The 57,671-nt window shown below is 72.3% G+C and carries 49 protein-coding genes and 1 pseudogene (2 of these 50 only partly in view); 14 read left to right on the forward strand and 36 right to left on the reverse strand.

Annotated features, from left to right (window positions below; all coding sequences use genetic code 11):
* The 5 genes from aspS to ACN267_RS13710 form a co-directional block, all read right to left on the reverse strand.
* Nucleotides 1-810, reverse strand: partial view of an aspartate--tRNA ligase gene (gene aspS, locus ACN267_RS13690; RefSeq protein ID WP_421488841.1) — the 5' end (the start) only. 996 nt of this gene lie to the left of the window's left edge; the window shows 810 of its 1,806 coding nt (coding positions 1-810); the start codon lies at nucleotides 808-810; its stop codon lies off the left edge, out of view.
* Nucleotides 811-982: 172 nt separating this feature from the next.
* Nucleotides 983-2,035, reverse strand: a complete 1,053-nt coding sequence (locus ACN267_RS13695; protein WP_204961362.1) for a S1 family peptidase — start codon at nucleotides 2,033-2,035, stop codon at nucleotides 983-985.
* A gap of 714 nt (nucleotides 2,036-2,749) precedes the next feature.
* Nucleotides 2,750-3,685 (reverse strand): acyl-ACP desaturase, encoded by a 936-nt coding sequence (locus ACN267_RS13700; protein WP_204961361.1) that lies wholly within the window; start codon nucleotides 3,683-3,685, stop codon nucleotides 2,750-2,752.
* 73 nt (nucleotides 3,686-3,758) lie between these two features.
* On the reverse strand, nucleotides 3,759-5,081 hold the full coding sequence (gene hisS, locus ACN267_RS13705; RefSeq protein WP_204961360.1) for a histidine--tRNA ligase: 1,323 nt from the start codon (nucleotides 5,079-5,081) through the stop codon (nucleotides 3,759-3,761).
* A 70-nt stretch (nucleotides 5,082-5,151) separates the two neighbouring features.
* Nucleotides 5,152-5,871 carry an MBL fold metallo-hydrolase gene (locus ACN267_RS13710; RefSeq protein WP_281898921.1) on the reverse strand — a complete coding sequence of 240 codons (720 nt, stop codon included), beginning with the start codon at nucleotides 5,869-5,871 and terminating at the stop codon, nucleotides 5,152-5,154.
* A gap of 261 nt (nucleotides 5,872-6,132) precedes the next feature.
* Here ACN267_RS13710 and ACN267_RS13715 point away from each other — a divergent pair, with 261 nt between their 5' ends.
* Both ACN267_RS13715 and ACN267_RS13720 read left to right on the forward strand, forming a co-directional pair.
* Nucleotides 6,133-7,017 (forward strand): peptidylprolyl isomerase, encoded by an 885-nt coding sequence (locus ACN267_RS13715; RefSeq protein WP_421488842.1) that lies wholly within the window; start codon nucleotides 6,133-6,135, stop codon nucleotides 7,015-7,017.
* A 61-nt stretch (nucleotides 7,018-7,078) separates the two neighbouring features.
* A complete protein-coding gene (locus ACN267_RS13720; protein ID WP_204961358.1) occupies nucleotides 7,079-7,921 on the forward strand; it encodes a peptidylprolyl isomerase in 843 nt (280 codons plus the stop codon).
* Between the two features lie 80 nt (nucleotides 7,922-8,001).
* On the opposite strand, the pseudogene ACN267_RS13725 reads toward ACN267_RS13720, so the two are convergent.
* The 8 genes and pseudogenes from ACN267_RS13725 to ruvC all read right to left on the reverse strand — a co-directional run.
* Nucleotides 8,002-10,281, reverse strand: a pseudogene (locus tag ACN267_RS13725) (RelA/SpoT family protein); the annotation flags it as partial.
* Between the two features lie 431 nt (nucleotides 10,282-10,712).
* Complete coding sequence (locus tag ACN267_RS13730) at nucleotides 10,713-11,279, reverse strand: adenine phosphoribosyltransferase (protein ID WP_281898925.1); 567 nt, start codon at nucleotides 11,277-11,279, stop codon at nucleotides 10,713-10,715.
* Nucleotides 11,280-11,378: 99 nt separating this feature from the next.
* On the reverse strand, nucleotides 11,379-12,578 hold the full coding sequence (gene secF / locus ACN267_RS13735; RefSeq protein WP_421488843.1) for a protein translocase subunit SecF: 1,200 nt from the start codon (nucleotides 12,576-12,578) through the stop codon (nucleotides 11,379-11,381).
* A gap of 1 nt (nucleotide 12,579) precedes the next feature.
* Nucleotides 12,580-14,502 carry a protein translocase subunit SecD gene (gene secD / locus ACN267_RS13740; protein WP_421488844.1) on the reverse strand — a complete coding sequence of 641 codons (1,923 nt, stop codon included), beginning with the start codon at nucleotides 14,500-14,502 and terminating at the stop codon, nucleotides 12,580-12,582.
* 229 nt (nucleotides 14,503-14,731) lie between these two features.
* A complete protein-coding gene (gene yajC / locus ACN267_RS13745; RefSeq protein WP_239486215.1) occupies nucleotides 14,732-15,097 on the reverse strand; it encodes a preprotein translocase subunit YajC in 366 nt (121 codons plus the stop codon).
* A 120-nt stretch (nucleotides 15,098-15,217) separates the two neighbouring features.
* Nucleotides 15,218-16,282 (reverse strand): Holliday junction branch migration DNA helicase RuvB, encoded by a 1,065-nt coding sequence (gene ruvB, locus ACN267_RS13750; RefSeq protein WP_204961353.1) that lies wholly within the window; start codon nucleotides 16,280-16,282, stop codon nucleotides 15,218-15,220.
* A 34-nt stretch (nucleotides 16,283-16,316) separates the two neighbouring features.
* Nucleotides 16,317-16,919, reverse strand: coding sequence for a Holliday junction branch migration protein RuvA (gene ruvA / locus ACN267_RS13755; RefSeq protein WP_421488845.1), 603 nt, complete (start codon nucleotides 16,917-16,919; stop codon nucleotides 16,317-16,319).
* Nucleotides 16,916-17,443, reverse strand: coding sequence for a crossover junction endodeoxyribonuclease RuvC (gene ruvC / locus ACN267_RS13760; protein WP_204961351.1), 528 nt, complete (start codon nucleotides 17,441-17,443; stop codon nucleotides 16,916-16,918). Before ruvC ends, ruvA begins: the two co-directional genes overlap by 4 nt.
* A gap of 1,281 nt (nucleotides 17,444-18,724) precedes the next feature.
* On the opposite strand from ruvC, the gene ACN267_RS13765 reads away from it, so the two are divergent.
* On the forward strand, nucleotides 18,725-19,612 hold the full coding sequence (locus ACN267_RS13765; protein WP_421488846.1) for an IS5 family transposase: 888 nt from the start codon (nucleotides 18,725-18,727) through the stop codon (nucleotides 19,610-19,612).
* A gap of 155 nt (nucleotides 19,613-19,767) precedes the next feature.
* Here the strand turns inward: ACN267_RS13765 and ACN267_RS13770 are convergent, their stop codons facing one another.
* The 4 genes from ACN267_RS13770 to ACN267_RS13785 form a co-directional block, all read right to left on the reverse strand.
* Nucleotides 19,768-20,376, reverse strand: coding sequence for a TetR/AcrR family transcriptional regulator (locus tag ACN267_RS13770; RefSeq protein WP_204961350.1), 609 nt, complete (start codon nucleotides 20,374-20,376; stop codon nucleotides 19,768-19,770).
* 11 nt (nucleotides 20,377-20,387) lie between these two features.
* Nucleotides 20,388-21,953 (reverse strand): MFS transporter, encoded by a 1,566-nt coding sequence (locus tag ACN267_RS13775; RefSeq protein WP_204961349.1) that lies wholly within the window; start codon nucleotides 21,951-21,953, stop codon nucleotides 20,388-20,390.
* A gap of 135 nt (nucleotides 21,954-22,088) precedes the next feature.
* The gene (locus ACN267_RS13780) at nucleotides 22,089-22,712 is read right to left on the reverse strand and encodes a transcriptional regulator (protein ID WP_281898937.1); all 624 of its coding nucleotides are present in this window, start codon (nucleotides 22,710-22,712) and stop codon (nucleotides 22,089-22,091) included.
* Between the two features lie 91 nt (nucleotides 22,713-22,803).
* Nucleotides 22,804-23,841 (reverse strand): aminotransferase class V-fold PLP-dependent enzyme, encoded by a 1,038-nt coding sequence (locus ACN267_RS13785; protein WP_421488847.1) that lies wholly within the window; start codon nucleotides 23,839-23,841, stop codon nucleotides 22,804-22,806.
* A 141-nt stretch (nucleotides 23,842-23,982) separates the two neighbouring features.
* Here ACN267_RS13785 and ACN267_RS13790 point away from each other — a divergent pair, with 141 nt between their 5' ends.
* Nucleotides 23,983-24,843 (forward strand): SPFH domain-containing protein, encoded by an 861-nt coding sequence (locus tag ACN267_RS13790; protein ID WP_204961347.1) that lies wholly within the window; start codon nucleotides 23,983-23,985, stop codon nucleotides 24,841-24,843.
* 37 nt (nucleotides 24,844-24,880) lie between these two features.
* On the opposite strand, the gene dnaE is transcribed toward ACN267_RS13790, so the two are convergent.
* The 4 genes from dnaE to ACN267_RS13810 form a co-directional block, all read right to left on the reverse strand.
* Entirely contained in the window at nucleotides 24,881-28,411 is a 3,531-nt protein-coding gene (gene dnaE / locus ACN267_RS13795) for a DNA polymerase III subunit alpha (protein WP_421488848.1), read from the reverse strand.
* A gap of 232 nt (nucleotides 28,412-28,643) precedes the next feature.
* Complete coding sequence (locus tag ACN267_RS13800; protein ID WP_421488849.1) at nucleotides 28,644-29,966, reverse strand: M6 family metalloprotease domain-containing protein; 1,323 nt, start codon at nucleotides 29,964-29,966, stop codon at nucleotides 28,644-28,646.
* Between the two features lie 143 nt (nucleotides 29,967-30,109).
* Entirely contained in the window at nucleotides 30,110-31,690 is a 1,581-nt protein-coding gene (locus ACN267_RS13805) for an MDR family MFS transporter (protein WP_421488850.1), read from the reverse strand.
* 10 nt (nucleotides 31,691-31,700) lie between these two features.
* Nucleotides 31,701-32,354: a TetR family transcriptional regulator gene (locus ACN267_RS13810; protein WP_421488851.1), complete on the reverse strand. Its 654-nt coding sequence runs from the start codon at nucleotides 32,352-32,354 to the stop codon at nucleotides 31,701-31,703.
* A gap of 150 nt (nucleotides 32,355-32,504) precedes the next feature.
* Here ACN267_RS13810 and ACN267_RS13815 point away from each other — a divergent pair, with 150 nt between their 5' ends.
* Together ACN267_RS13815 and ACN267_RS13820 are read left to right on the forward strand one after the other, a co-directional pair.
* Nucleotides 32,505-33,044 (forward strand): RNA polymerase sigma factor, encoded by a 540-nt coding sequence (locus ACN267_RS13815; RefSeq protein WP_421488852.1) that lies wholly within the window; start codon nucleotides 32,505-32,507, stop codon nucleotides 33,042-33,044.
* Nucleotides 33,037-33,567: a hypothetical protein gene (locus ACN267_RS13820; protein ID WP_421488853.1), complete on the forward strand. Its 531-nt coding sequence runs from the start codon at nucleotides 33,037-33,039 to the stop codon at nucleotides 33,565-33,567. The genes ACN267_RS13815 and ACN267_RS13820 overlap by 8 nt, the downstream gene beginning before the upstream one ends.
* Here ACN267_RS13820 and ACN267_RS13825 read toward each other — a convergent pair.
* Nucleotides 33,564-34,925: a serine/threonine-protein kinase gene (locus ACN267_RS13825; RefSeq protein WP_281898951.1), complete on the reverse strand. Its 1,362-nt coding sequence runs from the start codon at nucleotides 34,923-34,925 to the stop codon at nucleotides 33,564-33,566. The two genes, ACN267_RS13820 and ACN267_RS13825, sit on opposite strands and share 4 nt — an antisense overlap.
* Nucleotides 34,926-35,061: 136 nt before the next feature.
* Between ACN267_RS13825 and ACN267_RS13830 the strand changes: the two genes are divergently transcribed.
* From ACN267_RS13830 to ACN267_RS13840, 3 genes are all read left to right on the forward strand, one after another.
* Nucleotides 35,062-35,676 (forward strand): hypothetical protein, encoded by a 615-nt coding sequence (locus ACN267_RS13830; protein ID WP_421488854.1) that lies wholly within the window; start codon nucleotides 35,062-35,064, stop codon nucleotides 35,674-35,676.
* A 118-nt stretch (nucleotides 35,677-35,794) separates the two neighbouring features.
* Nucleotides 35,795-36,136, forward strand: a complete 342-nt coding sequence (locus tag ACN267_RS13835; RefSeq protein WP_204961339.1) for a PadR family transcriptional regulator — start codon at nucleotides 35,795-35,797, stop codon at nucleotides 36,134-36,136.
* Entirely contained in the window at nucleotides 36,133-37,098 is a 966-nt protein-coding gene (locus tag ACN267_RS13840; protein ID WP_421488855.1) for a permease prefix domain 1-containing protein, read from the forward strand. Before ACN267_RS13835 ends, ACN267_RS13840 begins: the two co-directional genes overlap by 4 nt.
* Before the next feature lie 120 nt (nucleotides 37,099-37,218).
* On the opposite strand, the gene ACN267_RS13845 is transcribed toward ACN267_RS13840, so the two are convergent.
* From ACN267_RS13845 to pgsA, 7 genes are all read right to left on the reverse strand, one after another.
* The gene (locus ACN267_RS13845; protein WP_204961337.1) at nucleotides 37,219-37,971 is read right to left on the reverse strand and encodes a YebC/PmpR family DNA-binding transcriptional regulator; all 753 of its coding nucleotides are present in this window, start codon (nucleotides 37,969-37,971) and stop codon (nucleotides 37,219-37,221) included.
* A 284-nt stretch (nucleotides 37,972-38,255) separates the two neighbouring features.
* Nucleotides 38,256-38,861, reverse strand: a complete 606-nt coding sequence (gene pdxT / locus ACN267_RS13850; RefSeq protein ID WP_204961336.1) for a pyridoxal 5'-phosphate synthase glutaminase subunit PdxT — start codon at nucleotides 38,859-38,861, stop codon at nucleotides 38,256-38,258.
* Nucleotides 38,862-38,892: 31 nt separating this feature from the next.
* Complete coding sequence (gene pdxS / locus ACN267_RS13855) at nucleotides 38,893-39,810, reverse strand: pyridoxal 5'-phosphate synthase lyase subunit PdxS (protein ID WP_204961335.1); 918 nt, start codon at nucleotides 39,808-39,810, stop codon at nucleotides 38,893-38,895.
* A gap of 111 nt (nucleotides 39,811-39,921) precedes the next feature.
* Nucleotides 39,922-40,455 carry a hypothetical protein gene (locus ACN267_RS13860; protein ID WP_374760036.1) on the reverse strand — a complete coding sequence of 178 codons (534 nt, stop codon included), beginning with the start codon at nucleotides 40,453-40,455 and terminating at the stop codon, nucleotides 39,922-39,924.
* Nucleotides 40,452-41,621, reverse strand: coding sequence for a glycosyltransferase family 4 protein (locus ACN267_RS13865; protein ID WP_204961334.1), 1,170 nt, complete (start codon nucleotides 41,619-41,621; stop codon nucleotides 40,452-40,454). The genes ACN267_RS13860 and ACN267_RS13865 overlap by 4 nt, the downstream gene beginning before the upstream one ends.
* Before the next feature lie 14 nt (nucleotides 41,622-41,635).
* A complete protein-coding gene (locus ACN267_RS13870) occupies nucleotides 41,636-42,577 on the reverse strand; it encodes a phosphatidylinositol mannoside acyltransferase (RefSeq protein ID WP_204961333.1) in 942 nt (313 codons plus the stop codon).
* Nucleotides 42,574-43,194: a phosphatidylinositol phosphate synthase gene (gene pgsA / locus ACN267_RS13875; RefSeq protein ID WP_204961332.1), complete on the reverse strand. Its 621-nt coding sequence runs from the start codon at nucleotides 43,192-43,194 to the stop codon at nucleotides 42,574-42,576. Before pgsA ends, ACN267_RS13870 begins: the two co-directional genes overlap by 4 nt.
* Before the next feature lie 251 nt (nucleotides 43,195-43,445).
* Between pgsA and ACN267_RS13880 the strand changes: the two genes are divergently transcribed.
* On the forward strand, nucleotides 43,446-45,596 hold the full coding sequence (locus tag ACN267_RS13880) for an elongation factor G-like protein EF-G2 (RefSeq protein WP_421488856.1): 2,151 nt from the start codon (nucleotides 43,446-43,448) through the stop codon (nucleotides 45,594-45,596).
* Between the two features lie 171 nt (nucleotides 45,597-45,767).
* Here the strand turns inward: ACN267_RS13880 and ACN267_RS13885 are convergent, their stop codons facing one another.
* The 4 genes from ACN267_RS13885 to thrS form a co-directional block, all read right to left on the reverse strand.
* Nucleotides 45,768-46,826 (reverse strand): aldo/keto reductase, encoded by a 1,059-nt coding sequence (locus ACN267_RS13885; protein WP_421488857.1) that lies wholly within the window; start codon nucleotides 46,824-46,826, stop codon nucleotides 45,768-45,770.
* Nucleotides 46,827-46,933: 107 nt separating this feature from the next.
* On the reverse strand, nucleotides 46,934-47,677 hold the full coding sequence (locus tag ACN267_RS13890; RefSeq protein ID WP_421488858.1) for a CG0192-related protein: 744 nt from the start codon (nucleotides 47,675-47,677) through the stop codon (nucleotides 46,934-46,936).
* Between the two features lie 27 nt (nucleotides 47,678-47,704).
* Complete coding sequence (locus ACN267_RS13895; RefSeq protein WP_372446017.1) at nucleotides 47,705-48,277, reverse strand: HIT family protein; 573 nt, start codon at nucleotides 48,275-48,277, stop codon at nucleotides 47,705-47,707.
* Between the two features lie 69 nt (nucleotides 48,278-48,346).
* Nucleotides 48,347-50,350: a threonine--tRNA ligase gene (gene thrS / locus ACN267_RS13900; protein WP_421488859.1), complete on the reverse strand. Its 2,004-nt coding sequence runs from the start codon at nucleotides 50,348-50,350 to the stop codon at nucleotides 48,347-48,349.
* Between the two features lie 211 nt (nucleotides 50,351-50,561).
* Between thrS and ACN267_RS13905 the strand changes: the two genes are divergently transcribed.
* Nucleotides 50,562-51,440 carry a DUF1775 domain-containing protein gene (locus ACN267_RS13905; protein ID WP_421488860.1) on the forward strand — a complete coding sequence of 293 codons (879 nt, stop codon included), beginning with the start codon at nucleotides 50,562-50,564 and terminating at the stop codon, nucleotides 51,438-51,440.
* A gap of 109 nt (nucleotides 51,441-51,549) precedes the next feature.
* On the opposite strand, the gene ACN267_RS13910 is transcribed toward ACN267_RS13905, so the two are convergent.
* Nucleotides 51,550-52,473: an ADP-ribosylglycohydrolase family protein gene (locus ACN267_RS13910; RefSeq protein ID WP_281898969.1), complete on the reverse strand. Its 924-nt coding sequence runs from the start codon at nucleotides 52,471-52,473 to the stop codon at nucleotides 51,550-51,552.
* Between the two features lie 73 nt (nucleotides 52,474-52,546).
* Here ACN267_RS13910 and ACN267_RS13915 point away from each other — a divergent pair, with 73 nt between their 5' ends.
* Together ACN267_RS13915 and ACN267_RS13920 are read left to right on the forward strand one after the other, a co-directional pair.
* Nucleotides 52,547-53,236, forward strand: a complete 690-nt coding sequence (locus ACN267_RS13915) for a response regulator transcription factor (RefSeq protein WP_204961325.1) — start codon at nucleotides 52,547-52,549, stop codon at nucleotides 53,234-53,236.
* A 29-nt stretch (nucleotides 53,237-53,265) separates the two neighbouring features.
* Nucleotides 53,266-54,669 carry a HAMP domain-containing sensor histidine kinase gene (locus ACN267_RS13920; protein WP_204961324.1) on the forward strand — a complete coding sequence of 468 codons (1,404 nt, stop codon included), beginning with the start codon at nucleotides 53,266-53,268 and terminating at the stop codon, nucleotides 54,667-54,669.
* 224 nt (nucleotides 54,670-54,893) lie between these two features.
* Here ACN267_RS13920 and ACN267_RS13925 read toward each other — a convergent pair whose 3' ends face one another.
* Nucleotides 54,894-55,913, reverse strand: coding sequence for an adenosine deaminase (locus ACN267_RS13925; protein WP_421488861.1), 1,020 nt, complete (start codon nucleotides 55,911-55,913; stop codon nucleotides 54,894-54,896).
* The gene (locus ACN267_RS13930) at nucleotides 55,910-56,704 is read right to left on the reverse strand and encodes a trans-aconitate 2-methyltransferase (protein ID WP_421490421.1); all 795 of its coding nucleotides are present in this window, start codon (nucleotides 56,702-56,704) and stop codon (nucleotides 55,910-55,912) included. Before ACN267_RS13930 ends, ACN267_RS13925 begins: the two co-directional genes overlap by 4 nt.
* Before the next feature lie 85 nt (nucleotides 56,705-56,789).
* Between ACN267_RS13930 and ACN267_RS13935 the strand changes: the two genes are divergently transcribed.
* Nucleotides 56,790-57,671 carry the 5' portion of an aldo/keto reductase gene (locus tag ACN267_RS13935; protein WP_281898974.1) on the forward strand. It continues 102 nt past the right edge of the window, so 882 of the gene's 984 nt are visible here — the first part of the coding sequence; it begins with the start codon at nucleotides 56,790-56,792; its stop codon lies beyond the right edge, outside the window.

The raw sequence follows: 57,671 nt of genomic DNA on the forward strand, positions 1-57,671 counted from the left end.
CCAGGTGATCCGGGGGATCGGCCGGGAGATCTCGTGACCGGCCAGGTCCTTCCAGAGCGCCGCGACGATCGCCTCGCCGAGGTCGATCACGTCGTCCTCGGTGACGAAGGACATCTCGATGTCGAGCTGGGTGAACTCCGGCTGCCGGTCGGCCCGGAAGTCCTCGTCGCGGTAGCAGCGGGCGATCTGGTAGTACCGCTCCATGCCGCCGACCATCAGCAGCTGCTTGAACAGCTGCGGCGACTGCGGCAGCGCGTACCAGCTACCGGGCTGGAGCCGGACCGGGACCAGGAAGTCGCGGGCGCCCTCGGGGGTGGACCGGGTCAGCGTCGGGGTCTCGATCTCCAGGAAGTCCCGCTCGTGCAGCACGGTGCGGGCGAGCTGGTTGGCCCGCGAGCGCAACCGCATCGCCTTCGCCGGGCCGCTGCGACGCAGGTCCAGGTAGCGGTAGCGCAGCCGGATGTCGTCGCCGGCCTCGACCTGGTCGTCGACCGGAAGCGGCAGCGGCGCGGCCTCGGAGAGCACCTCCAGCGCGCTGGCGGTCACCTCGATCTCGCCGGTGGGCAGCTCCGGGTTCTCGTTGCCCTCGGGGCGGCGGGTCACCTCGCCGGTGACCTTGACGCAGAACTCGTTGCGCAGCGCGTGCGCGTCCTCCTCGCGGAACACCACCTGGACCACGCCGGAGCCGTCGCGCAGGTCGACGAAGATGACACCGCCGTGGTCGCGCCGGCGGGCCACCCACCCGGCGAGCGTCACCGTGGTGCCGGCGTCCGTCGCGCGCAGGCTGCCGGCGTCATGGGTACGGATCACGACTTGCGTCTCCTCATCTGCGGTACGGCTGTTCCCCCGCATTGTGTCAGCCGCCCGGTCCGCCCGGTTGCGGGGTGAGCAAGGCCGGCCCCGCCCACCGGACGCGCGGAACGGGCCGCCGGTGTCCCCGACGGCCCGTTCACGGAGGTGGATCGGATGATCCGGAGGTGGATCAGATGATGCTGACGCCGTAGACGCTCAGCGGCTCGGTGACGGGCTGGAAGTAGGTGGTGCCGCCGCGGGTGCAGTTGCCGCTGCCGCCGGAGGTGAGGCCGATCGCGCTGCTGCCGCTGAACAGCGAGCCGCCGCTGTCGCCCGGCTCGGCGCACACGGTGGTCCGGATCAGGCCGGAGACCGAGCCCTCGGCGTAGTTCACCGTGGCGTTGGTGGCCGTCACCGAGCCACCCTTGACGCCGGTGGTGCTGCCGGAGCGCTGCACGCTCTGGCCGACGTAGGCGTTGGCGGCGCCGGTGACGTCCTGGTAGCTGCCGTTGTAGAGGTAGACGTTGCCGGTCGCGTTGGCGGCGTTGCTGTGCCGGACGATGCCGTAGTCGTTGCCCGGGAAGCTGGTGCCGGTACGGGTGCCGAGCACGCTGGTCTGGCCGGAGTTCGAGTACCAGGTCGAGCCGATGTTGGTGCAGTGCCCGGCGGTCAGGAAGAAGGTCTGACCGGCGCTGTTGCGGACGTTGAAGCCGAGCGAGCAACGGCCGCCGCCGGTGTAGATGGCCTGGCCACCGGAGATCTTGGTGCTGAGCACGCCGGCCTCGGCCTCGATCCGCACGGTGCCACCGGTGCGCGCGGCGGCGGCCTTGACCCGCTCCAGCTTGGCACCGGTGACGGTGCTGTCGACCGACACGACGACCTGGTTGGTGGCGGCGTCGGTCCACCACGCGGTGCCGGGGATCTTGGCCGACCGCTCCAGTTCGGCGGTGGCGGAACGGAGCTGCGCGGCACCCCGGGTGACCAGCTTCGCGGTGGCTCCGGCGGCGCGGACCTGCTTGGCGGCGGCGGAGTCGGTGACGGCGACGATCATCTTGCCGCTGGCGTCGGCGTAGGTGCCGGCGGCCCGGTCGCCGAGGCGCTCGGCCAGGCTGGCGGCGGCGTCGGGGGATGCGGGCGAGGCGGGGGCCGCCTGGGCGGGGGCACCCATGAGCGCGCCGGTGACCAGGGTTCCGGCCATGGCGACGGCGGCGGCGTGACGGAGTGAGGACCTCGTGGGTCGCATGTAACAACCTCCGAAAGGGGGTGACGGGCGGCGTCACGGGGACGCACCCGGGGACAACCCGGCCGACCTGGGGAAATCGGCCAAGTGACTGAAGTATTCACATATTTAAGATCGTAAGCAAGACATGAGTTTGCCCGGATTCACCCCACCAGCGGTTATGACGGTCAAGCAACACGGTGGACACATCCATGTCAGACCCACGCCGGCCCGGCCGAGCCGACCGCCGAGGATCCCGTCCGCCCGACCACCGCCGGACCCGGCTCCCGGTCGGCCGCGGTCGACACGACTCCCCCGCCGGGACCACCGACCCCGACCGCCTCGACCGCCCCGGCACCCGACGGGAGAGGGCACCCCAGCCCGTCACGCAGAGCCGCCACACGCCACCCCCTTGCTCTGCCGCCCTGCCGGCGACAGTCACGGGGGGTAGCGGGAGCCGGGGCCGGCCCCACCGAAGATCATCGGTCGACCGCAGGCCAGGTCGGTGGTGCCGGGCGGGCAGCAGAGCAAAGCGCGGAGAGGTGGGACACCAAGGAAGGCCGGCAAGTTACGTTAAGTCACCAAGCCGGAAAGGCCGCCCTGCGTCACCCACGGTGACCGGCGGACAGGGCCGGAGCGAAAGCGGCGCTCGCGCCGGCGACGCGCAGCCCGGGACCGCCCACCCCACCGGCCCCACCGGGGACAGGTGCGGGAGCGGACGGTTCCCGGGCGGGACGTTCAGGCGCGGGCGGCCAGCTTGGCGGCGCGGGCGTCGCGCTTCTCCTCGAACCGGGACGCGGCCTGCTCCAGGCCGTCCAGGTGGGCGGCGATCCGGTCCCGGGCGGCCTCGCCCTCGGCACCCAGGCCGGCGACGTTGAACACGTCCCACTGACGCAGCACCGGGGCGACCACGTCGTCGCGGTGCTGACGCAGGTCGTAGATCCCGGCCAGGGCGATCGTCACCGACTTGCGGGTGAAGCCCTCGATGCCGACGCCGGGCATCTGGAAGTCCTCCAGCACCTCGGCGATCGCCCGCATCGTCTGGTCGGGGGCCACCTCCAGGGCCGCCCCGAGCAGGTTGCGGTAGAAGACCATGTGCAGGTTCTCGTCGGCCGCGACCCGGCTCAGCAGCGCCTCGCAGACCGGGTCACCGGTGATCCGGCCGGTGTTGCGGTGCGAGATCCGGGTGGCCAGTTCCTGGAACGACACGTACGCCAGCGAACGCAGCATCGACGAGTCGTGCGAGTTGCTGTAACCGGCGGTCATGTGCACCATCCGGGCCCGCTCCAGGGCCACCGGGTCGACCGCCCGGGTCACCGTCAGGTAGTCCCGGATGGCGGTGCCGTGCCGGCCCTCCTCGGCCGTCCACCGGCCCACCCAGGTCCCCCACGCCCCGTCCGGCCCGAACAGGCTGGCGATCTGGTGATGGTACGAGGGCAGGTTGTCCTCGGTGAGCAGGTTGACGATCAGCGCCGTCCGGGCCACCTCGGGCAGCGTCGAGTCCCCCTCCGACCACGCCTCGCCGCCGAGCGGGCCGTCGAAGGTGCGCCCCTCGCTCCACGGCACGTACTCGTGCGGGAACCACTCCTTGGCCATCGACAGGTGCCGGTCGAGGTTCTTGGCGACCACGGGTTCGAGTTCGTGGAGCAGCGCGGTCTGGCTCAGCTCGGTCACAGGGGCCCTCCCTACGGTGGCGTAACTTACGCCACCGTAGGTCCCCGTCTGCGTACGCGCCAGTAACCCGGGCTCAGCCGATCACCGGCGTCAGGTCGGCAGGCGGCGGCGACCACCGGTCCGCCAGCGCGTCCACCTGCTCGCCCGAACGGATGTCCTTCACCTGGTGACCCTCGGCTCCCGGGAACCACACGTACGGGATGCCGCGCCGCTCGGCGTACCGGATCTGCTTGCCGAACTTCGCCGCGGTCGGCGACACCTCGGTCGGCACGCCCCGCGACCGCAGCGCCTCCGCCACGGCGTTACTGGCCGCCCGCTCCTCCTCGGCCGCGACGGCGACCAGCACGCAGGTCGGCACGCTGCGCGAGATCGACAGCGCCTCCGCGCCGAACAGCAGGCCGAGCAGCCGGGTCACCCCGATCGAGATCCCCACCCCCGGGTACGACACGGCACCGGCGCTGGCCAGGTTGTCGTACCGGCCGCCGGAGCAGATCGAGCCGAACCGCTCGTAGCCGACCAGCTGGGTCTCGTAGACGGTGCCGGTGTAGTAGTCCAGGCCCCGGGCGATGCGCAGGTCGGCGACGCACAGCCCCGGCGCGTGCGCGGCGGCCGTCTCCACCACCGCGACCAACTCGGCGACGCCCTCGTCGAGCAGCGGATCGCGCACCCCGAGAGCCTGCACCGCCTCGGCGAACGACGCGTCCGGGGCGGAGATCCCGGCCAGCGCCAGGCAGGCGTCGGCCTGCGCCGCGCTCGCCCCGGCCGTCTCGGCCAGCAGGTCGGCCACCTTCGCCGGGCCGATCTTGTCGAGCTTGTCGACCGCGCGCAGCGCCGCCTCCGGGTCGGTCAGCCCGATGCCCCGGTAGAACCCCTCACAGATCTTGCGGTTGTTCACCTGGATCAGCACCGGCGGGATGGGCAGCGACCGCAGCGCGTCCCCGATCACCAGCGGCATCTCGGCCTCGTAGTGCGCCGGCAGGGTGTCCCGGTCGACGATGTCGATGTCGGCCTGGAGGAACTCCCGGTAGCGCCCCTCCTGCGGGCGCTCGCCCCGCCACACCTTCTGGATCTGGTAGCGCCGGAACGGGAACTGGAGCTTGCCGGCGTTCTCCAGGACGTACCTGGCGAACGGCACGGTCAGGTCGAAGTGCAGCCCGAGCGCGTCGTCACCGGCCGGGCCGTCCGCGTCGGCCTGCAACCGGCGCAGCAGGTAGACCTCCTTCGAGGTCTCCCCCTTGCGCAGCAACTGGTCCAGCGGCTCCACCGACCGGGTCTCCAGCGGGGCGAACCCGTACAGCTCGAAGGTGTGCCGGATCCGGTCGAGGACGTACTGCTCGATCATCCGCTGCGAGGTGGTCCATTCCGGGAAGCCGGAGATGGGCGTGGGCTTGCTCATGACGTACTCCTTGCGGGTCCGCGCCGGGCGCGGGGGGATCGACAGGTCCGCGCGCGGCGCGGAGGAACGGCTAGAGGCCGCGGGTGGGCGCGGCCGGGCGCGCACCGTCCGGGCCGGCCAGGTCGGCGAGGTACGGGTTACGCACCCGCTCCCGGCCGATGGTGGTCGCCGGGCCGTGGCCGGGCAGCACCACGGTGTCGTCGGCGAGTGGGAGGACCTTCTCCCGCAGGCTGGTCAGCATCCGGGGCATGCTGCCGCCCGGCAGGTCGGTGCGGCCGATCGAGCCGGCGAACAGCACGTCACCGGAGAGGCAGACCTGGTCGGCCTCCCAGGGCGAGCCGGTGCCGGGCAACCGGAACAGCACCGACCCGCCGGTATGGCCGGGCGCGTGGTCGACGGTGATCTCCAGGCCGGCCAGCGCCAGCGTCGCCCCGTCGGTCAGCTCCGCGACGTCGTCGGGCTCGGTGTACGGCAGCCGGCCGCCGAACAGCGCGGTGAGGTCCATCGACAACGCCTTGGTCGGGTCGGCCAGCAGCTCCCGGTCCTCCGGGTGCACGTACGCGGGGATGCCGCGTGCGCCGCAGACCGGCGCGACGGAGAAGGTGTGGTCGAGGTGGCCGTGGGTGAGCAGCACGGCGGCCGGGTGCAGGCGGTGCTCGGCGAGCACGGCGTCGAGCCGGTCGAGCACCCCGATGCCGGGGTCGACCACCACGCACTGCTCCCCCGGCGCGGTCGCCACCACGTAGCAGTTGGTGCCGAAGGCGTCCGCGGGAAAGCCGGCCACGAGCACGTCCGCTCCCCTTCCGTCTGAGTCGTCCGTCTCCTGGGCAGCCTAGTCGCCGGCGCGATCCGGTATCCGCGCCGACCCGTACCAGGGGCCCCGTACGGCACAGTGACGCACTTTGATAAACCCAGGCCGGCCCTCGTACACCACTTTCACAGCAGGTACCCGTACACTCTGGCGGGCGTGTGGCGTGGCGCACCTGCGGGCACGGCGGGCGCGCACGGCCCGACCGCCGGTGACGACCAGGGTAGAGGAAGGGGAGCACGGGTGGCTTCCAGCAGGGACCGGCAGCGCAAGCTCGCACGGGAGAAGCTCGACCGGCAGTTGGCCCGGCGGGCCGCCGCCGCCCGTCGGCGTCGACGCATCCAGGCCGGGGTCGGTGCGGCGGTGGTGCTGGTGCTGATCGTGGCCGGTGCGGCGTGGGGGCTGGGCGCCTTCGACAGCGACCCCGAGCAGAAGGCCGCCGAGGACGTCTGCCTCTGGACGCCGCAGGACGCGACCGCCAACACCAACCTCAAGGACGTCGGCACCCCGGCCAGCAAGGATCTGCCCACCACCGGGGTACGCACGATGACCATCGACACCGACCAGGGCGGCCCGATCACCGCCGAGCTGGATCTCGCCGGGGCCCCCTGCGCCGGGGCGAGCATCGCCCACCTGGCCGGGGCGTCGTTCTACGACAACACCAAGTGCCACGAGATCACCACCGAGGGCGCGCTGCGCTGCGGCGACCCGAGCGGCACCGGCCTGGGCGGCCCCACCTACTCGTTCTACAACGAGAACGTGCCGACCGCGCCCGAGGCGAGCCCCTCGGCCAGCCCGGCCCCCGGGCAGCCGCCGACCTACCCCAAGGGCACGGTCGCGATGATCGGCAACCCGCCGGGCGCCAACGGCAGCCAGTTCCTGCTCTTCTTCAAGGACTCCAGCCCGGCCCAGCCCGCGTACCCGATCATCGGCCGGATCACCGGCGGCCTCGACGTGGTCGAGAAGATCGGTGCCCTGCCGACCGTGGACAACGGGGCCGGCGCCAAGATCAAGCCGAAGACCGACGTGGTGATCCGCAAGCTCACCGTCGGCGAGGCACAGGCCGCCCCGGCACCGGCGACCGGCTCCCCGGCCGCGTCCCCGGCGGCCAGCCCGAGCGCCGGCTGAGCCGGCCCACAACCCGTACCTGCGGCCCCGCCGCGCCAGAGACAGCCCAGGAGGAGTGACCGTGACGTCCACGAGAGAGCGGCAGCGCGCGGCGGCGCGGGCCCGACTTGAGCGGGAGATGGCCGAGCGTTCGGCCAAGGCCCGCAAGCGCCGGCAGACGCAGGCGATCGTCGGGGCCGCCGCGATCCTGGTGCTCGTGGTCGCCGGCACCGTCTGGTTGGCGACCAGCCTCGGTGGCGACGACGACGACAGCACGCAGCAGGCCGCCGGCACCGAGGGCTTCTCGCAGTGCACCTACACCGAGGCGCCCAAGGAGGGCCGGCCGGCACAGGTCAAGGACGTCGGGCTGCCGCCGAACCAGCAGGCCAACAAGGGCACCCAGACGATGACGATCGACACCAACCTGGGCCCGATCGTCGCCAAGATCGACCGGACCAAGGTGCCCTGCACCGCCGGCAGCTTCACCCACCTGGCCAGCAAGGGCTTCTTCGACAACACCAAGTGCCACCGGCTGGTGACCGAGGGCATCAAGGTGCTCCAGTGCGGCGACCCGAGCGCGACCGGCAAGGGCTGGCGGCAGACCGACGGCACCGGCGGGCCGAGCTACGGCATGGCTGAGGAGAACCTGCCCACCGACAAGCGTCCCCCCTACCCGGAGGGCGTCATCGCGATGGCCAACTCGGGGCAGCCGGGCAGCACCGGCAGCCAGTTCTTCATCGTCTACGGCGACTCGCAGCTCGACCCGAACTACACCGTGCTGGGCACCATCACCTCCGGCATGGACCTGGTCAAGCAGGTCGGGGCGGCCGGTGACGACAAGGCGTTCGCGCAGCAGGCGGGGGGTGGCCACCCCAAGAAGGAGGTCACCATCACCAAGCTGACGATGAGCGACATCGAGGGCTGACCCGCACCGTACGACGAGCGCCCGCCGGCTCAGCCGGCGGGCGCTTCTCGTGTCAGGCGACCGTGGGACGCGGCTGACGGTCAGGCGCCGGAGGTGACCCGGTAGGCGTCGAACACCCCGTCGACCTTGCGGACGGCGGCCAGCAGGTGCCCCAGGTGCTTCGGGTCGGCCATCTCGAAGCTGAACCGGCTCACCGCCACCCGGTCCCGGGTGGTGGTGACCGTCGCCGACAGGATGTTGACCCGTTCCTCGGAGAGCACCCGGGTGACGTCGGCCAGCAGCTTGTGCCGGTCGAGGGCCTCCACCTGGATGGCCACCAGGAACGTCGAGGCGGAGGTGAGCTTCCAGCTGACCTCCACCACCCGCTCGACCTGGGCCCGCAGATCCTCGGCGTTGGCGCAGTCGTCGCGGTGCACGCTGACCCCGCCGGAACGGGTGACGAACCCGAAGACCGAGTCCGGGGGCACCGGCGTGCAGCACCGGGCCAGCTTGATCCAGACGTCGCTGACGCCCCGCACCACGACACCGGGATCGCTGCTGTTCTGCCGGCTGTGCGGCGGACGGGTGGCGACGGCGGTCTCGGCGATGTCCTCCGCCGCGCCCTCCTCGCCGCCGTACGCGGCCATCAGCTTCTGCACCACCGACTGCGCCGACACCTGGCTGTCGCCGACCGCCGCGTAGAGCGAGGCGACGTCGGCGAGGTGCAGGTCCCGGGCGATCGCCATCAACGCGTCGGAGGTCAGCATCCGCTGCAACGGCATGCCCTGCTTGCGCATCGCCTTGACGATCGAGTCCTTGCCGGCCTCGATCGCCTCCTCGCGGCGCTCCTTGTTGAAGTACTGGCGGATCTTGGTACGCGCCCGCGGGCTCTTGACGAAGCTCAGCCAGTCCTGCGTCGGGCCCGCCGTGTCGGACTTCGAGGTGAAGATCTCGATCACGTCACCGTTGGACAGCGTCGACTCCAACGGCACCAGCTTGCCGTTGACCCGCGCCCCGATGCACTTGTGTCCGACCTCGGTGTGCACCGCGTACGCGAAGTCGACGGGCGTCGACCCGGTCGGCAGCGGGATGACGTCACCCTTGGGGGTGAAGACGTAGACCTCCTGGCTGGACAGGTCGAACCGCAACGCGTCGAGGAACTCCGACGGGTCGGCCGCCTCCCGCTGCCAGTCCAGCAACTGCCGCAGCCAGGTCATCTCGTCGATGTGCGCCGGCGGGCCGACGATCTGGGTGCCCTTGTGCTCCTTGTACTTCCAGTGTGCGGCGATGCCGAACTCGGCGGTCCGGTGCATCGCGTAGGTGCGGATCTGCATCTCCACCGGCTTGCCGGTGGGCCCGATGACAGTCGTGTGCAACGACTGGTACATGTTGAACTTGGGCATCGCGATGTAGTCCTTGAACCGGCCCGGCACCGGCTGCCAGTTGGCGTGGATGACCCCCAGCGCCGCGTAGCAGTCCCGCACCGTGTCGACCAGGATGCGCACCCCCACCAGGTCGTAGATGTCGTTGAAGTCCCGCCCCCGCACGATCATCTTCTGGTAGATCGAGTAGAGGTGCTTCGGCCGGCCGGTCGTCTCCGCCTTGATCTTGGCGGCCTTGAGGTCGGTGCCGACCTTCTGGGTGACCTGCTTGAGCAGCGACTCCCGCTGCGGCTGGTGCTCCCCGATCAGCCGGAGGATCTCCTCGTAGCGCTTGGGGAACAGGGTGCCGAAGGCCAGGTCCTCCAGCTCCCACTTGATCGTGTTCATACCGAGCCGGTGGGCCAGCGGCGCCAGGATCTCCAGCGTCTCCTTGGCCTTCTGCTCCCGCTTCGGGGCCGGCAGGAAGGACAGCGTGCGCATGTTGTGCAGCCGGTCGGCCAGCTTGATCACCAGGACCCGGGGGTCCTTCGCCATCGCCACGACCATCTTGCGGATCGTCTCCGCCTTGGCCGCGTCGCCCAGCTTGACCTTGTCCAGCTTCGTCACGCCGTCGACGAGCAGGGTGACCTCGGGGCCGAAGTCGACCTTCATCTGGTCGAGGGTGTATTCGGTGTCCTCGATCGTGTCGTGCAGCAGGGCCGCCACCAGCGTGGTGGTGTCCATCCCCAGGTTGCCCAGGATGGTCGCCACCGCCAGCGGATGGGTGATGTACGGGTCACCGGATTTGCGGTACTGGCCAGAGTGCCAGCGGGCGGCGGTGTCGAAGGCCCGCTGGAGCAGCCGTGCGTCGGCCTTCGGATGGTTCTCCCGGTGGCTGGCGATCAGCGGTTCGAGCACCTCGCTGACCTGGGAGGTCTGCCACGGGGCGTTGAACCGGGCCAGCCGCGCCCGGACCCGGCGGCCGGTCGGGGCGTTGGAGAGCGCGAAACCACCGCTCGGCGACGGGTCGTCGTCGAACGACGCCCCCACCGCCAGGCCGTCGGGCGTACCGCCGACGTCGTCGCCGGCCCCCGTCGGGCCGGCCGCCGGATCGTTGTTCCGAGCGGTCACCGCGCCGTCAGCGTCGCCTGTCGGGTGCACCGTGCCCTCCACCGGAGGAACGACATCGTGGGACACCGGCCTCCTCACCGATCGCCGGGACCACGCCGGCCGTACGGCCGACGCCTGTCTTGCCGAACCGGCCGTCACGCCGGCGTGTTCCCGCCGGCCGCCGTCGGGCCGATGGCACTGGCCGCCGGCCCCACGGCCGACACCTGACCACCGCCCGGACGGGTGACCGTCCGGTCAGCAATGGGCAATGCTACCCGTACGGTAGGTGCCGTGCCGCTCCGCCGGACGGTCCGTCCCAGGTCGGCGGGACGACCCAGGAATCAAACGGTCAGCAGGGCATGGACCGGACGCCCGGCGAGCCGCTCCCGCCCGCCCAGGAAGCCCAACTCCAGCAGGACGGTGAAACCGGCCACCGTGCCGCCGGCCCGCTCCACCAGGTCGAGGGTCGCCTCGGCGGTGCCGCCGGTGGCCAGCACGTCGTCGACCACCAGCACCCGGTGCCCGGCGGTGAAGGCGTCCTGGTGCACCTCCAGCGTCGCCTCGCCGTACTCCAGGGCGTAGGAGGCCGAGTACGCCGGCCGGGGCAACTTGCCCGCCTTGCGCACCGGCACCACCCCCAACCCGGTCGCGTACGCGATGGCGGCGGCGATCACGAAGCCCCGGGCCTCGATGCCGACCACGATGTCGAAGCCGTCCCGCCCGTGGTGGTCGATGATCCCGTCGATCACCTCGCGGAACACGTCGCCGTCGGCGAACAACGGCATCAGGTCCTTGAACATCACCCCGGGCTTGGGGAAGTCCGGCACGTCCAGCACCCGGCTGGCGACCAGCCGGGCCACCTGCGGGCCGCTGTCTCCGCGTACACCGGTGCTGTGGGTCTCCGTCACGGTGGTCGGCTCTCCTTCGATACGACGACGGCGTCCGTCACGCTGCTCGCACAGCATGGCGGACGCCGTCGACTCGACGTGGGGCGGGTCGCCCGTCGGTCAGCGCCGCTTCGCGCCACCGGGCCGGTTGCCGCCGCCCCCGGCGGGACGGCCGCCCCGGGCGCCGGCCGACCGCTTGGCCGCCGGACGTGCGCCGACCTTCGGCGCGCTGCCGGCCAGGGCCGCCGCCTCCGGGTCGATCGGCTCGTCGGTGGCCTCCTCGGCGGCGGCCTGCCGGGCCGCACCGCGCGGGGTGATCTCGCCCCGGGCGATGGCACCCCGGCGGGCCAGCACCCGTTTGGTGTGCGCGTCGATCCGCGGGTCCTGGTTCTTGAGCAGCACCAGCAGCGGGGTCGAGAGCAGGATCGAGGTGAGGAACGCCATCGCCATACCGACGAACAGCACCAGGCCGAGGTCCTTCAGGGTGCCCGCGCCGAGCAGACCGGCACCGATGAAGAGCAGACCGCCGACCGGGAGCAGGGCGACCACCGAGGTGTTCAGCGACCGCATCAGGCTCTGGTTGAGCGCCAGGTTGGCCGCCTCGCCGTAGGTCTGGTTGTTGTTGGCGGTGATGCCCCGGGTGTTCTCCTGGACCTTGTCGAAGACCACCACCACGTCGTAGAGCGCGAAGCCCAGGATGGTGAGGAATCCGATGATGGTCGACGGGGTGACCTCGAAGCCGACCAGCGAGTAGATGCCGGCGGTGAGGATCAGGTTCATGAACAGCGAGATGATCGCGGCGACCGCCATCCGCCACTCGAACCGCAGCACCAGGTAGGCCGCCACCACCAGGACGAAGATGACCAGGCCGAGCAGCGCCCGGGAGGTCACCTGGCTGCCCCAGGCCTCGCTGACCTGGCTGCCGCTGATCTGGTCGGCGTTGATGCCGAACTCGTCGGCCATCTTGGCCTTGACCGCGTTGGCCTGCTCGGCGTCGAGCTGCGAGGTGCGCAGCTCGTAGTACTCGCCGCTGGTGCTGCCGACCTTCTGCGCGGTCACCACCTCGGCGCCGCCGCCCTCGGCCGCCAGCGCCTCGTTGACCTTGTCCTCGGCCTGGTCGAGGGTGCCGACGCTGGCCGGCACCTGGAACGAGTTGCCGCCGGCGAACTCGATGCCCAGGCTGAACCGGTTGACCGCGAAGCTGAGCACGGCGATCAGCACCAGCACCCCGGCGACGGTGAACCACAGCTTGCGCCGGCCGACGATGTTGAGACCGGCCTCGCCCCGGTAGAGCCGGGACGCCAGACCACTCTTAGCCATCTCAGGCCTCCTTGACGCGCGGGTTGCGGGCGGTGCCCGGCTCGGCCGAACGGGGTGGCAGGGCCCGACCGAGGCCGCTGACCCGCGGCGACAGGAACGCCGGGGTCCGGGCGAACATCGTCATGATCGGGTGCCGGAACAGGAAGACGACCACCAGGTCGAGCACGGTCGCCAGGCCGAGGGCGAAGGCGAAGCCCTTCACCGTGCCGACCGAGACGATGTAGAGGACCACGGCGGACATCAGGGTGATCGCGTTGGCCGAGATGATCGTCCGGCGGGCCCGGATCCAGGCCCGGGGCACCGCGCTACGCGGGCTGCGCCCCTCCCGGATCTCGTCCTTGAGCCGTTCGAAGTAGATGACGAACGAGTCCGCCGCCACACCGAGCGAGACGATCATGCCGGCGATGCCGGCGAGGGTGAGGGTGAAGCCGATCGACCGGCCGAGCACCACCAGCGCGCCGAAGACCAGCAACGCGGAGAGCACCAGGCTCAGGAAGATGACCGAGCCGAGCAGCCGGTAGTAGAAGAACGAGTAGACGATGACCAGCAGCATGCCGATGCCGGCGGCCAGCAGGCCGGCCCGCAGGTGGCTGTCGCCCAGCGTCGCGGTGACGTTCTGCTGCTCCTGCGGCACGAAGGTGACCGGCAGCGCGCCGTAGCGCAGCTGGCTGGCCAGCGCGTTGGCCGAGGTGTTGTCGAAGCTGCCGGTGATCTGCGAGTCGCCGGTCAGCACGCCCTGGATCTCGGGCGAGGAGACGATCTCGTTGTCCAGCACCACGGCCACCCGGCACTTGCCGTCCTGGCCCAGGGCCGTCTGGTCGCAGGCACCGCCGGTGTTGTTGAACGCCTCCCGGGTCAGCTCGGTCCACTTGGACTGGCCGTCGCCGGTGAAGTTCAGGCTGACCACCCAGGTGCTGGCCTGGTCGAGGACCGCGTTGGCGTCCTTGACGTCGGTGCCGACCACCTTGGCCTGGTCGAGCAGGTACTTCGCCGCGCCACCCTCACAGGCGACCGCCTGCTGCTTCTCGTCCTTGATCGACGCGGGGGGCCGCTTGTCGAGCTGCGCACAGGTGATGGTCGGCACGTTGAACTGCATCTGCGGGGTCAGTACCGCGACCTCCTGCGGGGAGAGCGTGCCGAACGGCTTGAACGTCTCCGCCAGGGCCGGGTTGGTGGCCAGGTCGGCCGGGGCCTGCAGCCCGCTCGCGGCGGCCCAGGCGGCTGCGCCGACCTTCTTCTCGACGGCCTTGCGCTGCTCCTCGATGCTCTGCGGCACCGGAGCCTCGCTGGCGCTGGGCGAGGCGGCCGGGGCGCTCGGCGAGGCCGACCCGGACGGGGTGGCGCTGGCGCTCGGCGCGGGGGCGCCGCCGCCCTGGCCACCGGCGCTCGGCGAACCGGTCACCTTCGGCGAGGCGCTGCCGGAGGCCTTCGGCGACGCGCTGCCCGACGGGGCGGGCGACGCGCTGCCGGACGGGGCCGGCGAGGCGCTGCCCGACGGTGCCGGGGCGGCGACCGCGCCGCTGCCGTCGGCGGCCTTGAGCACCTTGCGGAAGCGCAGTTCCGCGGCGCTGCCGACGTCGGTCAGGTCGCGGTTCTCACCCGGCAGGGAGATGACGATGTTCCGGTTGCCCTCGGTGACCACCTCGGCCTCGGCCACGCCGTAGGCGTTGACCCGGCTCTCGATGATCTGCCGGGCCTCCTCCAGGTTGGCCGAGGTCGGGGGCCTGCCGTCGAGGCTGTTGGTCGCCTCCAGCGTCAGCCGGGTGCCACCGATCAGGTCCAGGCCGAGCCGTGGCTCCAGCCGGTCCTTCCAGCCGCCGCTGGCGCCGCCCGAGAAGAACACCAAGGAATAGAGGACGACGAAGATGAACCCGAGCACGGCGAGCTGCCGCCCGGGGCGCATCTGTCCCTGAGGTGGTGCCACGGCTGTCTGTCTCCCTGTAACGGTCGCGCCGCCGGCGCAGCGGCGACGAGGTCGGAGCGGGGTTCCCGCCCCGACGTGCTCTGCGCGGGCCACTCCCGACCGACGACACGGCGCACCACCGCCGACGTGGTGGCGTCGGGCGGACGGTGCGGGTGCCGACCCTGGGGACCGGCCCACCTATCCAGTTGTCCCGCCGCTACCCGCCCGTGGTGCCGGGCGGGAGGCGGCTTCACTCCTTGACGACTTCCGCGTCCTCGGTGACCGGCTCGTCAGCCTCGGTGCGCTCGGCCCGGGTGACCACCCGGGCGATGGCCGGACGGGCGTAGCGGGACTGCACACCGGGGGCCACCTCCAGCAGCACGGTGTCGTCCTCGACACCCACGACCGTGCCGTAGAGCCCGCCGATGGTGACGACCTCGTCACCGGGGCCGAGCGCGGACTGCATGGCCTCAGCCTCGCGGCGGCGCTTCTGCTGCGGCCGGATCATCATGAAGTACATGACCCCGAAGAGCAGGGCGATCATGAGGATCGGCGTCAGGCTGCCGGCGCCTCCGCCGGACTGTGCTGCGTAAAGCACGGTGTGCGACCTTCCCATTGGCCCCCGTCACGGCACGTGCGTGCCGGAGCGGAGGCGGATATTCACATCCTGTACAGACCGCGGCGAGTCTAATCCCTGCACCTGGGAACGCCGAATGCGGCGCAGATCACGTTCAGATCACGGTGGATCGGGCGCGTTCGAGAAGAGATCGGGCACGGCGGGGGCTTCAACGCCAAATGTACCATTTGGCGGGGTGCGGCCGAGGTGTCGCCAGGCGGCCTCCGTCGCCACCCGTCCCCGGGGGGTCCGGGCCAGCAGGCCGGCCCTCACCAGAAAGGGCTCGCAGACCTCCTCCACCGTGTCCGGCTGCTCCCCCACCGCCACCGCCAGGGTGGACAGGCCCACCGGGCCACCCCGGAACGAGTCGACCAGCGCGGTCAGCACCGCCCGGTCCAGCCGGTCCAGGCCGAGGGCGTCCACGTCGTAGACGGTCAGGGCGGCGCGGGCGGTCTCCAGGGTGACCACGCCGTCGGCCCGGACCTCGGCGTAGTCGCGCACCCGGCGCAGCAGCCGGTTGGCGATCCGGGGCGTGCCCCGGGACCGGCCGGCGACCTCCACCGCCCCCTCCGGGGTGATCGGCACGCCCAGGATCCGCGCCGAGCGGTGCAGCAGCGCCTCCAGGTCGGCCGGGGAGTAGAAGTCGAGGTGCGCCACGAAGCCGAACCGGTCCCGCATCGGGCCGGTCAGCAGACCGGACCGGGTGGTCGCGCCGACCAGGGTGAACGGCTCCACGTCGAGCGGGATCGCGGTGGCCCCCGGCCCCTTGCCGACGATCACGTCGACCCGGAAGTCCTCCATCGCGCTGTAGAGCAGCTCCTCCGCCGGCTTGGCGATCCGGTGGATCTCGTCGATGAACAGCACGTCGCCCTCGGCGAGGCTGGTCAGGATGGCGGCCAGGTCACCGGAGCGCTCGATCACCGGCCCGCTGGTCACCCGGATACCGGAACCCAGCTCGGCCGCCACGATATTGGCCAACGTCGTTTTACCGAGGCCAGGAGGCCCCGACAGGAGGATGTGGTCGGGTGGGGCGCCGCGCCGCATCGCCCCCTGCAACAGCAGGTCGAGCTGGTCGCGGACCCGGTGCTGGGCGATGAACTCGTCGAGCCGCTTCGGCCGGACGCTGACCTCGGCGTCCCGCTCCGCGTCGTCGGCGTACGCCGAGACCAGGCCGTCGCCGCTCATGCCGGCCACCCCGGCCGCGACCGTGCCACGCCGGTCACCGGATCCGGCCGAGCAGTCGGATGGCCTGCTTGAGCAGGACCGGCACCGGCGGGGTGGGCCCCTCCACGGTCTCCGCCACGGCGGCCACCGCCTGATCGGCCTGCCCGGCCGTCCAGCCCAGCCCGACCAACGCCTGACGGACCTGGTCCGGCCACGCCCCGGCGGTCACCCCGGCCGCGCCGTCGGCACCGACCGGCACCGGGCCGATCCGGTCGCGCAGCTCCAGGACCAGCCGCTCGGCACCCTTCTTGCCGATCCCCGGGACCCGGGTCAGGGCGGCGGTGTCGGCGTTGGCGATGGCCTTGCGGACCGCGTCCGGGGTGTGCACGGCCAGCACCGCCTGGGCCAGCCGCGGGCCGACCCCGCTGGCCGTCTGGAGCAGCTCGAACAGCTGCTTGGCGTCGTCGTCGGCGAAGCCGTAGAGGGTGAGCGAGTCCTCCCGGACCACCAGGCTGGTGGCGAGCCGGGCCGGCTGGCCGACCCGCAGCTCGGCCAGGGTGCCCGGGGCGCACTGCACCGCCAGACCGATCCCCCCGACCTCCACCACCGCGTGGTCCGGACCGGTCGCGGTCACCGTGCCGCGCACGCTGGCGATCATCGCGCTCCTCCTCGTCGTGCCCGGTCGGCGGCCTCGGCCAGCTTGGACCGGGTGCCGCCCCGCCACACGTGGCAGATGGCCAGGGCCAGGGCGTCCGCCGCGTCGGCCGGCTTGGGCGGCTCGGCCAGCCGCAGCAGCCGGGTGACCATGGCGGTCATCTGCTTCTTGTCGGCCTGGCCGGACCCGGTCACCGCCGCCTTGACCTCGCTCGGCGTGTACGTCTGCACCGGCAGCCCGGCCCGCGCCCCGGCCAGCACGGCGATCCCGCTGGCCTGGGCGGTGCCCATCACGGTGCGGACGTTGTGCTGGCTGAACACTCGCTCGACGGCGACCGCGTCGGGCCGGTGCTCGGCCACCAGGTCGGTCAGCGACCGGTCCAGGTGCAGCAGGCGCAGCGACAGGTCGTCGGCGGGGTCGGTGTAGACGACGTAGTAGGCGACCAGCGTGCAGGGGCGGCCCGGCACGCCCTCGACCACGCCGACCCCGCACCGGGTCAGCCCCGGGTCGACGCCCAGCACACGCACGCCGTCTCCTCCAGGCCCCTCGACAGTACGGGTGTTCGACATCCTACGACGACCACGCTGACCCTCAGGGACTCCTGACGAATAACGGAGGCACACCCCGGAGCGTAAGGCTCGTTCTACCTACACGTGAGGGGATTGAGCAGCGTCCGGAATCGCCTCCAACGAACTCTGGGCTGAGATCGCGCCGCTGCTGCCACCACGTCCGCTCCACGGCATCGGTCCCGGGACCGCAGGCACCTCGACGGCCGTCAGGTGTAGCGCGGGAGTTCTACACCGCAGTCCCGTTGGAGCACCTACCCCAGGGGATTAGGTTCGGGTTGACAGACCTGCTGACGCAGCGTGCGGGACTGGAACGACTCCGCAGTCTAGCCCACTGTCACCTGGCCCCATGATCGACAAGACACGCCCCAGCAACCACCGCGCGGGTGTTACTCGGCAGCCTTTGGGTCACAGGGATAGCTGGACCAGCGTCGGGCAGACAAACCCTGGTGTCGGCAACCGCAGTTGCCGCTCCATACCACCACCCCCACGCTTACTTGAAACCATCTCGAGAAGCTCCGTACCGCCGCGACCCACTCGACGCCTTCGGCGCCCGCAAACGATCAACCTTCGAGCCGGATCGCCCAAAATCTTGCAAACCTACGCTTTAAAATAGACCACCCTAAACAAGGAAAGCTTCATACTCTCTTCTAAACTAATAGAACAATCTGGACAAATGGTTTAAAACTAATATTTTACTTGTAATATTATTTTCCGAAGTCAATTGTAAAAACACTTATAGATCGAATTCTTTGTGTACTATCGGAGAGTAGGATCACACAAAGAAAGGTGCGATGTGGAAAAAAGAAGGAAACTACTGGCAGGAATCGGGGTTGCGGTAGTTGTGAGCAGCGTACCCCTGATGGCTTCACCAGCAATGGCGGGCACCACCTACACGAGCTGTGGCTCCACCACCGGCGATGGTGGGTCGGCCACCGCACACGACGCAGGCCACGTCTCGGGCTCCTGGAGAAACTGCAGCGGGTCAGGCAATGACCACGTTTTTATTGACGTCAACAATGCATCAGACTCAGACTGCATTACGGTTCCTGCGGGAAATATCGGCCACCACAGCTACGATCCCACATGGTGGGTCACTGGAGCCAATCACAGCGCCACGTGGAAGTCTTGCTAAGACCGAATGTGCGCATTAGTTAGATTTCGCCTGCTCGGGGTGTCACGGCCTGGGCCGTGACACCCCGAGCAGAGTTGAATTACTCAGTGCGTGTTTGAGAAGGTCTGATGTGGACGGCGTGGCGGCATGACATCGGCTGCCGCGGCGGGCAGGGTGGCGTGGTGTCTGCGCGTCGTGGTTACCCCTCGGACCTGACCGACGCTCAGTGGACGCTGATCGCGCCGCTGTTGCCGGAGCCGAACACCGACGGCCGGCGGGAGAAGCACCCACGGCGGGAGATCGTCAACGCGATCCTGTACGTGGTGCGGTCGGGGTGCCCGTGGCGCTATCTGCCGGCTGACCTGCCGCCGTGGCAGACGGTGTACTGGTACTTCACCCGGTGGGAAGAAGCCGGCGTGACGGAGAAACTCCTGACCACGCTCCGGATCAAGGCCCGGGTGCACCAGGGCCGCCAGCCGGAGCCGTCGGCGGGGATCATCGATTCGCAGAGCGTGAAGGGCGCCGACACCATCGGCCGGGACAGCCGAGGCTACGACGCGGGCAAGAAGATCAACGGCCGGAAACGGTTCATCATCACCGATACCCTGGGCCTGCTGGTCACCGTGACCGTGCTCGCCGCGAGCTGGCAGGACCGCGACGGAGCCAAGACGGCCATGCTCAGCGCTTACATGGTCACCCCGATCCGGCACGTCTTCGCCGATCAGGGATTCGCTGGGCGACTCGTCGACTGGACCCGCGACACCCTGCGCACCACGCTGGAGATCGTCCGCAAACCCGCCGACCAACGCGGCTTCGCCGTCCACCCACGCCGCTGGGTCGTGGAACGCACCCTGGCCTGGCTCACCGCCTGCCGCCGGCTCGCCCGCGACTACGAGCGCCAACCGGCCGTCTCAGCGGCCCTCATCCGCTGGGCCGCGATCGCCGGCATGACCCGCCGCATCACCCGCGACCAACCAGCACGCCGTCAAACCCGCCGCACCTTCACCTGGACCTGATCAACCCCATCTCAAACACGCACTAAGCCTCGCACTCGTCAACCACCTAGCCTGCCAAACCCGCCCCAAGTTGCAAGATCAGCTGGGAACACGCTCACCGTAACGGCGAGCGATCTGGCTACCCTGCGGAGGGCGATCGACGCCTACTCGATTTGTCAGCGGGCCCGCAGCCCGTCGAGCACGCCGTCGACGACCTTCTCGGGGAGCAGCCGGTCGTCCAGCTCCGGGTGCCAGCGCATCAGCCGCTGGACCAGCATCGGGCCGGTGAGCAGCGCCATCGCCACCTCGATGTCGAGATCGGCGCGCAGCTCGCCTGCGGCCACGCCCCGGCGGAGCACCTCCCGCATGATCTTCCGCCGCGGCTCGATGATGTTCTGGTAGAGCTGGAAGTGGTCCGGGCTACGGTTCACCTCGGGCACCAGGCACGGCATGATCCGCTCGGCCCGGGGGTCGATGTTGTGCCCGACGGCCCCGACCAGCAGCACCAGGTCGTCGCGGACGGAGTGCCCGGCCGGCTGGGCGACCACCCCCTTGAGCCGGCGCAGCGCGTCCAGCAACAGGGCGTCCTTGCCGGGCCAGCGGCGGTAGATGGTGGCCTTGCCCACCCCGGCGCGGGTGGCGATCGCCTCGATCGACAGCGTCTCGATGGTGCTGCCCTCGGCGAGCAGGTCCAGGGTGGCCTCGATGATGGCCTCGTCCGCGCGGATGCTCCGCGGTCGCCCGGGCGACCGCGGAGCATCGGCGGTGGGGTTCATGGCAGACATTGTTCCCGGACCTACGTGGTCGCGGCCAGTTCCCGCTCCGCCACCGGCGTCGCGTCGGCGGCCGTGGCGGCGCGGCCCGGCATCCAGCGCAGCACGATGATGATGCCGAGGGCCGCCACCACCGCGGAGATCGCCGCCGCCCAGTGCATGGCCGAGACGAAGGCGTCGTTGGCCGCCGCGATCAGCTTCGGGGCCGCCGGGCCGAGCTGGGCCGCCGCCGCGTACGCCCCGGAGACCGACTCGGTGGCCGCCTCCCGGGCCGGCGCGGGCAGGGCGTCGGTGGCCGTGGCGATGTCCTGGCGGTAGACCGCGGAGAGTACCGAGCCGAGCACCGCGACACCCAACGCACCGGCGACCTGGCGGACGGTGTTGCTCACCGCCGAGCCGACGCCGGCCTTCTCCCGGGGCAGCGCCGACATGATCGACTCGGTGGCCGGCGGCATGATGTTCGCCATCCCGACGCCCTGGAGGAAGAAGGCCACCAGCACCACCCAGATCGGCGTGCTGGCGTCGATGAAGGCGAACGCGGCAAGCGCCACGGCGGTCAGCACGAGTCCCACCGTGGCCACCGCCCGGCCCCCGTACCGGCGCACCATGGCGGCGCTGCGCGGCGCGAAGACCAGCTGCGCCCCGGCGAACGGCAGGAAGAGCAGGCCGGTCTCCAGCGGGCTGTAGCCCCGGACGAGCTGCATGTAGAACGAGCTGAAGAACATCACGCCCATGGCGGCGAAGAAGACCAGGCCGACGATCGCCACCGGGGCGGCGAACCGGGGCACCCGGAACAGCCGTACGTCCAGCGAGGGGTGGTCGCTGCGCCGTTCGTGCGCGACGAACCAGGCCAGCACCGCCACTCCGCCCAGGATCGCGGCCCAGACGGTGGGCCGGCCGAAGCCGTGCTCACCGCCGTCGATGATGCCGTAGGTCAGCGCGACCAGCCCGACGACCGAGAGCAGCACGCCGAGGATGTCGACCCGGCCCGGCCTGGGGTCCCGCGACTCGGGCACCAGCAGGGCGACCAGCAGCACGCCGACCACCACCACCGGCACGTTGATCAGGAAGACCGAGCCCCACCAGAAGTGCTCCAGCAGCGCGCCGCCCAGGATCGGGCCGATCGCCACCGCCAGGCCGACCGCGCCGGCCCAGACGCCGATGGCACGGCCGCGTTCCCGGGGGTCGAAGACGTTGGAGATGATCGACAGGGTGACCGGCATGATCGCCGCGCCGCCGATGCCCATCACGGCGCGGGCCGCGACGAGCTGGCCGGGGCTCTGCGCGTACGCCGAGAGCAGGGACGACAGGCCGAACAGGACCAGGCCGATGAGCAGGAACCGGCGTCGGCCGGCCCGGTCACCGAGGACGCCGAAGGTGAACAGCAGTCCGGCGAAGACCAGGGTGTAGGAGTTGATCGCCCATTCCAGCTCGCCCTGGCTGGCCCCGAGGCCGTGCACCGGGTCGGCCAGGGTGCGCAGGGCGACGTTGAGGATGGTGTTGTCGAGGACGACGACGAGCAGGCTGACCACCAGCACGCCGAGGATCGCCCATCGTCTCGGATGTCCGGTGTTCTCGTGCGGTTGCATATGCTCCGGTGCTCCCCCCGGTTGCACCCGTCCCCCAGATACGGAACGGGTCAGACTCGTAACGACACTCACCTTACGAGCCCCATGTTTCGATACGACACCGGTTCGTATCGGTTGTGGTACGGGTCACCCGGCTCAGGCCGGGAGGGCGCAGGCGGCCAGGGCGGCGGCGAAGCTGGTCAGCCGGGTCGCCGGGGGCGCAAGGGGCTCGATCCAGCCCGGCCCGGCGGCGAACACCCGTACCCCCGGAAAGTCACGGCCGAACCGGACCAGGCGGTACGCGCGGCCGGTGACAGGGGTCTGCGACCAGACCACCACGACCCGCGGTCGGGCCCGCAGCACGGCGGATCCCAGCGCCACCCACGGCAGCGCCGGCCCCAGGTGCAGGCAGCCCCGCCCCTGCTCGCGCAGCGCGGCGGCCACCGCGTGCAGGCCCAGGCAGTGCGCCTCGTTCTCGGCCCCGGCGAGCAGCACCCCGTCGGTGCGCAACCGCCGGCCGGGAACCCGCCGGTGCACGTCCAACCCGATCCGGATGCCCTCGGACAGGGCGTGCTCGACGGCGATCCCGGCGGCGTCGCGCCCGCGCAGCCCGGCCAGCAGCGGCACGCACACCGCCTCCCACACCGCCGTCACCCCGGCGTCGGCGGCGTACTCCAGCACCAGCGCGGCGACCAGGTTCGCGTCGAGGTCCTCGGCGGCGGCCGAGAACCGCTTGTGGGCCGTCTCGACGGCCTCGACCGGCATCGGATCCGACAACACCAGACGCACCCCCCGGGTAGGACACCGTTACCAGGGGATTCGCCCGGACGGGGCGGTTCGGATGCGCCGCCGGGGGAAAAACTGTGACGGCTCAGCCGGTGAGCGCCTCCAGCGCCAGGTCCACGTCCGCCTCGGTGGTGGAGAGGTGGAACGCGACCCGGACCCGCCCGGCGCGCACCGCCGCCCGGACCCCGGCACGGGCCAGCCGCTGCCCTGCGTCGGGCACCTCCACGGTGACGATCGCGCTGTGCCCCGGCGGCCGGCCCAGCCCGGCCCGGAACCGGTTGGCCAAGGCCACGTCGTACGCCCCGATCGTCGCCGGGCCGAGCGCCGCGACCAGCTCCAGCGCCGGGGCGGTGCCCACCCAGCTGAACCAGGCCGGGGAGCTGTCGAACCGGCGGGCGTCGTCGGCCAGCCGCAGCGGCGGACCGTAGTAGGTGGACAGCGGGTCCTTGCCCGCGAACCAGCCGGCGGCGTCCGGACGCATCCGCTCGCGCAGCTCCGGGGCCAGGTAGGCCAGCGCCGAGCCGCGCGGCGACACCAGCCACTTGTACGTCCCGACCGCGACCGCGTCGGCCAGCGCCGCGTCGAACGGCAGCCACCCGCACGCCTGGGTGGCGTCCACCACCACCAGCGCGCCGTGCGCGCGGGCCGCGGCCACGATCTCCGCGTACGGGGCGACGGCCCCGTCGGCCGACTGCACCAGGCTGAACGCGACCAGGTCGGTGTCGGCGTCGATCGCGTCGCACAGGCCGGCCAGCGGCACGGTGCGCACCCGCACCCCGCGTTCCTCCTGCACCAGCCAGGGGAAGAGGTTGGCGGTGAACTCGACCTCGGGGACGACCACGGTGGCCCCGGCGGGCAGGGCGGCGGCGATCGGCCCGAGCAACTGCGACACGCTGCCGGCGACCGCGACGTCGGTCACCGGCACCCCGACCAGGCCGGCGAACGCCGCCCGGGACCGCCCGGTCGCCTCCTCCCACACCTCATGGGAGGTACGCCCCACCCGCCAGTCGGCCAACGCCTCCTGCACCGCCGTCCAGACCGGCTGGGGCGGCAGCCCGTAACTGGCGGTGTTCAACCAGCCGGGTTCCGGCTGCCACAGCTCGCGTGCCTGCGCCAACTCCATGCGTCGAGGCTAGTGACACCCCCGCGCGCCCGGTCAGCACCAATCCGCCGGTGGTGGCCCGCACCCGACCGGCCCCGGTTTGACCTGCTGGCCTAGGTTGGTGATCCACAAAGCGACGCTCCCTCGGAAGGGTGATGCTCCGTGCCCGTCGGCTTCACGTTCGCCGTCATCCTCGCCATCGGGGCGCTGGTCGCCGGAGCGGTCCGGCTCCTCGCCCGGTACCCGGCGGTCAAGCGCACCAGCACGCTGGTCGCGTTCGGCTGCCTGGCCGGCGCGCTGCTGTTCGGGATCGGCGCCAGCGCGCACTCCGTGCCGATCCGCTCGGTCGGCATCGTCACCAGCTTCAACAAGCCTACCGGCGAGGTCACCGGCTCCGGGCTCAAGTGGGTCGCCCCCTGGCAGAAGGTCGGCGAGTGGGACGCCGGCCGGCAGAAGTACGACCACATCGGCGGCGACAAGTGCGTCCGGGTCCGCACCGGGACCCTCGCCGACGCCTGCGTCGAGGTGCTGGTCGAGTGGCAGGTCAAGCCGGAGAACGCGCCGAAGCAGTTCATGGACTACAAGGGCGACTTCGAGAGCTTCCGGGGCCAGCGGGTGGGGGTGCAGCTCGACAGCGCGGTCAACGACGCCTTCGCCACGTACAACCCGCTGGAGAAGATCGACGCCCGGACGGGGAACCTGAACGTCGACCTGAAGCCGTTCGCCGAGAACATTCGGGGCAACGCCGAGGGCCGGCTCTCCGGCGACGTCGACATCCTGTCCGTCACCATCACCCGGGTCAACCACGACGACAAGACCGAGGGCAACATCAAGGCATTCCAGGACAAGCTCGCCCAGACCCGCAACCTCGAACAGGACCGTAAGAACGCCGAGATCCAGAAGCAGATCACCGAGACCAACGCCAAGGTCGACAAGGTGTCCCGCTGCCTGGAGATCGCCGAGAAGAACGGCTCCACCCCCGGGCTGTGCATCAACCCGGGGATCGTCACCGGCGGCAAGTGACCGGTGCGCCGGGCGGTGGTGACCACCGCCCGGCGGGTCAGCTGACGTTGGCCGGGCCGAGGACGCTCTTGAGGTCACCCATCAGCGCGGTGGTGGCGGCCACCCGGAACGGGCCGAGCCGCAGGGTGGTCACCTTGCCGCCGTTGAGCAGCTTGACGTGCACCTCGGTGTCGCCCGGGTGCAGCACCAGGGTCTCCTTGAGCCGTTCCACCAGCGGCGGGGTGCAGCGGTGCACCGGGATGGTCAGCGTCACCGGCTTGCTGCCGGGGGTGCTGCTGACGTCCGGCATGGACATGTCCATCGCCATGATCCGGGGGGTGTCGTCGCGCCGGTCCACCCGGCCCTTGACCACCACGATCGCGTCCTCGGCGATGTACTGGCCGATCACCTCGTAGGTGTTCGGGAAGAACAGCGTCTCCACCCCGCCGGCCAGGTCCTCCAGCGCCGCCGAGGCCCAGGCCCGACCCTGCTTGGTGACCCGGCGCTGGACGCCGGAGAGGATGCCGGCCAGGGTGACCACCGCGCCGTCGGGCACGGTGCCCTCCTCCGACAGCGCGGCGATGGTGGTGTCGGCCGCCGCGCCGAGGACGTGTTCCAGGCCGAACAGCGGGTGGTCGGAGACGTAGAGGCCGAGCATCTCGCGTTCGAAGGCGAGCTTGTCCCGCTTGTCCCATTCCGCGTCGCCGATGGTCGGCATCACGGTGGTGCTGCCGGTGTCGGCGTCACCGAAGCCGGCCCCGAACAGGTCGTACTGGCCGACGGCCTCCTTGCGCTTGACGTCGGCGAAGGCGTCGATGGCGTCGGCGTGCACGGCGAGCAGGCCCTTGCGGGTGTGCCCCAGCGAGTCGAACGCACCCGCCTTGATCAGCGATTCGATGGTCTTCTTGTTGCAGACCACCGCGTCGACCTTGGACAGGAAGTCGTAGAAGTCGGCGTACTCGCCCTTCTCGTCGCGGCACCGCATGATCGCCGCGACCACGTTCGCCCCGACGTTGCGCACGGCGGCCAGGCCGAACCGGATGTCCTTGCCGACCGGGGTGAACGGGCCGGCGGAGGTGTTCACGTCCGGCGGCAGCACCTGGATGCGCATCCGGCGGCACTCCGACAGGTAGAGCGCCATCTTGTCCTTGTCGTCACCGACGGAGGTCAGCAGCGCCGCCATGTACTCGGCCGGGTAGTGCGCCTTGAGGTACGCCGTCCAGTACGACACCAGGCCGTACGCCGCCGAGTGCGCCTTGTTGAAGGCGTACCCGGCGAACGGCACCAGGACGTCCCACACGGCCTGGATGGCCTCGTCGGAGTAGCCGCGCTCACGGCAGCCGTCGCGGAACGGGATGAACTCCTTGTCGAGGATCTCCTTCTTCTTCTTGCCCATCGCCCGGCGCAGCAGGTCGGCCTGGCCGAGGGTGTAGCCGGCGAGGATCTGCGCGGCGCGCTGCACCTGCTCCTGGTAGACGATCAGGCCGTGGGTGGGTGCCAGGATCTCCCGCAGCGGCTCCTCCAGCTCCGGGTGGATCGGGGTGATCTCCTGGAGGCCGTTCTTGCGCAGCGCGTAGTTGGTGTGCGAGTCGACGCCCATCGGGCCGGGCCGGTAGAGCGCCAGCACGGCCGAGATGTCCTCGAAGTTGTCCGGCTTCATCAGCCGCAGCAGCGAACGCATCGGCCCGCCGTCGAGCTGGAACACCCCGAGGGTGTCACCCCGGGCAAGCAGGTCGTAGGCGGGCTTGTCGTCCAGCGGCAGGCCCAGCAGGTCGAGTTCCCGGCCGTGGTTGAGCTGGATGTTCTTGACCGCGTCGTCGATGATCGTCAGGTTGCGCAGGCCGAGGAAGTCCATCTTCAACAGCCCGAGCGACTCGCAGGTCGGGTAGTCGAACTGGGTGATGATCACCCCGTCGGCGTCCCGGCGCATCAGCGGGATGTGGTCGATGATCGGCTCGGCGGACATGATCACGCCGGCGGCGTGTACACCGGTCTGCCGGATCAGCCCCTCGATGCCCTTGGCGGTGTCGATCACCTTGCGGACGTCCGGGTCGGTCTCGTAGAGGCCGCGGATCTCGCCGGCCTCGGCGTACCGGGGGTGCTTCGGGTCGAAGATGCCGGTGAGCGGGATGTCCTTGCCCATCACCGCCGGGGGCATCGCCTTGGTGATCCGGTCACCGACCGCGTACGGGAAGCCGAGGACCCGGGCCGAGTCCTTGATCGCGGCCTTCGCCTTGATCGTGCCGAAGGTGGCGATCTGGGCGACCTTGTCCTCGCCCCACTTGTCGGTGACGTACTTGATCACCTCGCCGCGCCGACGCTCGTCGAAGTCGATGTCGACGTCCGGCATCGAGACCCGCTCGGGGTTGAGGAACCGTTCGAAGATCAGGCCGTGCGGGATCGGGTCCAGGTCGGTGATGCCCAGCGCGTACGCCACCAGCGAACCGGCCGCCGAGCCACGCCCCGGGCCGACCGCGATGCCCTGGTTCTTGGCCCACTGGATGAAGTCGGCCACCACCAGGAAGTACGACGGGAAACCCATCTGGTTGATGACGCCCAGCTCGTACTCGGCCTGCACCACGTGGCCCTCGGGGATGCCGCCGGGGTAGCGGCGGGCCAGCCCCTTGAAGGTCTCCTTGCGGAACCAGGACTCCTCGGTCTCCCCCTCGGGCACCGGGAAGCGCGGCATCAGGTTGTGGAACTCGAACATCCCGCTCGGGTCGACCTTCTCGGCCACCAACAGGGTGTTGCGGCAGCCCTGCTGCCAGAACTCCGAGGAGTCGACCGCGCGCATCTGGTCGGCGGACTTGACGAAGTAGCCGCCGCCGTCGAACCGGAACCGGTTGGGGTCCGCGACGTTGCTGCCGGTCTGTACGCAGAGCAGCACGTCGTGCGCCTCGGCCTGCGCCTCGTGGGTGTAGTGCGAGTCGTTGGTGACCACCGGCGGGATGTCCAGCTTGCGGGCGATGGTGATCAGATCGTCGCGGACCCGCTGCTCGATCGACAGCCCGTGGTCCATGATCTCCAGGAAGTAGTTCTCCTTGCCGAAGATGTCCTGGTAGGCGGCGGCGACCTTGAGCGCCTCGTCGAACTGGCCGAGCCGCAGCCGGGTCTGCACCGCGCCGGACGGGCAGCCGGTGGTGGCCATGATGCCCTCGGCGTGCTCGGCGATCAGCTCCATGTCCATCCGGGGCCACTTGACGTAGTGCCCCTCCATGGACGCCCGGGAGTTGAGGGTGAACAGGTTCTTCAGGCCCTGCGCGTTGCGCGCCCACATGGTCTTGTGGGTGATCGCGCCGTTTCCGGAGATGTCGTCGCTCTTCTGCTCCGGCCGGCCCCACTTGACCCGGGCCTTGTGGTAGCGCGACTCCGGCGCGACGTACGCCTCGACGCCGAGGATCGGGGTGACGCCGGCCGCCATGGCCTGCTTGTAGAAGTCGTTCGCGCCGTGCATGTTGCCGTGGTCGGTGATCGCCACCGCCGGCATCCCCAGCCGGTTGGCCTCGGCGAAGAGGTCCTTCAACCGGGCCGCTCCGTCGAGCATCGAGTACTCGGTGTGCACGTGCAGATGCGCGAACGAATCGCCCATGCGTGGAATCCCCCCGGATCGGATCATGGGTCACGAGATCAGGCCGGTCCACGATAGCGCCGCCCGGGGAAGCCGCCGCACCCGCCGCGCGGACACCTCCGCGCGGAGGTCGTACGGCCCCGCCCGCCGTACACCGACGGTCACCGAACGGTCCCGCGAGCCCACCGCCGACGCGGACGGGGGTGCCCCCACCCGGCCGGGCGGGGGCACCCTGCGACATCCACCGACGCGATCAGACGACGGTGACGGAAACCTCACGGTCGTTTCCGAGGGTGTTGGTCAGTTGCACGGTCACCCCGCCGTAGGTGACGGTGTGGCCGATCGTGGTGAGGGTGGCGTTGACCAGCGCCTTCTCGTCCGCACTGCACGTGGTGACGTCCAAGCCGGGGGTGCGGTCGACCACCTCGACCGGGAAGGGTCCGCCGATGGGGGGAACGTTCCCGCCGGGCCAGGCGCCGCCGCTGAACACCGCGGTGGTCACCCGGTAGACCAGCACTCCGGCCTGGAAGCAGCCCGACGCCACGTCGAGCGTACTGACCTGCCGGTTCTCCACCACCACGGCGGTGTTCCCGCCGGTGTGGACGACCACCGCCTTGGTGCCACCGGCCGCACCCAGGGGAGTCAGGACCGTCGATGCGCTTCCCGTCGTGGTCCGGCAGTCGATCTGGGAGTCGGTGAGCCAGCCCGCCTTCCACTTGTGCCAGGCGAACAGGTCGGGAGCGCTGGCGGAGATGAGGCCCATCAGGTCCCAGCCGCCCACCGCGCGGTGGATGCTGTCGGCGTTGTTGTACGAGTAGAGGTCCGGCAGCCCGAAGAGGTGCCCGGTCTCGTGGTTGAGGATCTTGTAGCCCCAGTAGTCGACGTCCTGACCGAAGGTGACGGCGTGGCGCAGTTCGACCCCGTCGGCGGTCACCCCGCCACCGGGGGCCGCGACCCAGGCCGGCGAGATGTCGAAGGTCGTCGCGGACTTCGGCGGCACCACGTAGACGATCTGGTAGGAGCTGAAGTCGATCGCGGCGTTCGCGGCGGCCACCGCGGCGGCCACGTACGACCGCTGGGTGGTGAAGCTCGACTTGTAGCCGGCGAAGTTGCCGTGGGGCTGCAGGATGTGCCGCCACGCGGTGTCGAAGGTCAACTGGAGGTTCAGCGCGCCGTACGAGGCCTGGGTGAAGACGTTCGGGGCGGCGCTGAACATGCTGGTCCGGCCAGCCAGCTCCCCGGCGACCGGGGCCGCGTTGGTGAAGTCCACGAACAGCACGATGCCCCGGACGGTGCCGCTCGGCGGCAGCCAGGTGGCGTAGTTGGTCGGCCCCTCGTGCTGCCACCCGGTCGCCGGGGTGGGCAACTGGCAGGGACTGACCAGTGTCGACCGGGCGGCCCCCACCGCCGAGCCGCCCGCGGCCGACGGCGCTCCGGCCGGTGACGCCGCCGTCGCCGGCACGGCCGGGGCGAGCAGCACCCCGGCCACCACCACCGCGAGGGCCGTCCTGACCCGGACGCTCAGCGACGTCCACATCCTCCTGCGGGACCTTCTGTCGTTCGCTGGTTCGCTCATGGTGCCGACCCTGCCAAGGTGCCCATCAGACTCGCATCGGTAAAAACCACCTAGTCGCCGCGCCGGAGATCCACCCGATGGTCCCGCTGGTCGACGACGACGGTCCCGGGCCGCAGACCGGGCCCGGGACCATCGGGTCGACATCAGTGCATCGCGGTCAGGGCCGCCGCCTCCTGCTCGGCACGCTCGTCGCCACTGACCTCGTGCAGCGGCTTCTCCCTGATGAACAGGACCGCGACCAGGGCGAGCAGGGCGATCGGGGCACCGATGAGAAACAGCTCCGAGGTGGCGGTGGCGTACGCCTCCCGTACGATCGCCAGGACCGGGGCGGGCAGCGCGGACAGGTCGGGCACCTCGGTGGTGCCGCCGCCGGTGACGCCGGCCGCCGGGCCGAGCTGCTCGGTCATCAGGCCGGTGACCCGGTTGGCCAGCACCGCGCCCAGGGCGCTGACCCCGATCGCGCCACCCATGCTGCGGAAGAAGGTCAGCACCGAGGTGGCCGCGCCGAGTTCGTGGGCGGGCACGTCGTTCTGGGCGGCGAGGACCAGGTTCTGCATCAGCATGCCCACGCCGGTGCCGAGCACCGCCATGTAGAGCGACAGCAGCGGCACACCGGTGTCGGCGTCGATGGTGCTCAGCAGCAGCATCCCGACGGTCATCACGGCCGCGCCGACCACCAGGTAGACCTTCCACCGGCCGAACCGGGTGATGAGCTGACCGGCGACGGTGGAGGAGACCAGCAGGCCGAGGATCATCGGCAGGCTCATCAGGCCGGCGACGGTCGGCGACTTGCCCAGCGACGTCTGGAAGTACTGCGACAGGAACACCGTGCCGCCGAAGAGGGCCACCCCGACCAGCACACTGGCGACCGTGGTCAGCGTGACGGTACGGCTGCGGAAGATGCGCAGCGGGATGATCGGTTCGGGCACTCTCGACTCGACCCACACCGCCAGGGCCAGCAGCACCAGCCCACCGACGACCATCAGCGCGGTCCAGCCCGAGGCCCAGGCGAACCGGTGCCCGGCCAACGACGACCAGACCAGCAGGGTGGACACGCCCGCGGTGATCAGCAGCGCCCCCCACCAGTCGATGCGCGCCTTGCGGCGGACCACCGGCAGGTGCAGGGTGCGTTGCAGCAGGACGATCGACAGCAGGCTGAACGGCACGCCGATCAGGAAGCACCAGCGCCAGCCCAGCCAGGAGGTGTCGACCAGGACGCCGCCGATCAGCGGGCCGGCGATCGTGCCGACGCCGAACACCGCGCCGAAGATGCCGGCGTACCGGCCCAGCTCCCGGGGCGGGATCATGGCCGCCATCACGATCAGCGCCAGGGCGGTCATCCCGCCCGCGCCGACGCCCTGCACGATCCGGCTGGCCAGCAGGGTCTCCACGTTGCGGGCGAGCCCGGCGATCAGCGAGCCGAGCACGAACAGGCCGAGGGAGAGCTGGATGAGCAGCTTCTTGCTGTAGAGGTCGGCCATCTTGCCCCACAGCGGCACGGTGGCGGTCATCGCCAGCAGCTCGGTGGTGACGATCCAGGTGTAGACGGTCTGGCTGCCGTCGAGTTCGGCGATGATGCGGGGCAGCGCGTTCGCCACCACCGTCGAGGCGAGGATCGCCACGAACATGCCCACCATCAGGCCGGAGAGGGCCTGGAGGACCTCCCGGCGGGACATCCGGCCGGGGCCCGCCTCGGGCGGGGTCGACGCGGCAGTTGCGGTCATGGACGGTTCCTTACCGGGTTCGATGCACGCCCGGCGCGGTCGCGCCGGGCCGGGCGGGGGTACGGGGGTCCGGCAGGCCGGCGGCGACGGCGGCGAACGCCTCGTCGAGCAGGTCTGCCAGGGAACGGGACCCGCCGCTGGTGGCCCAGCGGACCATCGCGGTGCGCAGCGCGGCCCCGGTGACCGCCACCACGAGGGCGGGATAGCCGTCGTCCGGGCCGTGGCCGGTCCGCGCCGCGAGCGCCTCGACCATGGCCTGCTCGGTCTCCGCGTTGCCGGAGACCAGCCGGGCCAGCAGCATCGGGTGCTGCATCACCACCTGCATCCGCAGCAGCCACAGCGCGGCGTCGCCCTCCACGTCGTCGATCACGCCGGCCAGGGCCGACCGGATCGCCGTCAGCGCCGGTACCTGCGCCGGCACGGCGGCCAGCGCCCGCAGCACCCGTTCCCGGTCGCCGGCGGTGTCGCCGACCAGCGCGTCGTCCTTGGTGGCGAAGTAGTTGAAGAAGGTCCGGGCGGAGACGTCCGCCGCCTCGGCGATCTCCTCGACGGTGACCTGGTCCAGCCCCCGCTCGGCGACCAGGCGCAGGGCGGCGGCGGCCAGTGCGGCGCGGGTCTGCCGCTTCTTGCGGTCCCGCCGTCCGAGTCCCTCGTCCCTGGTCACGGTGGGAGCCTACGAACAAAAGTGCAGTGCCTGCAAACTTGCGTAATGTGACATGAAACTCGGCGGCGTCCCGCGCCGATGCGGGGTGGCCCGGCCGGTCCCGGCGGCCTAGCCTCGACGGCACCACACCACGGCGCTCGGGGGACGGTCATGCTCCTCGCGGACGACATCGACGAGCTGGCCCGGGCCGCCGCCCGGGGCGACCCGGGGGCGCTGGACGCGCTGCTGACGGCGGTCCGTCCCGAGGTGCTGCGGCTGTGCGGCCGGCTGCTGCCGCACCGGGAGGACGCCGAGGAGGCCTGCCAGGACGCGCTGCTGGCGGTGGCCCGGGGCATCGGGCGCTTCGAGGGCCGCTCGTCGTTCCACACCTGGCTGTACCGGCTCACCGCCAACCGGGCCCGGTCGACGTACCGGACGCTGCGCCGACGCTGGCAGGTCGAGGCCGGCGGGGTGCCGCTGCCCGACCCACCCGACCCGCGACGCACCAGTGTGGTCGCCGGCACCCGCCTCGACCTGCTCGACGCGCTGGACGCGGTACGCCCCGAGGCGGCCGAGGCGCTGACCCTGCGCGACCTGCTCGGCCTGTCGTACCGCGAGATCGCCACCCTGCTCGACCTGCCGGAGGGCACCGTGAAGTCCCGCGTCCACCAGGCCCGCCGCCAGGTCCGGGAACGGCTGACCGGTGGCTGAACGGACCGGGCGGTGGCTGGCCGCCGTACTGGTGCTCGTACCGGTGACGGGCTGCGCGGCCCCGGTCGCCCCGCTCCCGGTCCGGCCCCCGACGGCCACCCCGGTCACCACGACGGACGCCCCGGCGACCGGCGCGGCCCCGACCTGGTCCGACCCGACCCCCGGCACCGTGGCCGCGACGCCGTCGCGGCCCGCGCCGCCACCGTCCACTCCCGGCCGGACCCCGCGCACCCGGCCCCCGTCGGCCAGCCCCCGGCCGAGCGCCTGCCTGGGCCCGGTCCGCTACGACCTGGTGCTCGCCGACACCGAGTTGGCGCTGGTGACCTCGCTGTGCCTGGGCGTCGGCGGGGTGCTCCGGCTCCAGGGGATCGGCCCCGGCGAGGTCACCGTGGACCAGGAGGACCTGGTCGACCAGAACTACGAGGCCGGCGTGGTCGACCTCCGCTTCCTGCGCGCCGGCACCGTCGTGGTGACCATCCCGTACGAAGGGACGACGTACCTGGTCACGGTGGTGGTCGTCTAGACCGGTCGGACCCGCACCCCGGCCAACAGCGCGTCGACGACCTCCGGCCCGCTGCCCGGCGGCGGGACGACCTGCACGTAGAGCAGCCCCGACCGGCCCGCCCGGCTGGCCGCCTCGACCAGCACCGGCCGCCCCTGCGGGCAGGCGAACCGGGCGACCACCCAGACCGTCGCGTCCCGGCGCAACCGCCGTACCGGGGCGGCCACACAGTCGGCGTGCGGACGCTGCGCGACGAAGTCCGCCGGGGTGGACCGCCGGCCCAGGGTCGCGGAGAGGCCGACGAAGGCCCCCGGCACGGCCGGATCGGTCGCCCACCGGCCCGGGTCGGGCGAGACGACGAGCGCCGGTTCGAGCCGCCCCCGGGCGTCGTACCGGCCGGCCCAGCCTGTCCCGGCGGCCCGCCAGCCGGCCGGCAGGAGCACGCTCACCGGCCCGCTGCGCCCCCACCGGCCATCGGCCACGGGCCGGGCGGCATCACCGGCGGTGGCACCCACCGCGACCAGGATCAGGGCACCGACCCCGGCCAGGCCCAGCCGGCGCGCCACCCGGCGACCGGCAGCCGGCCCCGCCCGGCCGGCCGGGGTGGCGGGGTCGTCGGGTGCGTCGGCGGCCCGGCGCAGCGCCGCCCGGAAGGCGTCCGCGTCGGGGTAGCGGTCGGCGGGACGGGGCGCGGTGGCCCGGCGCAGCACCGCCACCACCGGCGCGGGCACCCCGGCCAGGTGCGGCCGGGGGCCGGGGCCGCCGAGCAACCGCAGGCCGAGCCGACCCAACCCGAACACGTCGCTGCGGGTGTCCACCACGGCCAGCGGATCGTCCTGTTCGGGCGCCATGTAGCCGGGCGTACCGGCGCGGGCGGTCAACCCGGAGGCGGCGGCCAGCGCCTTGGCCAGCCCGAGGTCGGCGATGACCACCCGTTCCCCGTCGGCGGTCGAGGTGAACAGCACGTTGCCCGGGGTGAGGTCGCGGTGCACCACCCGCTCCCGGTGCAGCACGGCGACCCCGGCGGCGATCTCGTCGAGCAGCGCCAGGGCCAGCGGCACCGGTGGGGTCCCGGCGGCCAGCCGGTCCCGCAGGCTTCCGCCGTCGGCCAGGGCCAGCACCGCGTACGGCCGACCGTCGGGCAGTTCGCCGACCGCGTGCACCCGGACCAGCCGGGGGTGGTCGAGCCGCCGCAGCAGCCGGGCCTCCTCCCGGAAGCGTTCGCGGACCCGCAGGTCGTGGCTCCAGTTCTCGGCCAGCACCTTGATCGCCACCCGGGAGTCGAGAGCGGGATCGTGACCGAGCCAGACGGTCGCGAAGGAGCCGGCACCGAGCAGCCGTCGCACCCGGTAGGGCCCGATCCACGCCGGAGTGCCCATCGTCCCAACCACACCGCACGGTAACCGGCGGCGGCGGATGCCGGCGTCCGCCGGGACCGGTCGGAAAGCCGACGAACGGATTCCGGCCGGGCGGGGACCAACAGAACGACAGACCCGTACCCGTGAAGGAGTTGTCATGCGTCATCTCCGCACCATTCTGCTCACCGGCGCGCTGGCCCTGGCCGTCGTCGCGCCTGCCGCTCCGGCCGGGGCGCATCCCGGCGTCCGGTCGGGGTCCATCGTGGACGACCTGTCGGGCGTCGCCACCGACCGGCGGCCGGGCGGCCCGCCGGGGCGCTCCACCGCCGGCACCGACCTGCTCGACGTGCGGGGGGCCGGCCCGTTCCGGATCGGCGCGTCGCTGGACCGGCTCACCGCGGCCGGCCTGATCGACTGGACGGTCGTCGAGTGCGACGGGGTGGTCCAGGCCGGCGTCACCGGCGAGTGGGCCGGGGTGATCCTGGTGGCCTTCCGCAACGGGCGGCTGGTCGAGGTGGGTACCGCCACCGCTCCGCCCCGCTCGCCGGCCGGTGCGTCCGTGGGCATGTCCTTCGCCGAGGTGGCGCGGATCTACGGCCGGCGGGGCGCGTTCATCCGCAACGACGCCGGGGACGCCACGGCGTACCTGGTGCGGTTCGGCAGCCGGGTCGAGCTGTTCACCGGGCACCCGATCAGGCCGGGCGTGGGCTACTTCCAGGTCGGCAGGGCCGACCACGTCGAGCGGAACTTCCGGCAGGGCCGTTCCTGCTGACCAGCCGCGGCAGGGGGCCGGGGCGGCGGGGGATCCCGTCACCCCGGCCCGCATAGTGCCGCCCCCACATTGCTGTGGAGATGGACATTAGTGTGTGCCACACAGTATGGTGTGAGACATGGTCAACGAGGAGGTTCTGCGGACCCATCTCCAGGAGCTGCGCCGCGGCACGGTGGTGGTGGCCAGCCTGCTGGCCCTGCGCGCCCCCGACTACGGCTACGCGCTGCTGCAACGCCTCGCCGGGCACGGCTTCCCGGTCGACGCCAACACCCTCTACCCGCTGCTACGGCGGCTGGAGGAACAGGGGCTGCTGACCAGCGAGTGGAACACCGAGGAGAGCCGGCCGCGCAAGTTCTACCGGACCAGCGCCGACGGCGAGACGGTGCTGGCCCGACTGCTCGACGACCTCGCCGCCGTGCAGACCTCCGTGACCGGGCTGATCGAAGGAGTCGACCGATGAGCACCCTGACCGACCGCTACCTCGCGGCCACCCTGCGGGCGGTGCCGGCCCCACGGCGGGAGGAGATCGCCACCGAGCTGCGGGCCGCCATCGCGGACATGGTCGACGACCGGACCAGCGGCGGGCAGGACCCGGCCACCGCCGAACGCGACGTGCTCACCGAACTGGGCCACCCCGAGCGGCTGGCCGCCCGCTACGCCGACCGCCGGCTCCAACTCATCGGCCCGGCCTACTACCTGGTCTGGCAACGGCTGCTGCGCCGGCTGCTGACCGTCATCCCCGGCGTGGTCGGCGTCGTCGTCGGCGTGGCGCAGGCGACCGTCGGCGACAACCCCGGCGGGGCCATCGGGTCGGGCATCACCGCGGCCTTCCAGACCGCGGTCCAGATCGCCTTCTGGGTGACCCTGAGCTTCGCGATCCTGGAACGCACCAACGCCTCCCTCGATCTGCCCGAGTGGAACGTCGACCAGCTACCCGAGGCACCGGCGGAGCGCGACATCAGGCTCCCCGACACCTGCGCCTCGATGGCGATGACCCTGCTCACCCTGGCCTTCCTGCCCTGGCAGCACTTCCGGTCCTGGGCCCGGGACACCGACGGCACGCGCATCCCCCTGCTCGACCCGGCGCTGTGGACGTCCTGGCTGCCGGTGCTCGCCGGCCTACTGGTGGCCGCCATGGCACTGGAACTGGTCAAGTACCGCACCGGCCGCTGGACCCGACCGCTCGTCGTGGCCAACGCCCTGCTCGACCTGGCCTTCGCCGTACCGATGATCTGGCTGCTGCTCGGCGACCGGCTGCTCAACCCGGACCTGGTCGCCCGGTTCAGCTGGCTGCGCGACGGCGACGGCCTCGGCCTCACGTCCCGGGTCACGGTCGTGGTCATCGTGGCGGTCACGGTATGGGACATCGCCGACAGCACGCTGAAGGCCCGTCGGTCGGCCGCCGTCCGCGCCGACGCCTGAGCCCCGGTCCCGGTCCGACGCACACGGGGACGCCGGACCGGGACCGGCACCACGAACAGCGGGCCGGCCAGCGGGGAACACTCCCCCGTCGGCCGGCCCGCAGGCGTTCCGGTCCCGCCGTCAGGCGTCCACCGCCGCCATCACGTCGTCCGAGACGTCGAAGTTCGCGTACACGTTCTGCACGTCGTCGCAGTCCTCCAGCACGTCGATCAGCTTGAAAATCTTGCGGGCGCCGTCCTCGTCCAGCGGCACGTTGACGCTGGGGATCAGCGAGGACTCGGCCGACTCGTACTCGATCCCGGACTCCTGCAGGGCGGTGCGGACCGCGATCAGGTCGGTCGGCTCGGAGACCACCTCGTACGCCTCACCGAGGTCGTTGACCTCCTCGGCCCCGGCGTCGAGGACCGCCATCATCACGTCGTCCTCGGTGGTGTCGGCCTTGGGCACGATCACCACGCCCTTGCGGGAGAACATGTACGACACCGAGCCGGCGTCGGCGAGCGAACCGCCGTTGCGGGTCAGCGCGGTACGCACCTCCGTGGCGGCCCGGTTGCGGTTGTCGGTCAGGCACTCGATCAGCATGGCCACGCCGTTCGGGCCGTACCCCTCGTACATGATGGTCTGCCAGTCGGCGCCGCCGGCCTCCAGGCCGGAGCCGCGCTTGACCGCGCGGTCGATGTTGTCGTTCGGCACCGAGCTCTTCTTGGCCTTCTGGATGGCGTCGAAGAGGGTCGGGTTGCCGGCCGGGTCACCGCCGCCGGTGCGCGCCGCGACCTCGACGTTCTTGATCAGCTTGGCGAACATCTTGCCGCGCTTGGCGTCGATGACGGCCTTCTTGTGCTTGGTGGTCGCCCACTTGGAGTGGCCGGACATCTCATACCTCCGTCTGTTGACTCACGCCCCGCGTCGACTGGCCGCGCCGACTCCAGACCAGGACCGGCCGCGCTGGAGGGCTGCGACGGGCAGTGCCCGCGCCGAACCGCGGCAATCCTACCGAGAGCACCGACCCGGCCGTCACACCCGGCGCGTCACCACCACCGACCCGCCGGAAAATCGTCACGAATGACCCGGTTCATCGCGGTGGGCCGGCCCGCCTCACGGGCGGACCGGCCCAGCCGTGAGGCGGACCGGCCCAGCCGCCGGGGGCCGGCGCCGGCTCAGCGGGCGGCGGCGACCAGGTCGGCGAAGTAGCGGTGCAGCCGCAGGTCGCCGGTCAGCTCCGGGTGGAACGAGGTGGCCAGCAGGTTGCCCTGACGGACGGCGACCACCCGGTCGACGGCCGGCCCACCGGTGACCCGGCCCAGCACCTCGACGCCGGGGTCGACCCGCTCGACCCACGGGGCCCGGATGAAGACGGCGTGGAACGCGGGCCCGTCGACCCCGGCGACGCGCACCGGGGCCTCGAACGAATCAACCTGCCGACCGAACGCGTTGCGCCGCACGGTCATCCCGATACCGGCGAAACCCCGCTGGTCGGGGCGGCCGTCCAGCACCTCGGCGGCCAGCATGATCATGCCGGCGCAGGAGCCGTAGACAGGCATCCCGGCGGCGATCCGCTTGTCGACCGGCTCGCGCAACCCGAAGATGTCCACCAGCTTGCTCATCGTGGTGGACTCCCCGCCGGGAACGACCAGCCCGTCGACCGCGTCCAGCTCGGCCGGCCGGCGCACCCGGCGGGCGTCCGCGCCGACCCCGGCCAGGGCGGTGAGGTGCTCCCGCACGTCGCCCTGCAACGCCAGCACCCCGATCACCGGTGCGCGCACGGCCGCCCCTCCCGACGCCGTTGCCCCCGGGTCACCAGCCGCGCTCGGCGAGGCGGTGCGGCTGGGGGATCTCGTCGACGTTGATGCCGACCATCGCCTCGCCGAGCCCCCGGGACACCTTGGCCAGCACGTCCGGGTCGTCGTGGAAGGTGGTGGCCTTGACGATCGCGGCGGCCCGCTGGGCCGGGTTGCCGGACTTGAAGATGCCGGAGCCGACGAAGACCCCCTCCGCGCCGAGCTGCATCATCATCGCGGCGTCGGCCGGGGTGGCGATGCCGCCGGCGGTGAACAGCACCACCGGCAGCTTGCCCGTCTCGGCGACCTCCCGGACCAGCTCGTACGGGGCCTGCAACTCCTTGGCGGCGACGAACAACTCGTCGGCCGGCAGGGAGCTGAGCCGGGCGATCTCCTGGCGGATCCTGCGCATGTGCATGGTGGCGTTGGAGACGTCCCCGGTGCCCGCCTCACCCTTGGAGCGGATCATGGCCGCGCCCTCGGTGATCCGGCGCAGCGCCTCGCCCAGGTTGGTCGCGCCGCACACGAACGGGACGGTGAACGCCCACTTGTCGATGTGGTTGGCGTAGTCGGCCGGAGTCAGCACCTCGGACTCGTCGACATAGTCGACGCCGAGCGACTGGAGGATCTGCGCCTCGACGAAGTGGCCGATGCGGGCCTTGGCCATCACCGGGATGGAGACGGCCTGGATGATGCCGTCGATCATGTCCGGGTCGCTCATCCGGGACACGCCGCCCTGGGCCCGGATGTCGGCCGGCACCCGCTCCAGTGCCATCACGGCCACCGCGCCGGCGTCCTCGGCGATCTTGGCCTGCTCGGCGGTGACCACGTCCATGATCACGCCACCCTTGAGCATCTCGGCCATGCCCCGCTTGACGCGGGCGGTGCCCCAGACCTGGGCGTCACCGGCGTTCGGGGAGGTCGTTTCGGGCACGGCTCATCACTCCTCGGACGTGCTGGGGGTGGGTTCCGGCTGATGCTACGACCGGGTCGACGCCGTTCCGACAGCCAATCGGCCCCACGGTGGCCTGCCCTGTGGCCCCCGTCACCCCGCCCGCGTACCGCCTCCCGTCGGAACGTCGGCGGGCAGGGCCAGGGTGGGGTCGTCGATGTCGAAGTAGCGCGGCCACGGGCGACGGCGGCCCATCCGGCACAACCGCACCAGCGGTCGGCTGCGCGCGGTGCGGGCGTCACGGACCAGGTCGGTGTGCACCTGCCGGGACAGGGCCAGCCGCCGGCTCGCCGCGATCACCGCCTCACACGCGGGGTCGGCCGGGTCGAGCCGGACCGCCCGCAGTTGCCGGGTCAGGTCGTTCTCAGCCGCCTCCCGCTCCTCGGGGACGGCGTCCAGGGCGATCCGGGCCGCCGCGTACAACTCGACGCCGTACCGCTTCTCGGCCAGCACCGCGGCGGCGGCGGCCCGGCGCAGCAGGTGCGCGTCCAGGGCCCGCGCCGCCGACTCCGCCCGGGTCTGCAACCGCTCGACCCGGCCGGCAGTCCAGACCAGGTAGACCGCGAGCAGGGCGACCACCACCGCGGTGACCAGCACCGCCCACAGCTGCGGCAGCGTGCCGCTCACCCCGGACCACCCAGCCCCGCCCACTCCTGGTCGATGACCCGGCCGTCGGTGGCCTCGATGGCCGCCGCATAGACCTCCACCACCCGGCGGGCCACCACCGGCCAGTCGAAGTGGGCGACCACCTGGTCGCCGCAGGCGGTCAACGCGGCCCGCTGCGCCGGGTCGTCGAGCAGTTCCGCCAGGGCGGTACGCAGGCCGGCGGAGTCACCGGTCGGGAAGAGCCGGCCCGCCCGTCCGCCGTCGAGCACCCGCCGGAACGCGTCCAGGTCGCTGGCGACGACCGTGGCGCCGGCCGCCAGCGCCTCGGTGAGGATCATGCCGAACGACTCGCCACCGGTGTTCGGGGCGACGTAGAGGTCGACACTGCGCAGCATCCGGGCCTTGTCGACCTCGGAGACCAGGCCGAGGAACGTCACCCGGTCACGCAGCTCGGCCGGGAACCGCCCGAACAGGTCGTCCGGGTCGCCGGGCCCGGCCACCAGCAGGCGTAGCCCCGGCCGGTGCGGGGCCAGTGCGACGAAGGCGTCGCGCAGGATCGGGAAGCCCTTGCGGGCCTCGGTGAACCGGCCGAGGAAACCCAACGTCCCGCCGCTGCCGGTGGCGCACTCCCCCGGCCAGCCGGGCAACGGCTCGACCCCGGCGAACTTCGCCACCGCCACCCCGTTGGGGATCTCCACCGCCCCGCCGTCCATGTGCTCGACCTGCACCTTGCGGGCCAGCGCGCTGACCGCGATCCGGGCGGTGATCCGCTCCAGCAGGATCTGGAGCACCCCCTGGGCGGCGGCGAGCACCCGGGAGCGGGTCATCGCGGTGTGGAAGGTGGCCACCACCGGCCCCCTGGCGGAGAGCACCGCCAGCATCGACAGGCTCGGGGTGAGCGGTTCGTGCACGTGCAGCACGTCGAAGTCACCACGGGTGAGCCAGCGCCGCACCCGGGCGGTGGAGACCGGCCCGAACGCGATCCGGGCCACCGACCCGTTGTACGGCAGCGGCACCGCCCGCCCGGCGGAGACCACGTACGGCGGCAGCGTCGACTCCTCGTCGGCGGGGGCCAGGACGCTCACCTCGTGCCCCAGCCCGAGCAATGCCTCGGCCAGGTCCATGACGTGGTTCTGCACCCCGCCCGGGACGTCGAAGGAGTACGGACACACGATGCCGATCCGCACTGGCGTCCCCTCCCTCAGACCGAACCGGCGCTGGCCGGGGGCGGCGGCGCGGTGGACCCGCCGTCGGTGGAGCCCCGCTGGTCCAGCCACATCCGCTGCAACATGTGCCAGTCTTGCGGATGACGGGCGATGCCCGCCGCCAGACGGTCGGCAATCCGCTGGGTCAGCACCCGGACCCGCTCGTCCAGGGGTGCGCTGTCCGGTTCGGGCACCGGTAGCGGGCCCTCCAACTGCGCGCGCGGCATCTCCGGTTCGTACCACAGCGAGGCAACGTAGAGCGGGGCGCCGGTGCCGATGGCCAGCAGGGCGGGCCCGGCCGGCATCCGGGTCCGGCCGCCGAAGAAGTCCACCTCGATGCCCCGGGCGGACAGGTCCCGGTCGGCCAAAAGCGGCACCACGGCACCCGCGCCCAGCCGCTCCACCAGCACGTCGAAGGCGGGCCGGTCACCGCCGTGGGTGGGCAGGATCTCCATGCCCAGGGTCCGCCGGAAGGCCAGGAAGCGCTGGTAGACACCCTCCGACTGGAGTCGCTCGGCAACCGTGGTGATCGGCCAGCCGTTGGCCGCGACCCAGGCGCCGGCGGCGTCCCAGTTGCCCGCGTGCGGCAGCGCCACCACCGCGCCCCGGCCGGCCGCCACGTCGGCGGCGAGCATCTCCGATCCGCCGAGGTGGAAGCCGTCGAGGATCTGCTGGCGACTGCGCGAGGGCAGCCGGAACGCCTCCATCCAGTACCTGGCGTACGACCGCAGACCCTGCTTGACCAGCGCGTCCAACTCCGGCTCGGGCAGGTCGGGGCCCACCACCCGGCGCAGGTTGGCGCGCAGCCGGGTGACGCCCTTGCCGCCGGCCCGGTGGGCGCGGTCGGCACCGGCCCGGAAGGCGGCGGCGACCACGGGCCGGGGCAGCGCGCGGGCCAGCCGCCAGCCGGCGACGTAGCCGAGTTCGGTGAGGTTCACTCGCGGCCGACCAGTTGCGCCTGCCGGTACACGTGGGCCACCCGCTGGCCGACCGTGAAGATCGACACGGCGGCGAGCAGCCAGAGCGATATCTCCAGGGCCGGGCCGACCCCGAGGCCGGTGAGCAGCCCGCCGACCCCGACGATCAGCAGCCGTTCGGTGCGTTCCGCGACCCCCACGTTGCCACTCATCCCCAACCCCTCGGCGCGGGCCTTGACGTAGGAGACCAGGCCGCCGGCGGCCAGGCAGAGCAGCGCGGCGGCCACGCCGGAGTGGTTGCCCTCGGTGGCCAGCCAGTAGGCGACCGCGCCGAAGACCGCGCTGTCGGCGACCCGGTCCATCGACGAGTCGAGGAACGCGCCGAAGCGGGTCGAGCCGCCGCTCATCCGGGCCATCGTCCCGTCGAGCATGTCGGTCAGCGCGAAGAACGTCACGATCAGCGCTCCGGCGACGAGCTGGCCGCGGGCGCCGAAACCGAGCGCGCCGACGAGCACGCCGACGGTGCCGGCCACGGTGACCGCGTTGGGGGACACACCTGCGCGGAGCAGACCGCGCGCGACCGGCTCCACGACGCGGGTCATCCCCGCGCGGGCCGTCTCTTGGAAGATCTTCGCCATGGCGGTCCCACGATAACGGCCGGCAGCGGCGGACGGTACGGCCGGTCGCCCGACCCGCCCGGAAGGCTTGTGCCGACCCCCCGCCGGGTGTGAGATCGGGGTGGAAAGTGAGCCAGCTCACCGTCACGGCCGTTGACCGCCGTCCGGCCGACGGGTCACCGGAGGATAGCGCCGCGGCACCCGCACCGGGCCCCGCTTCCCGTCGCGCGCGGCGGTCGCCATCCACCACCGGCTGAGGGAGGTGCGCCGCGATGGCGCAGAGGAACCACGACAGGGGAGCCACCGGCGTGCCGGCGGTGACCGACCCCGGCACGGTACGCAACGTGGTGCTGGTCGGGCACTCGGGGGCCGGCAAGACGACCCTGGTCGAGGCGCTGCTCGCGGCCAGCGGCACGATCGACCGGGCGGGCAGCGTCGCCGCCGGCACCACCGTCGGCGACCACGACCCCGCCGCGGTACGCCAGCAGCGTTCCGTCGCCCTGTCCTGCGCGCCGCTGGTGCACGCCGGGGTGACGGTGAACCTCCTCGACACCCCCGGGTACGGCGACTTCGTCGGCGAGCTGCGGGCCGGCCTGCGGGCCGCCGACGCGGCGCTGTTCGTGGTGTCCGCCGTCGACGGGATGGACGCCGCCACCGCCGCCCTGTGGGAGGAGTGCGCCGCGGTCGACCTGCCGCGTGCGGTGGCGGTCGCCCGGCTGGACCATCCACGGGCCGACTTCGACGAGGCGGTGGCGCTGTGCCAGCGGGTGTTCGGGGACAACGTGCTCCCGCTGCACCTGCCGATGCTCGGTGACGACGGCGAGTCGGTGGCCGGTCTGTTGGCGCTGGTCACCCGGCGGGTGCACGACTACTCGACCGGGCTGCCCGCCGCCGTGCGCGACCCGGACCCGCAGCACCTGCCGGCGATCACCGAATCCCGGGGTGAGCTGATCGAGGGGATCATCGCCGAGAGCGAGGACGAGACCCTGATGGACCGCTACCTCGACGGCGAGGAGATCGACACTCAGGTGCTGGTCGCCGACCTGGAGAAGGCGGTGGCCCGGGGTCACTTCTACCCGGTGGTGCCGGTCTGCGCGGCCACCGGCGTCGGGCTGGACGTGCTGCTCGACACCCTGGTCTCGGCGTTCCCGTCGCCGCTGCAACGACCGGTGCCGGCGGTCACCGGGCTGGACGGCTCCCCCCGGCCGCCGCTGGACTGCGACCCGGACGGCCCGCTGGTCGCCGAGGTGGTCCGGACCACCGTCGACCGGCACGTCGGCCGGGTCTGCCTGGTCCGGGTCTTCTCCGGCACGCTGCGCCCCGACCAGGTGGTGCACGTTTCGGGACACGGGATGATCGAGCGCGGCCATCCCGACCACGACGCCGACGAGCGGATCGGGCACGTCTACCGCCCGCTCGGGGCGGCCCTACGGGAGGTGGACGCCTGCGTCGCGGGTGACATCTGCGCGATCACCAAGTCGGGCAGCGCGGAGACCGGCGACACCGTCTCGGCGCGCGACGAGCCGCTGCTGATCGCGCCCTGGGAGATGCCGGAGCCGCTGCTACCGGTGGCGGTGGTGGCCCGCAGCCGGGCGGACGAGGACGCCCTGGCCCGCAACCTGGGCCGGCTGATCGTGGGTGACCCGACGCTGCGGCTGGAACGTAACCCGCAGACCCACCAGCTGGTGCTGTGGTGCATGGGCGAGGCGCACGCCGACGTGGTGCTCGACCGGCTCCGGGCCGGTGGGGTGGAGCTGGACACCGAGCCGGTGCAGGTGCCGCTGCGGGAGACGTTCACGGTGACCGCCACCGGGCACGGGCGGCACGTCAAGCAGTCCGGCGGGCACGGCCAGTACGCGGTCTGCGACCTCACGGTGGAGCCGTTGCCCCGGGGCGCGGGCGTCGAGTTCGTCGACCGGGTGGTCGGCGGGGCGGTGCCGCATCACTACGTACCGTCGGTGGAGAAGGGCGTCCGGGCCCAGTTGGCGCGGGGGCTGGTCGCCGGCCACCCGGTGGTGGACGTGCGGGTGACCCTGGTCGACGGCAAGGCGCACAGCGTCGACTCGTCCGACGCCGCGTTCCAGACCGCCGCCGCGCTCGCCCTGCGCGACGCCGCCGGGCGGGGCGGGGTGACGCTGCTGGAGCCGGTCGACGAGGTGGTGGTCCGGGTCGCCGATTCAGCAGTCGGGGCGGTGCTGGGCGACCTGTCCGGCCGGCGGGGCAAGGTGCTCGGCACCGAGGCCGACCCGGACGCCGAGGGCCGCACCCTGGTCCGGGCCGAGGTGCCCGCCCTGGAGCTGCTGCGCTACGCGGTGGAGCTGCGCGCCCTGACCGCCGGCACCGGCACCTTCCGCCGAGAGTTCGCCCACTACAACCCAACACCCACCCACCTCACCAACCCCCTCCTCCCCACCCCCCACTAACCCCCCTGCCCCCTGCCCCCTGCCCCCGCCCCCTGCCCCCCGCCCCACCCTGCCCCACCCCGCCGCAGCGTCGATCATGGAGTTGTGGTGGGGGTTAAGCCCCATATGTCACTTGTGTGGAGCCCCACAACTCCATGATCGACAGGGTGTGGGGGGTGGCGGGGGGCGGGGTTAGGGGCGGGCGGCGGGGATGGGGGGTAGCGGCCAGTGCGGGCGGTCGGCGTCGCGCAGCGCGGCTGTCCGCAGGGCGGCGAGTTGACGTTCCACCTCGGCGAAGTGGTCGGGGGTGAGCGGGCCGAGGCGCAGCGTGGCGGCGTTCTCCTCCACCTGGGCGACGGTACGGCAGCCGGGGATCGGCACCGCCCGGCCGCTGCGCGCCCAGATCCAGCCCAGCGCCCCCTGGACCAGGGTGCGACCGTCGGCGGTGAGCGCGCCGCGTACGGCGGTGACCCGGCGCAGCCACTCCGGCGCGGGCCGGCCGCCCCGGAACCACTCCAGCCAGCCGGGGGCCACCCCCCGCACGTCATCCCGGGGCAGCGTGGAGGTGGTCGTGTACTTGCCGGTGAGCAGCCCCATCCCGAGCGGCCCCCGGTTGACGCTGGCCAGGTCGTGTTTGTCGCAGGTGGCCAGCATCACCGGGGCGTCGCGCAGCACCGACAGGCTGTGCTGGATCGCGGTGGCGTGCGGGGCGACCTGGGCGAAGCCGGCGGCCCGGTCGGCCCGGTCGGTGCTCCAGCCGTACGCCCGGACGAGGCCCTCGGCGACCAGGTCCTCGCAGGTGCCGACCAGTGCCTCCACCCGGGGCAGCGACAGGTCGCCCAGGTGCAGTTGGTAGAGGTCGATCCGGTCGGTGTCCAGCCGGCGCAGCGAGGCGACGACCGCCCGCCGCAGGTACGCCGGGGAAGCGTCCTCCCCGGTGGCCTGCCGGGACCGTTCGTCGAAGGTGTACCCCCATTTGGTGGCGATCACCGCCTCGTCCCGGCGGCCGGCCAGCGCCCGCCCGAGGACCCGTTCGCCGTGCCCGGCGCCGTACGTGTCGGCGGTGTCGAAGAGGGTCACACCGAGGTCGAGCGCGCGGCGGACGGCCCGCACCGACTCCTCGTCGTCGACCGCACCCCAGCCCAGCGGCTGAGACCCTTCGGCCCAGGGGCCACCGATCGCCCAGCACCCCATGCCGAGGGCGCTGACCTCGATGCCGCTGCGACCCAACACCCGTGTCGTCACTGCCATTGACGCATCGTGTCACCTTCCGGGCGGTACGGCGGGCGAACCTGACCCAGTGTGCCCGATCGACCACATGCGACACCCCGGCGGACGCACCGCCACCCGGGCCACGGTCAGCGGGGCAGGACCCGGGCCAGCGGCAACGGCGTCGACTGGCCCGGCCAGGACCCGGTCAGCGTGCCACCCTCCGACCCCCCACCGGACAGGCCGACGCCGGAAAGGCCACCCCCGGGCAGGCCGACGCCGGAAAGGCCGGCCCCGGACAGGCCGACGCCGGACGGGCCACCGCCGGACGGGCCGACGCCGGACGGGCCGACGCCGGAGAGCCGGCGGGCGACGGCCAGGTCGACGGTGTCGGCACCGATCACGGTCGGGTCGCCGTCGTGTACCTGGCGCACCGCGCCGACGACGGGGAGCACGGCACGGCCGGTGCCGGCGACCGTCATGGACGGTGGGCGGGGCTCGCGTCCCGCGTCGGTCTCGAAGTACTCCTCGGCCTGGCCGACGCCGGTCCGGATCGCGGTGGCCAGGGCGGCGGCGTAGACCGGGTCGCCGCAGGCGTCGTAGACCCAGCGGGGGCCGAGCACCGAGTGCCGCGTGGTGCCGACCAGCCACCGCTCGGCGTCGGCCAGCGGCGCGCCCCGGTAGGTCAGCGGAACCTGGTAGACGGGCGAGTCACCGATCCGGACGAGCATCGTCTCGATGCCCACCTCGCCGGCCGGGTCGTCGAAGCGGTAGGCGGCCACCCGGACCGGCTCGCCAGCGGCCGGGCCCGCGTACCACGGCCGGCCGGGCAGCCAGCCGGCCAGGAGTTCGAGCTTGCTCGGGCTGATCTCCGCCCGGTGCAGCAGCGCCATCGTCGTGTCCTCCAGGTGGCGGGCCGGTCAGGACGGCCAGGCGCGGGCGAGTAGCTCGCGGGTCTCGGAGAGCAGTTGCGGCAGCACCTTCGTGCGGCCGATCACCGGCATGAAGTTGATGTCCCCGCCCCACCGGGGCACCACGTGCTGGTGCAGGTGGGCGGCGATGCCGGCGCCGGCCACCCCGCCCTGGTTCATCCCCAGGTTGAACCCGTGTGCGCTGCTGACCTGCCGGACCACCCGCATCGCGGTCTGGGTGAACGCCGCCAGCTCCACCGTCTCGGCCTGGTCGAGTTCGGTGTAGTCGGCCACGTGCCGGTAGGGGCAGACCAGCAGGTGCCCCGGGTTGTACGGATAGAGGTTGAGCACCGCGAAGACGTGCGTGCCGCGGGCCACCACCAGGCTGCGTTCCGGCGGCAGGCCGGGGGCCAGGCAGAACGGACAGCCGGCGGGCTTCTCGTAGCCTCCCTCGGGGCGGTCCTCCCCGGAGATGTACGTCATCCGGTGCGGGGTCCAGAGCCGGTCGAGTCCGTCCGCCAGGCCGTCGTCCGCCGGGCCGTGGTCCGTGTCGCCGTCGAGGTGCCGCTCCGCCCCAGTCACACGCCGATCCTACGATCTCCCGCGCCGACCGCCACCGGCCGCGGGTACGCAGCCGGTGGCGGGCCGGGGTCAGCTACCTGCGGACGGGCCGGCGTTGGCCCGCGAGGAGACCACGTCGAGCACGTGGTCGACCGCCTCGGCGACCGGTACCCCGTTGCGCTGGGAACCGTCGCGGTAGCGGAACGAGACGGTGCCGGCGGCCACGTCGTCGTCCCCGGCGATCACCATGAACGGGATCTTCTGCTGCTGGGCGGTGCGGATCTTCTTCTGCATCCGGTCGTCACCGGCGTCGACCTGGGCCCGGATGCCCTTGGCGCGCAGCGCCGCGACGAAGCCGTGCAGGTAGTCGGTGTGGTCCTCGCGGATCGGGATGCCGACCACCTGCACCGGGGCCAGCCAGGCCGGGAACGCCCCGGCGTAGTGCTCGGTGAGCACCCCGAAGAACCGCTCGATCGACCCGAACAGCGCCCGGTGGATCATCACCGGCCGCTGCCGGCTGCCGTCGGCCGCCTGGTACTCCAGGCTGAACCGCTCGGGCAGGTTGAAGTCGACCTGGATGGTGGACATCTGCCAGGTCCGGCCGATGGCGTCCCTGGCCTGGACGGAGATCTTCGGCCCGTAGAACGCCGCGCCGCCCGGGTCGGGCACCAGGTGCAGGCCGGATTCCTCGGCGGCCGAGCTCAGCGCCTCGGTGGCCCGCTCCCAGTTCTCGTCGGTGCCGACCGACTTGTCCGGGTTACGGGTGGACAGTTCCAGGTAGAAGTCGTCCAGGCCGTAGTCGCGCAGCAGCTCCAGGACGAAGGCGAGCAGCGATTTCAGCTCGCCCGCCATCTGCTCCTCGGTGCAGAAGATGTGCGCGTCGTCCTGGGTCATGCCCCGGACCCGGGTCAGGCCGTGCACCACACCCGACTTCTCGTACCGGTAGACCGTGCCGAACTCGAACATCCGCAGCGGCAGTTCCCGGTAGGAACGGCCCCGGGACCGGAAGATCAGGTCGTGCATCGGGCAGTTCATCGGCTTGAGGTAGTAGTTCGCCCCCTCCACCTCCATGGGGGGGAACATCCCGTCGGCGTACCAGTCGAGGTGACCGGAGACCTCGTACAGGTGGCCCTTGGTGATGTGCGGGGTGTTGACGAACGAGTAGCCGGCCTCCTCGTGCTTGACCCGCGAGTAGTTCTCCATCTCCCGGCGGATGATGCCGCCCTTGGGGTGGAACACCGCCAGGCCGGAGCCCAGTTCGTCGGGGAAGCTGAACAGGTCGAGGTCGACCCCGAGCTTGCGGTGGTCGCGCCGGGCGGCCTCCTCCAGCAGCTTCAGGTACGCCTTCAGCTCGTCGCGGGTCGGCCAGGCGGTGCCGTAGACCCGCTGGAGCTGCGGGTTCTTCTCGCTGCCCCGCCAGTAGGCGGCGGCCGAACGCATCAGCTTGAACGCGCCGATCAGCCTGGTGTTCGGCAGGTGCGGGCCCCGGCACAGGTCCGACCAGCAGACCTTGTCCTCGCCGGCGGCGAGGTTGTCGTAGATGGTCAGCTCGCCGCCGCCCACCTCCATCACCTCGCTGGTGTCCAGCCCCTCGCCCTTGACGTCGATCAGTTCGAGTTTGAACGGCTCGGCGGCCAGTTCGGCCTTCGCCTCATCCAGGCTGCCGAAGCGGCGACGGCGGAACCGCTGGCCGGACTTGACGATCTCCTGCATCCGCTTTTCCAGCTTGGCCAGGTCATCGGGCTGGAACGGCTTGTCGACGGCGAAGTCGTAGTAGAAGCCGTTCTCGATCGGCGGGCCGATGCCCAGCTTGGCCTCGGGGAAGACGTCCTGCACGGCCTGCGCGAGCACGTGCGCGGTGGAGTGCCGCAGCACGTTGAGCCCGTCCGGCGAGTCGAGGCCGACCGGTTCGACGGTGGTGTCCTCGGCGGGGGTCCAGTCCAGGTCGCGGAGCTGGCCCTGCGGGTCGCGGACCACCACGACCGCCTTCGGGCCGGCGGCGGGCAGCCCGGCCGCGGCCACCGCGTCGGCCGCCGTCGTCCCGGCGGCCACGACGACGGGGTCGGCCACGACGGGGGTACGGGGTGCGGACACGGTGAACTCCTCAACGGCAGGCGGCACGGATGGGCCGGACGCGCCGGCTGCTTCGATGCTATCGGTCCCGCCGTCATCCCCGGTCGCCGGGAAAGGAAGCCCGGTCCCGCTGTCGACCCGCACCGGCGTTGAACCTTTTCGGCCCGCCGTCCGAACTACCAGGTGTGGCCGGAGCCGGTGTCGGCCACGGCGAGACGGATGGGGGCGGAAGATGACGACGACCCGTGGCGGCGTCCGGCGACGTCGGGGCGTGCTGGTGCTGGCGGCGGTGGCGGCCGGGGTGTTCGGTGCCCCGGGCGTGGCGCTGGCGGACGGGCTGTCGGCCAGCCCGAGCCAGGCGGTGCAGGGCGACGCGGTGGAGCTGACGTTCGTGGTGCCCGAGCAGCGGCCCGGCGCGCGCACCGAGAAGATCGAGTTCAGGCTGCCGCCGGACGCCCCGATCGGCGAGGTGTACCCGCTGTCGGTGGACGGCTGGGCGCCCCTGATCACCTCCCGCGAGCTGGCCGCGCCGGTGGCCGGGATCCACGCCCCCTCGGTGAGCACGGTGACCTCGGCGGTGGTCTGGACCCGGGGCGCCGGGCCGGCGGTGGCGGGTCCGGCCCGGCTGTCGGTGGCCATGGGCCCGCTGCCGCAGACCGACCGGATGACCTTCGAGGTGGTGCAGACGTACTCCGACGGGGCGGTGGTGCGCTGGGCCGATCCGGCCGGGGGTGGGCATCCCGCCCCGACGCTGGCGCTGGTGCCGCCGGCTCCCGGTGCCGCCACCGGGCACCACGGCGGCCCGGCCGACGGGACGGACGCCCAGGCGGCCCCGGACGCCGAGACCGCACCGGCCGGCGACGACGACGGCGGTCCCAGTGCGGACCTGCTGCTCGGCGGTGGCCTGGTGGTCGGGTTGGGCGGCGGCGCGGTGATCGGCTGGGTGGCGAGCCGCTCCCGCCGTCGGGCCGCCGCCGACGCGGAGCCCGACGGGGACGACGAGGCGACGTCGGACACCGGCTCCGTCCCGGCCGCCCGGGGCTGGCGTCTCGACGGGCAGACCCCGGCTGAACCCGCCGACAGCGACCCCGAGCGGGTGGCGGCACGCTGAGCGCCGACCGTCGCCACCCCGGCCGGCCGCACCGTCGGGTCGGCAGCCACCTGCACTGCCGCCGGGCCGACAGCCCACCACGTACGGGCTGACCCGGCCGCACCGACAGTCAGTTCAGCCAGTCCGGCAGCGCCTCCCGGGCGGCCACCCAGTCGGCGGGCACCCCGCCGGGCGTGCCGACCCCGGTGTGGCCGCCGACGATCCCGCCGACGATCGCGGCGGTGGTGTCGACGTCGCCGCCCGCCTCGACGCAGGCGCGGATGGCGGCCGGGTAGTCGGTCAGGTGGGTGGCGACCACCCAGAGGGTGAAGGGGACCGTGTCCTGGGCGGTCACCCTGGCCCCGTTGCCCAGCACCGCGACGGCCTCGTCGAGGCCGCGACCGAGCAGGCCGATCGCCCGGCGTATCCCCCGGTGCACCGTGCTGGCCGGGTCGACCGCCCCGGCGACGGTGGTGAGCAGCCGGTTCACGTCGGGGCGGGGCTCCCCGTCCAGCCGGGTGCGGACGGCGAGGGAGGCGGCGACGGCCACCGCGACCGCACCGGCGATCCCCTCCGGGTGGGCGTGGGTGACCTCGGCGCTGACCCGGGCCCGGGACGCCGCGCGGGTGGTCGAATCGGCGTACCAGACGCCGAGCGGGGCGACCCGCATCGCCGCGCCGTTGCCGCAGGAGCCCTGACCGTCGAAGGCCGACGCGGCGGCCACCGGCCACGGGGTGCCGGTACGGATCAGCCGCAGGATGCCCACCGCACCCGGCCCGTAGCCCCGGTAGGGCTCGGCCCGGTTGGCGAAGGCCAGCGCCAACCGGTCGGCGTCGACGTCGCCGTGGGCGGCCAGTTCGGCCAGCACCGAGCAGGCCATCTCGGTGTCGTCGGTCCACTGCCAGGGCGGCGGGGGCAACCGGCCGGCCGAAAGGTCGTCGGGTCGCCGGCCCGGGACGAAGAACTGCGAACCGAGGGCGTCGCCGACGGACAGCCCGGCGAGGCTGTCGCGGGCCAACGCCAACCGGGCGTCGGGAAAGAGGGTGAACGGCATCGTCGTACCATTTTGCCCGGTTCGCGGATGTGCCGCAACGCGGCCGACTTGCCACGGGCAGTACGGTGCTGACGTGGCCACCGTGCTCCTGGTCGAAGACGACCACGTCGTCCGCGGCGCGATGCTGCGCTCGCTCAGCGAACGGGGGCATGCGGTGCACGCGGTCGGCACAGCCCTGGACGCGCTGCGCCGGGTCGCCGCCGAGACACCCGATCTGGTCGTGCTCGACCTGGGCCTGCCCGATCTCGACGGGTCGGACGCGCTGCGGATGCTGCGTGGCATCACCGACGTGCCGATCATCATCGCCACCGCCCGCGACGACGAGCAGTCGGTGGTCCGGCTGCTGCGGGCCGGCGCGGACGACTACATGGTCAAGCCGTTCACCGGCGCCCACCTGGACGCCCGGATCACCACCGTGTTGCGCCGGGTCGGCCGGGCCAGCCGTACCGTCGCGCCGGCCGTGCACACCGTCAGCGGCCTGCGGGTGGACGTGGGCGAGCGCAGCGCGGTGCTCGACGGGGAGCCGCTGGCGCTCACCCGTAAGGAATTCGACCTGCTGGCGTATCTGGCGGCGCGGCCCGGACGGGTGGTGTCCCGGCGGGAACTCTTGGAGGAGGTATGGCGCCAACCGTCGGTCGGCGAGGACCAGACCATCGACGTGCACCTGTACTGGCTGCGTCGAAAGATGGGCGAGTCCGCGGCGAAGCCGCGCTACCTGCGCACCGTGCGGGGGGTGGGGTTCCGGCTGGTGGCCCCCGACTGAGGCCGGCGCTGGCCGCGTTGACGGCCGGCATGTGCACGCTCGTCGCGTCGGCGTTCCTCGTACCGCTCGGGTTGACCCTGCGCGAGGAGGTGCGCGAGGAGGCGTTGGCCGACGCGGCGCGACGCGGGGCGCTGGTCACCGGCGCGCTCGCCGTGAGCACCGAGCCGGCGGCGGTCCGCCGCGCGGTCGAGGCGACCGGGGACGACCCGGCGACCCGGCCGGTGGTGCACGGCCTGGCCGGGAAGCAGCCGGCCGGCCGGGTGTCGGCCGACGACCTGGCGCGGGCGCGGGCCGGGGAACAGTCCCGGGTGGTCGAGGTCGACGGTGGGCTGCTGCGGCTCGATCCGGTGGTGCTCGACGGCCGGGTCGCCGTGGTCGAGGTCTTCGTGCCCGACGCCGTCCTCGACGAGGGGGCCGGCGGCACCTGGCTGCTGCTCACCGGGGTGGCCGTGGCGTTGGTCGGCGCGGCGGTGGTCGTGGTGGACCGGGTCGCCGCGCGGGCTGTCGACGCCACCCGGGCCCTGGTCCGCGCCGCGCTCGCCGTGGGTGACGGTGACCTGGGGGTACGGGTCGAGCCGAGCGGCCCGCGCGAGCTGGCCGAGGCGGGGTACGCGTTCAACCGGATGGCCGACCGGATGGCCGCCGCCCGTACCGACGAACGGGAGTTGGTGGCGGACCTGTCGCACCGGCTGCGTACCCCGTTGACGGTGCTGCGGCTCGACGCCGAGGGGTTGGACTCCGACGACACCAGCGTCGGCTCGTTCAGCCCGGCGGAGCTGGACCGGCGGCGGACGATCCGGCGCATCCGGCAGGCGATCGTCACCCTGGAGGGCGAGATCGACGTGCTGATCAAGACGACCCGTAAGGCGGTGGCGCACGAGGCCGGGCCGGCCGAGTGCGACGTCAGCGAGGTGGTCCGGGACCGGATGGTGTTCTGGGCGGCGCTGGCCGGCGACCAGAACCGCCCGCACCGGGTCAGCGGCGCGCAGTTGCGGATTCCGGTGCCGGTGCCCCGGGCCGAGCTGGCCGCCGCCCTGGACGCGGTGATCGGCAACGTCTTCCGCTACACCCCGCAGGGCACCGCGTTCGAGGTGGCCGTCTCCCGCCGGGACGGGTACGTGGCGATCCGGATCGACGACGCCGGGCCGGGCATCGCGAACCCGGACCGGGCGTTGCGGCGCGGGGCCAGCGATCAGGGCTCGACCGGGTTGGGGCTGGACATCGCGCGGCGGGTGGCGTTGCAGGCCAACGGCTCGGTCAGCCTCGACCGGGCCCGGCTGGGCGGGGCGAGCGTGGTGATGCTGCTGGCCGATCCGCAGGCCACGCCCCGGCAGGTCAACCGGTTCGGTCTGGTGGGCCGGATGGCGCGGGAGGCCCGGGAGCAGAAGGGCGGGGGCCGCCGCTGGCCCCGGCAACGCCCGACCGACGGCTGACGGGTCGGCCTGACTGTGCTGCGGCGCAAGGTTTCCTTAGATCCGGATTAACGACGGCGACGCGGGGCGCGCGGGCTGACAGGATCGGGTCCGAACCCATCAGTTCCACCGGCCTGTCGCCCCTGACACCACCGGCCGGTGGATCGGTACGCGCGGCGGGGGCACGGTCCCCCACACCAGCTCCCGCCGCGTGTACACCAATCCTCCCGGTCACCCGTGACGGTTCAGCGGGTCGCCACGAAGGCGTCGATCTCGGCGATGATCCGGGCCTGTCCGGCCGCATCGAGGAACGACGCGGACACCGCTTCCCGGGCCAGCGCCGCGAGCCCCTCGGGTCCGGCGTCGAGCAGTCGGGCGGCGACGGCGTACTCGTCGTTGAGGGTGGTGCCGAACATCGGCGGGTCGTCGGAGTTGATGGTGACCCGGACGCCCGCGTCGACCAGTTGCCGCAGCGGGTGCTCCTCGATCCGGGCGACGGCCCGGGTCCGCACGTTGGACGTCGGGCAGACCTCCAGCGGGATGCGCCGCTCGGCCAGGTGGGCGAGCAGTTCCGGGTCGTGCGCGGCGGAGATGCCGTGGCCGATCCGCTCGGCGCCCAGTTCGCGCAGGGCGTCCCAGATGGTCTGCGGGCCGGTGGTCTCCCCGGCGTGCGGGACGGAGTGCAGCCCGGCCGCCCGCGCCTGGTCGAAGTACGGCTTGAACTGTGGTCGGGGCACCCCGATCTCGGGGCCGCCGAGCCCGAAGGCGACCAGCCCGTCGGGGCGTTCGTCGAGGCTGATCCGCAGGGTCTGCTCGGCGGCCGGCAGGCCGGCCTCGCCGGGGATGTCGAAGCACCAGCGCAGCGCGATGCCGAAGTCGGCCTCGGCGCGGCGGCGGGCGTCCTCGATGGCCTCGCAGAACGCCGGTGCGGGGATGCCCCGGCGCACGTGCGAGTAGGGGGTGACGGTCAGCTCGGCGTAGCGGACCTGCTGGCGGGCCAGTTCCCGGGCCACCTCGTGGGTGAGCAGCCAGACGTCGTCGGGGTCGCGGATCAGGTCGACGACGCTGAGGTAGATCTCAATGAAGTGGGCGAAGTCGCGGAACGCGAAGTAGTCGGCGAGCGCCTCCGGGTCCGCGGGTACGGGGCTGCGTCCCTCGTGCCGGGCGGCCAGTTCGGCGACGATCCGGGGGGATGCGGAGCCCACGTGGTGCACGTGCAGCTCCACCTTGGGCAGTTCGGCGATGAAGGCGGACAGGTCGGTCACTGCTGCTCCTTGTGCCGGGCACCCGTACGGGCGACCACGAAGATCCGACGGAACGGGAAGTACACCTGACCCTGCCGTACCGGGTACGCGCGGGCCAACAGGTTCTCCAGCGCGGCGCGGAACCCGGCGAGGGCGGTGTCGTCCAGGACCGCCCGCACGGGACGCAGGGCGGTGCCGTCCAGCCAGGTCAGCACGGGGTGTTCGGCGTCGGTGGGGGCGGGCAGCCGGTGCAGGTAGGTGGTCTCCCAGGCGTCGACCGCGCAGCCGGCGGCGGTCAGCGCGGTGGCGTACCCGACCGGGTCGTCGACGGGGTCCTCGCGCAGCAGCGGCCGGACGGTGGCCGCCCAGCGGGGGTCTTCGGCGACCTCGCGCAGCGCCCGGTGCGAGGGGCCGGCGAAGTTGCCGGGCACCTGGAACGCCAGCCAGCCGCCGGGCGGCAGCGCGTGCGCCCAGCGGCGCAGCAGGGCCGGGTGGTCGGGCACCCACTGGAGCACCGCGTTGGCGACCAGCACGTCCACGTCGGGGGCGGGACGCCAGTCGGTGACGTCGCCGACGGTGAAGCCGACGGTGGTGTCGAGGGTCCGGGCCCGGTCGATCATCTCGGGGGACGAGTCGAGGCCGGTGATCCGGGCGTGCGGCCAGCGGCGGGCGAGGGTCGCGGTCAGGGTGCCCGGACCGCAGCCGAGGTCGACCACCGCGCGCGGCCGGTCGGCGTCGACCCGGGCCAGCAGGTCGTAAAACGGGCGGGACCGTTCGTCGTCGTAGCGCAGGTACGTGCCCGGATCCCACATGACCAACCCCCAAACCGTACGTACGTTTTGTTACAAGGTACGGCCGGCGCTGCGCCCCGGCAAGCAGGTCACTAGGCTCGACGGCATGGAACAGCGCAGCTTCGACCGGCTCGGCCGGCAGGTGGGTGTGGTCGGCCTCGGGGCCTGGCAGCTCGGCGCGGACTGGGGACAGGTCAGCGAGAGCGACGCCCTGGCCGTCCTCGCCGCCGCCGTGGAGTCCGGCGTCACCTTCCTCGACACCGCCGACGTCTACGGCGACGGCCGCAGCGAGCAGCTGATCGGGCGGTTCCTGCGGGACAACCCCGGACACGGGCTCACCGTCGCCACCAAGATGGGCCGCCGGGTGCCGCAGACGCCGCAGGCGTACACCCTGGACAACTTCCGGGCCTGGACCGACCGGTCCCGGGCCAACCTCGACGTGGACACCCTCGACCTGGTGCAGCTGCACTGCCCGCCCACCGAGGTCTTCGCCGACGACCGGGTCTTCGACGGCCTCGACACCCTCGTCGCCGAGAAGCGGATCGCCGGGTACGGCGTCAGCGTCGAGACCTGCGACCAGGCGCTCACCGCGATCGCCCGGCCGGGGGTGGCCAGCGTGCAGATCATCCTGAACGCGGTCCGGCTCAAGCCGCTCGACGAGGTGCTGCCGGCCGCCGCCGCGGCCGGCGTCGGGATCATCGCCCGGGTGCCGCTGGCCAGCGGCCTGCTCTCCGGCCGCTACGACGAGCACACCACCTTCGCCGCCGACGACCACCGCACCTACAACCGGCACGGGGAGAGCTTCGACGTCGGCGAGACCTTCTCCGGCGTCGACTTCGACCTCGGCCTGACCGTGGTGCGCCGGCTCGCCCCGCTGGTCGGCGACGGGCGCACGATGGCCCAGTTCGCCCTGCGCTGGGTCATCGACCAGCCCGGGGTGACGGTGGTCATCCCCGGCGCGCGCAACCCGGAGCAGGCCCGGGGCAAC

The sequence above is a fragment of the Micromonospora sp. WMMD734 genome, assembly GCF_049178975.1.
Classification (GTDB): Bacteria; Actinomycetota; Actinomycetes; order Mycobacteriales; family Micromonosporaceae; genus Micromonospora; species Micromonospora wenchangensis.

Excerpts from the sequence above, each read along its gene's own strand:
- ACN267_RS13695 (WP_204961362.1), bottom strand. The coding sequence starts at position 2,035 with ATGCGACCCACGAGGTCCTCACTCCGTCACGCCGCCGCCGTCGCCATG.
- hisS (WP_204961360.1), bottom strand. The coding sequence starts at position 5,081 with ATGAGCAAGCCCACGCCCATCTCCGGCTTCCCGGAATGGACCACCTCG.
- secF (WP_421488843.1), bottom strand. The coding sequence starts at position 12,578 with ATGGCTAAGAGTGGTCTGGCGTCCCGGCTCTACCGGGGCGAGGCCGGT.
- yajC (WP_239486215.1), bottom strand. The coding sequence starts at position 15,097 with ATGGGAAGGTCGCACACCGTGCTTTACGCAGCACAGTCCGGCGGAGGC.
- ruvB (WP_204961353.1), bottom strand. The coding sequence starts at position 16,282 with ATGAGCGGCGACGGCCTGGTCTCGGCGTACGCCGACGACGCGGAGCGG.
- ruvA (WP_421488845.1), bottom strand. The coding sequence starts at position 16,919 with ATGATCGCCAGCGTGCGCGGCACGGTGACCGCGACCGGTCCGGACCAC.
- ACN267_RS13765 (WP_421488846.1), top strand. The coding sequence starts at position 18,725 with ATGTGGACGGCGTGGCGGCATGACATCGGCTGCCGCGGCGGGCAGGGT.
- ACN267_RS13770 (WP_204961350.1), bottom strand. The coding sequence starts at position 20,376 with ATGTCTGCCATGAACCCCACCGCCGATGCTCCGCGGTCGCCCGGGCGA.
- ACN267_RS13775 (WP_204961349.1), bottom strand. The coding sequence starts at position 21,953 with ATGCAACCGCACGAGAACACCGGACATCCGAGACGATGGGCGATCCTC.
- ACN267_RS13785 (WP_421488847.1), bottom strand. The coding sequence starts at position 23,841 with ATGGAGTTGGCGCAGGCACGCGAGCTGTGGCAGCCGGAACCCGGCTGG.
- dnaE (WP_421488848.1), bottom strand. The coding sequence starts at position 28,411 with ATGGGCGATTCGTTCGCGCATCTGCACGTGCACACCGAGTACTCGATG.
- ACN267_RS13800 (WP_421488849.1), bottom strand. The coding sequence starts at position 29,966 with ATGAGCGAACCAGCGAACGACAGAAGGTCCCGCAGGAGGATGTGGACG.
- ACN267_RS13805 (WP_421488850.1), bottom strand. The coding sequence starts at position 31,690 with ATGACCGCAACTGCCGCGTCGACCCCGCCCGAGGCGGGCCCCGGCCGG.
- ACN267_RS13815 (WP_421488852.1), top strand. The coding sequence starts at position 32,505 with ATGCTCCTCGCGGACGACATCGACGAGCTGGCCCGGGCCGCCGCCCGG.
- ACN267_RS13825 (WP_281898951.1), bottom strand. The coding sequence starts at position 34,925 with ATGGGCACTCCGGCGTGGATCGGGCCCTACCGGGTGCGACGGCTGCTC.
- ACN267_RS13830 (WP_421488854.1), top strand. The coding sequence starts at position 35,062 with ATGCGTCATCTCCGCACCATTCTGCTCACCGGCGCGCTGGCCCTGGCC.
- ACN267_RS13835 (WP_204961339.1), top strand. The coding sequence starts at position 35,795 with ATGGTCAACGAGGAGGTTCTGCGGACCCATCTCCAGGAGCTGCGCCGC.
- ACN267_RS13840 (WP_421488855.1), top strand. The coding sequence starts at position 36,133 with ATGAGCACCCTGACCGACCGCTACCTCGCGGCCACCCTGCGGGCGGTG.
- ACN267_RS13845 (WP_204961337.1), bottom strand. The coding sequence starts at position 37,971 with ATGTCCGGCCACTCCAAGTGGGCGACCACCAAGCACAAGAAGGCCGTC.
- pgsA (WP_204961332.1), bottom strand. The coding sequence starts at position 43,194 with ATGGCGAAGATCTTCCAAGAGACGGCCCGCGCGGGGATGACCCGCGTC.
- ACN267_RS13880 (WP_421488856.1), top strand. The coding sequence starts at position 43,446 with ATGGCGCAGAGGAACCACGACAGGGGAGCCACCGGCGTGCCGGCGGTG.
- ACN267_RS13885 (WP_421488857.1), bottom strand. The coding sequence starts at position 46,826 with ATGGCAGTGACGACACGGGTGTTGGGTCGCAGCGGCATCGAGGTCAGC.
- ACN267_RS13890 (WP_421488858.1), bottom strand. The coding sequence starts at position 47,677 with ATGGCGCTGCTGCACCGGGCGGAGATCAGCCCGAGCAAGCTCGAACTC.
- ACN267_RS13905 (WP_421488860.1), top strand. The coding sequence starts at position 50,562 with ATGACGACGACCCGTGGCGGCGTCCGGCGACGTCGGGGCGTGCTGGTG.
- ACN267_RS13910 (WP_281898969.1), bottom strand. The coding sequence starts at position 52,473 with ATGCCGTTCACCCTCTTTCCCGACGCCCGGTTGGCGTTGGCCCGCGAC.
- ACN267_RS13920 (WP_204961324.1), top strand. The coding sequence starts at position 53,266 with ATGTGCACGCTCGTCGCGTCGGCGTTCCTCGTACCGCTCGGGTTGACC.
- ACN267_RS13930 (WP_421490421.1), bottom strand. The coding sequence starts at position 56,704 with ATGTGGGATCCGGGCACGTACCTGCGCTACGACGACGAACGGTCCCGC.